The 57,671-nt window shown below is 59.6% G+C and carries 51 protein-coding genes (1 of these 51 running past the window's edge); 24 read left to right on the top strand and 27 right to left on the bottom strand.

What is annotated here, in order from left to right; genetic code table 11:
• Together MHX65_RS05450 and MHX65_RS05445 are read left to right on the top strand one after the other, a co-directional pair.
• Positions 1-332, top strand: the 3' portion of a protein-coding gene (locus MHX65_RS05450) for a DoxX family protein (RefSeq protein WP_239269179.1). 82 nt of this gene lie to the left of the window's left edge; the window shows 332 of its 414 coding nt (coding positions 83-414); the start codon falls outside the window, past its left edge; the stop codon is at positions 330-332.
• Complete coding sequence (locus MHX65_RS05445) at positions 319-1,020, top strand: zf-HC2 domain-containing protein (protein ID WP_239269178.1); 702 nt, start codon at positions 319-321, stop codon at positions 1,018-1,020. The genes MHX65_RS05450 and MHX65_RS05445 overlap by 14 nt, the downstream gene beginning before the upstream one ends.
• 20 nt (positions 1,021-1,040) lie before the next feature.
• Here MHX65_RS05445 and MHX65_RS05440 read toward each other — a convergent pair whose 3' ends face one another.
• On the bottom strand, positions 1,041-2,666 hold the full coding sequence (locus tag MHX65_RS05440; RefSeq protein ID WP_239269177.1) for a dolichyl-phosphate-mannose--protein mannosyltransferase: 1,626 nt from the start codon (positions 2,664-2,666) through the stop codon (positions 1,041-1,043).
• Positions 2,667-2,690: 24 nt separating this feature from the next.
• Between MHX65_RS05440 and rsmI the strand changes: the two genes are divergently transcribed.
• The 3 genes from rsmI to metG all read left to right on the top strand — a co-directional run bounded on the left by rsmI (position 2,691) and on the right by metG (position 7,645).
• On the top strand, positions 2,691-3,539 hold the full coding sequence (gene rsmI, locus MHX65_RS05435) for a 16S rRNA (cytidine(1402)-2'-O)-methyltransferase (protein ID WP_239269176.1): 849 nt from the start codon (positions 2,691-2,693) through the stop codon (positions 3,537-3,539).
• Positions 3,540-3,821: 282 nt separating this feature from the next.
• Complete coding sequence (locus tag MHX65_RS05430; protein ID WP_284849635.1) at positions 3,822-5,678, top strand: BCCT family transporter; 1,857 nt, start codon at positions 3,822-3,824, stop codon at positions 5,676-5,678.
• Between the two features lie 134 nt (positions 5,679-5,812).
• Positions 5,813-7,645 carry a methionine--tRNA ligase gene (metG, locus tag MHX65_RS05425; RefSeq protein WP_023028548.1) on the top strand — a complete coding sequence of 611 codons (1,833 nt, stop codon included), beginning with the start codon at positions 5,813-5,815 and terminating at the stop codon, positions 7,643-7,645.
• A gap of 93 nt (positions 7,646-7,738) precedes the next feature.
• Here metG and MHX65_RS05420 read toward each other — a convergent pair whose 3' ends face one another.
• Positions 7,739-8,239 carry a GNAT family N-acetyltransferase gene (locus tag MHX65_RS05420; protein WP_239269175.1) on the bottom strand — a complete coding sequence of 167 codons (501 nt, stop codon included), beginning with the start codon at positions 8,237-8,239 and terminating at the stop codon, positions 7,739-7,741.
• A 10-nt stretch (positions 8,240-8,249) separates the two neighbouring features.
• Positions 8,250-8,744 (bottom strand): GNAT family N-acetyltransferase, encoded by a 495-nt coding sequence (locus MHX65_RS05415; protein ID WP_239269174.1) that lies wholly within the window; start codon positions 8,742-8,744, stop codon positions 8,250-8,252.
• Between the two features lie 25 nt (positions 8,745-8,769).
• On the opposite strand from MHX65_RS05415, the gene MHX65_RS05410 reads away from it, so the two are divergent.
• The 4 genes from MHX65_RS05410 to MHX65_RS05395 all read left to right on the top strand — a co-directional run bounded on the left by MHX65_RS05410 (position 8,770) and on the right by MHX65_RS05395 (position 12,982).
• A complete protein-coding gene (locus MHX65_RS05410) occupies positions 8,770-9,609 on the top strand; it encodes a TatD family hydrolase (protein ID WP_239269173.1) in 840 nt (279 codons plus the stop codon).
• 269 nt (positions 9,610-9,878) lie between these two features.
• Positions 9,879-11,054: a transglycosylase family protein gene (locus tag MHX65_RS05405; protein WP_239269172.1), complete on the top strand. Its 1,176-nt coding sequence runs from the start codon at positions 9,879-9,881 to the stop codon at positions 11,052-11,054.
• Between the two features lie 87 nt (positions 11,055-11,141).
• Positions 11,142-12,002 carry a 16S rRNA (adenine(1518)-N(6)/adenine(1519)-N(6))-dimethyltransferase RsmA gene (gene rsmA / locus MHX65_RS05400; RefSeq protein WP_239269171.1) on the top strand — a complete coding sequence of 287 codons (861 nt, stop codon included), beginning with the start codon at positions 11,142-11,144 and terminating at the stop codon, positions 12,000-12,002.
• Positions 12,002-12,982: a 4-(cytidine 5'-diphospho)-2-C-methyl-D-erythritol kinase gene (locus MHX65_RS05395; protein WP_239269170.1), complete on the top strand. Its 981-nt coding sequence runs from the start codon at positions 12,002-12,004 to the stop codon at positions 12,980-12,982. The genes rsmA and MHX65_RS05395 overlap by 1 nt, the downstream gene beginning before the upstream one ends.
• A gap of 51 nt (positions 12,983-13,033) precedes the next feature.
• Here the strand turns inward: MHX65_RS05395 and MHX65_RS05390 are convergent, their stop codons facing one another.
• A complete protein-coding gene (locus tag MHX65_RS05390; protein WP_239269169.1) occupies positions 13,034-14,365 on the bottom strand; it encodes a hypothetical protein in 1,332 nt (443 codons plus the stop codon).
• A 91-nt stretch (positions 14,366-14,456) separates the two neighbouring features.
• On the opposite strand from MHX65_RS05390, the gene MHX65_RS05385 reads away from it, so the two are divergent.
• The 4 genes from MHX65_RS05385 (at position 14,457) to MHX65_RS05370 (ending at position 19,106) form a co-directional block, all read left to right on the top strand.
• On the top strand, positions 14,457-16,265 hold the full coding sequence (locus MHX65_RS05385; RefSeq protein ID WP_239269168.1) for an ABC-F family ATP-binding cassette domain-containing protein: 1,809 nt from the start codon (positions 14,457-14,459) through the stop codon (positions 16,263-16,265).
• Positions 16,232-17,965 (top strand): alpha/beta-hydrolase family protein, encoded by a 1,734-nt coding sequence (locus MHX65_RS05380; RefSeq protein ID WP_239269167.1) that lies wholly within the window; start codon positions 16,232-16,234, stop codon positions 17,963-17,965. Before MHX65_RS05385 ends, MHX65_RS05380 begins: the two co-directional genes overlap by 34 nt.
• A gap of 138 nt (positions 17,966-18,103) precedes the next feature.
• Positions 18,104-18,682 carry a hypothetical protein gene (locus tag MHX65_RS05375; RefSeq protein ID WP_239269166.1) on the top strand — a complete coding sequence of 193 codons (579 nt, stop codon included), beginning with the start codon at positions 18,104-18,106 and terminating at the stop codon, positions 18,680-18,682.
• Positions 18,683-18,782: 100 nt separating this feature from the next.
• Positions 18,783-19,106: a putative quinol monooxygenase gene (locus MHX65_RS05370; protein ID WP_239269165.1), complete on the top strand. Its 324-nt coding sequence runs from the start codon at positions 18,783-18,785 to the stop codon at positions 19,104-19,106.
• A 225-nt stretch (positions 19,107-19,331) separates the two neighbouring features.
• Here the strand turns inward: MHX65_RS05370 and MHX65_RS05365 are convergent, their stop codons facing one another.
• Both MHX65_RS05365 and MHX65_RS05360 read right to left on the bottom strand, forming a co-directional pair.
• A complete protein-coding gene (locus MHX65_RS05365; protein ID WP_239269164.1) occupies positions 19,332-22,511 on the bottom strand; it encodes an acyltransferase family protein in 3,180 nt (1,059 codons plus the stop codon).
• Between the two features lie 138 nt (positions 22,512-22,649).
• Positions 22,650-23,447: an HAD family hydrolase gene (locus MHX65_RS05360; protein WP_239269163.1), complete on the bottom strand. Its 798-nt coding sequence runs from the start codon at positions 23,445-23,447 to the stop codon at positions 22,650-22,652.
• 68 nt (positions 23,448-23,515) lie between these two features.
• On the opposite strand from MHX65_RS05360, the gene MHX65_RS05355 reads away from it, so the two are divergent.
• Complete coding sequence (locus MHX65_RS05355) at positions 23,516-24,550, top strand: 3-hydroxyisobutyryl-CoA hydrolase (protein ID WP_239269162.1); 1,035 nt, start codon at positions 23,516-23,518, stop codon at positions 24,548-24,550.
• On the opposite strand, the gene MHX65_RS05350 is transcribed toward MHX65_RS05355, so the two are convergent.
• From MHX65_RS05350 to MHX65_RS05340, 3 genes are read right to left on the bottom strand one after another with little or no spacing between them, the layout of a single operon-like run.
• On the bottom strand, positions 24,540-25,721 hold the full coding sequence (locus tag MHX65_RS05350; protein ID WP_239269161.1) for a DUF6882 domain-containing protein: 1,182 nt from the start codon (positions 25,719-25,721) through the stop codon (positions 24,540-24,542). The two genes, MHX65_RS05355 and MHX65_RS05350, sit on opposite strands and share 11 nt — an antisense overlap.
• 25 nt (positions 25,722-25,746) lie before the next feature.
• Positions 25,747-26,346, bottom strand: a complete 600-nt coding sequence (locus MHX65_RS05345) for a TetR/AcrR family transcriptional regulator (protein ID WP_239269160.1) — start codon at positions 26,344-26,346, stop codon at positions 25,747-25,749.
• Positions 26,339-28,717, bottom strand: coding sequence for an MMPL family transporter (locus MHX65_RS05340; RefSeq protein ID WP_239269159.1), 2,379 nt, complete (start codon positions 28,715-28,717; stop codon positions 26,339-26,341). The genes MHX65_RS05345 and MHX65_RS05340 overlap by 8 nt, the downstream gene beginning before the upstream one ends.
• Positions 28,718-28,901: 184 nt before the next feature.
• On the opposite strand from MHX65_RS05340, the gene MHX65_RS05335 reads away from it, so the two are divergent.
• Positions 28,902-29,555: a hypothetical protein gene (locus MHX65_RS05335; protein WP_239269158.1), complete on the top strand. Its 654-nt coding sequence runs from the start codon at positions 28,902-28,904 to the stop codon at positions 29,553-29,555.
• 7 nt (positions 29,556-29,562) lie between these two features.
• On the opposite strand, the gene MHX65_RS05330 is transcribed toward MHX65_RS05335, so the two are convergent.
• On the bottom strand, positions 29,563-30,102 hold the full coding sequence (locus MHX65_RS05330) for a gamma carbonic anhydrase family protein (protein WP_239269157.1): 540 nt from the start codon (positions 30,100-30,102) through the stop codon (positions 29,563-29,565).
• Entirely contained in the window at positions 30,102-30,506 is a 405-nt protein-coding gene (locus MHX65_RS05325) for a hypothetical protein (RefSeq protein ID WP_239269156.1), read from the bottom strand. The genes MHX65_RS05330 and MHX65_RS05325 overlap by 1 nt, the downstream gene beginning before the upstream one ends.
• 74 nt (positions 30,507-30,580) lie before the next feature.
• On the opposite strand from MHX65_RS05325, the gene MHX65_RS05320 reads away from it, so the two are divergent.
• Complete coding sequence (locus MHX65_RS05320) at positions 30,581-31,450, top strand: patatin-like phospholipase family protein (protein ID WP_239269155.1); 870 nt, start codon at positions 30,581-30,583, stop codon at positions 31,448-31,450.
• Between the two features lie 153 nt (positions 31,451-31,603).
• Positions 31,604-33,166 (top strand): TrkA C-terminal domain-containing protein, encoded by a 1,563-nt coding sequence (locus MHX65_RS05315; protein ID WP_239269154.1) that lies wholly within the window; start codon positions 31,604-31,606, stop codon positions 33,164-33,166.
• 16 nt (positions 33,167-33,182) lie between these two features.
• Here the strand turns inward: MHX65_RS05315 and MHX65_RS05310 are convergent, their stop codons facing one another.
• Complete coding sequence (locus tag MHX65_RS05310) at positions 33,183-34,817, bottom strand: peptide chain release factor 3 (RefSeq protein ID WP_239269153.1); 1,635 nt, start codon at positions 34,815-34,817, stop codon at positions 33,183-33,185.
• A gap of 24 nt (positions 34,818-34,841) precedes the next feature.
• Positions 34,842-35,678 (bottom strand): SDR family NAD(P)-dependent oxidoreductase, encoded by an 837-nt coding sequence (locus MHX65_RS05305; protein WP_239269152.1) that lies wholly within the window; start codon positions 35,676-35,678, stop codon positions 34,842-34,844.
• Between the two features lie 117 nt (positions 35,679-35,795).
• Here MHX65_RS05305 and MHX65_RS05300 point away from each other — a divergent pair, with 117 nt between their 5' ends.
• Both MHX65_RS05300 and MHX65_RS05295 read left to right on the top strand, forming a co-directional pair.
• Entirely contained in the window at positions 35,796-37,148 is a 1,353-nt protein-coding gene (locus tag MHX65_RS05300) for a TrkH family potassium uptake protein (protein ID WP_239269151.1), read from the top strand.
• Positions 37,141-37,833, top strand: a complete 693-nt coding sequence (locus MHX65_RS05295) for a potassium channel family protein (RefSeq protein WP_239269150.1) — start codon at positions 37,141-37,143, stop codon at positions 37,831-37,833. The genes MHX65_RS05300 and MHX65_RS05295 overlap by 8 nt, the downstream gene beginning before the upstream one ends.
• Here the strand turns inward: MHX65_RS05295 and pth (MHX65_RS05290) are convergent.
• Positions 37,830-38,477 carry an aminoacyl-tRNA hydrolase gene (pth, locus tag MHX65_RS05290; RefSeq protein WP_239269149.1) on the bottom strand — a complete coding sequence of 216 codons (648 nt, stop codon included), beginning with the start codon at positions 38,475-38,477 and terminating at the stop codon, positions 37,830-37,832. The two genes, MHX65_RS05295 and pth (MHX65_RS05290), sit on opposite strands and share 4 nt — an antisense overlap.
• Positions 38,478-38,512: 35 nt before the next feature.
• On the opposite strand from pth (MHX65_RS05290), the gene MHX65_RS05285 reads away from it, so the two are divergent.
• Both MHX65_RS05285 and MHX65_RS05280 read left to right on the top strand, forming a co-directional pair.
• Positions 38,513-39,508, top strand: a complete 996-nt coding sequence (locus tag MHX65_RS05285) for a nitronate monooxygenase (RefSeq protein ID WP_239269148.1) — start codon at positions 38,513-38,515, stop codon at positions 39,506-39,508.
• Between the two features lie 63 nt (positions 39,509-39,571).
• Complete coding sequence (locus MHX65_RS05280) at positions 39,572-41,026, top strand: glyceraldehyde-3-phosphate dehydrogenase (protein WP_239269147.1); 1,455 nt, start codon at positions 39,572-39,574, stop codon at positions 41,024-41,026.
• Positions 41,027-41,072: 46 nt separating this feature from the next.
• On the opposite strand, the gene MHX65_RS05275 is transcribed toward MHX65_RS05280, so the two are convergent.
• From MHX65_RS05275 to MHX65_RS05225, 11 genes are all read right to left on the bottom strand, one after another.
• Complete coding sequence (locus MHX65_RS05275; protein ID WP_239269146.1) at positions 41,073-42,569, bottom strand: hypothetical protein; 1,497 nt, start codon at positions 42,567-42,569, stop codon at positions 41,073-41,075.
• Positions 42,562-43,275, bottom strand: coding sequence for an ATP-binding cassette domain-containing protein (locus tag MHX65_RS05270; protein ID WP_239269145.1), 714 nt, complete (start codon positions 43,273-43,275; stop codon positions 42,562-42,564). Before MHX65_RS05270 ends, MHX65_RS05275 begins: the two co-directional genes overlap by 8 nt.
• Positions 43,276-43,360: 85 nt before the next feature.
• Positions 43,361-44,020 (bottom strand): response regulator transcription factor, encoded by a 660-nt coding sequence (locus MHX65_RS05265; protein ID WP_239269144.1) that lies wholly within the window; start codon positions 44,018-44,020, stop codon positions 43,361-43,363.
• Complete coding sequence (locus MHX65_RS05260) at positions 44,013-45,191, bottom strand: sensor histidine kinase (RefSeq protein WP_239269143.1); 1,179 nt, start codon at positions 45,189-45,191, stop codon at positions 44,013-44,015. Before MHX65_RS05260 ends, MHX65_RS05265 begins: the two co-directional genes overlap by 8 nt.
• Before the next feature lie 30 nt (positions 45,192-45,221).
• Complete coding sequence (ppk2, locus tag MHX65_RS05255) at positions 45,222-46,097, bottom strand: polyphosphate kinase 2 (RefSeq protein ID WP_239269142.1); 876 nt, start codon at positions 46,095-46,097, stop codon at positions 45,222-45,224.
• Positions 46,098-46,197: 100 nt separating this feature from the next.
• Positions 46,198-47,037: a fumarylacetoacetate hydrolase family protein gene (locus MHX65_RS05250; protein ID WP_239269141.1), complete on the bottom strand. Its 840-nt coding sequence runs from the start codon at positions 47,035-47,037 to the stop codon at positions 46,198-46,200.
• 5 nt (positions 47,038-47,042) lie between these two features.
• A complete protein-coding gene (gene pth, locus MHX65_RS05245; RefSeq protein ID WP_239269140.1) occupies positions 47,043-47,576 on the bottom strand; it encodes an aminoacyl-tRNA hydrolase in 534 nt (177 codons plus the stop codon).
• Between the two features lie 187 nt (positions 47,577-47,763).
• Positions 47,764-48,423, bottom strand: a complete 660-nt coding sequence (locus tag MHX65_RS05240; RefSeq protein WP_239269139.1) for a 50S ribosomal protein L25/general stress protein Ctc — start codon at positions 48,421-48,423, stop codon at positions 47,764-47,766.
• A 469-nt stretch (positions 48,424-48,892) separates the two neighbouring features.
• A complete protein-coding gene (locus MHX65_RS05235) occupies positions 48,893-49,867 on the bottom strand; it encodes a ribose-phosphate diphosphokinase (protein ID WP_005279993.1) in 975 nt (324 codons plus the stop codon).
• Positions 49,868-49,883: 16 nt separating this feature from the next.
• Positions 49,884-51,329 (bottom strand): bifunctional UDP-N-acetylglucosamine diphosphorylase/glucosamine-1-phosphate N-acetyltransferase GlmU, encoded by a 1,446-nt coding sequence (gene glmU, locus MHX65_RS05230; protein WP_284771799.1) that lies wholly within the window; start codon positions 51,327-51,329, stop codon positions 49,884-49,886.
• 69 nt (positions 51,330-51,398) lie between these two features.
• Positions 51,399-52,595 carry an MFS transporter gene (locus MHX65_RS05225; protein ID WP_239269138.1) on the bottom strand — a complete coding sequence of 399 codons (1,197 nt, stop codon included), beginning with the start codon at positions 52,593-52,595 and terminating at the stop codon, positions 51,399-51,401.
• 137 nt (positions 52,596-52,732) lie between these two features.
• Here MHX65_RS05225 and MHX65_RS05220 point away from each other — a divergent pair, with 137 nt between their 5' ends.
• Entirely contained in the window at positions 52,733-53,449 is a 717-nt protein-coding gene (locus tag MHX65_RS05220) for a trimeric intracellular cation channel family protein (RefSeq protein ID WP_239269137.1), read from the top strand.
• Between the two features lie 38 nt (positions 53,450-53,487).
• Here MHX65_RS05220 and MHX65_RS05215 read toward each other — a convergent pair whose 3' ends face one another.
• Positions 53,488-53,637: a hypothetical protein gene (locus MHX65_RS05215; RefSeq protein WP_239269136.1), complete on the bottom strand. Its 150-nt coding sequence runs from the start codon at positions 53,635-53,637 to the stop codon at positions 53,488-53,490.
• 119 nt (positions 53,638-53,756) lie between these two features.
• Positions 53,757-54,383 (bottom strand): Ltp family lipoprotein, encoded by a 627-nt coding sequence (locus tag MHX65_RS05210; protein WP_239269135.1) that lies wholly within the window; start codon positions 54,381-54,383, stop codon positions 53,757-53,759.
• A gap of 739 nt (positions 54,384-55,122) precedes the next feature.
• Here MHX65_RS05210 and MHX65_RS05205 point away from each other — a divergent pair.
• Positions 55,123-56,031: an NAD(P)/FAD-dependent oxidoreductase gene (locus MHX65_RS05205; RefSeq protein WP_239269134.1), complete on the top strand. Its 909-nt coding sequence runs from the start codon at positions 55,123-55,125 to the stop codon at positions 56,029-56,031.
• 367 nt (positions 56,032-56,398) lie between these two features.
• Positions 56,399-57,184, top strand: coding sequence for a DUF4300 family protein (locus MHX65_RS05200; protein WP_239269133.1), 786 nt, complete (start codon positions 56,399-56,401; stop codon positions 57,182-57,184).
• The last annotated feature ends 487 nt before the right edge of the window (positions 57,185-57,671 follow it).

Raw genomic sequence — 57,671 nt, 5'->3', positions numbered from 1 at the left:
ACAAGATGTTCATGGACGGAATGGATGAGACGGTAGGGCAGTTTTCCGCCCTCGGCATCCCGCAGCCACAGATTGCCGGTTATGCCGCCGCAATCGGGGAAATGGTAGGTGGCGCCTTCCTCGTCATCGGTTTGTTGACCACTTTTGCCGCGGCGGCGCTGGCCGTGGATATGGTGGGCGCGCTGTACTTCGTGCACTGGGGCAATGGCCTTTTTGCTGGCGACGGCGGCATCGAGTACCCCTTGGTGCTGTGCATGTCCCTGCTGATGATCGTCATTTTTGGTTCTGGCCGGGCGAGCTTGGATAGGGCGTTAAGCAATGTTGACGCATAGCCAAGTACAAGCGGCGATTTCCGCCCAACTGGATGGGGAAGACGCGGAGCTTTCCGCCGATGTCATCGACGCCCACCTAGAACACTGCGCGGAGTGCCGGGCCTTTCGCGATAAGGCAGCGGCGCTATCGCGCTCCTTAAGCTTCGTGGAACCGGCGGACTCCGGCATGGCGCCACCGACCGATCTGTCAGAGGTGATCCTCGCAGGTGTAGAACCGGAGTGGAAGCGGGCCTCGAGCGCCAGGCAGGCCAACCTCACGGTGGCGCGCATCGCCTTGGTGGCCATGGGGCTTGTCTTTGCGGTGTGGGCCATCGTGCAGGTGGTACGCGCCTCCGGCCTAGTGCCCATGGGCGCAGAGGGCTCGGTGCTGGATCCGGCAGCCGACCCGGAGCGCGCCAACCTGCTGATGGAGGGCGCGGCCGTGCGCTTTGGCATGGCGTGCGGACTGCTGTGGAGCGCGTGGCGCCCAGCCTCTGTGACCGGGCTGTTCCCGGTATCCGCCACGATGTTTGCGTTTCTTTTTGGCTTTGGCGTGCGCGATATTGCGCTGGGTACCGTCACCATGGAGCAGGTCTATTTGCTCATCGCTACCGCGCTATCGACCATGAGCCTGGGCTGGGCGTGGGCGGCCGAGAAGGGCTACCTGGTGCGCGCGTGGTGGAAATCCCTGAACGCGCAGCCGCACTAAGGCGAACGAGGTTCTGCGAGCTATTTCCAGCTGGGCAACCACATCATGGATTGGTACCACGATTCCGGGATGATGAAGCCGTACAAGATGGGCGCGAAGTAGAAGAACATCGCGACCACCAGCGCGAGGTAGCAGGCGGCGGCAAATGTTCCCCGCCGCATCGGCCCGCCAGCGATGCGCGTTATCCACTGCCACTTGATGGGCTTACCGCGCCCGACCATTTGGCCCAGTATGAGGGCAAGCAGCACGATGACAAAGGGGATAAACGCGGTGGCATAAAAGAAGTACATCTGCCGGTCAAAGGCCGCGAGCCACGGCAGGAATCCGGCCGCGAAGCCCACGAGGGGAATGAGGAAGGCGCGGTTGCGGCGGATGATAAGCGACCACATCCCCCAAAGTACCGCGGGGACCACCAGCCACCAGATCGCCGGGGTGCCAAAGAGGTAGAGCATCTTGCGGCATTCGCCACCGCCGCTGCATTCCAGGTCCGTGCTGGAGTAGTACAGAATGGGCCGGGCCCCGGCCAGCCATGCCCACGGCTTGGAATCCCACGGGTGGTGGTGGCCACCGGAAGAGGTCAAGCTGGCGTGAAAATCCAATACGGATAAGTGGTAATAAAACCAGCCGGCCACAGATTCTGGTAAGTGCATGAGCCAGGAGTCTTCCCCGATGGTCCCATCCACCTTGGCGTGCCGGTAGACCGCGGTTTCTGAGGCGAACCATGCGCGCCAGCTCCACACATAAATCATTACTGGGACGGCAACTAGGGAGGCTAGTGCCGCGGGAGTATCGCGAATGAGCGTGCCCACAATATAGCGGCGAACGCCGTACTTGCGGCGCAATGCGAGGTCACTAAAGACACAGAGCAGGCCGAAGAACATGATGTAGTACAGCCCGGACCACTTCACGGCGAGCGACAGTCCTAAGAAGACGCCGGCGGTAAAGCGCCACCACCGGAAGCCAAAACGCGGCCCGAAGGGGGAGGTGCCCATCCCGTCGCTCAGCAGGGCGTTGTGCAGACGCTCGCGCATTTGTTGATGATCGCGGGCCAGTGCCCAGGCTGCGGCGACGATGAAAAAGACCTGGAAGATATCCAGCATGCCAAACTTCGCGGAGACCAAGAGGACGCCATCGCAGACGGCCAAAATGCCGGCAAAGGTGGCCACCTGCCAGGAAAAGGACAGCCGGCGAGCCAGAGCCATGGTCATCAGGACGGTGGCGACGCCGAAGAGAGCCGTCATCAAGCGCCAGCCCAGCGGGGTATAACCAAAGACCCATTCTGAAATGGCAATGATCTGTTTGCCCAGCGGCGGGTGAACCACGAGCCCAAAGCCTGGGTTGGTCTCGATGCCGCCGATGAATAAGTTATCCCAGCTTTTGACCATGTCCCAGGCTTGGGGGACATAGTGCTTTTCATCGAAGACGGGCGTGCCTTGGGATACCGGCGCGGTAAGCCCCACAAACCGGGTAATCAGCGCGAGAACGGCGATGATGCCGGTGCTAATCCAATCGGCCTTGCCCCACGTATAGGTACGCGGTGCCGGCGGGATCACGCGGTTATGCGGGGTGCGCGGTGAGCTAGCGGGGGCAGCGGTAGCAATAGTCACGAAGAAGAGTTTAGGCCACGAGCCTTCGCGCGGGCGCATAGGAGAATGTGGAATGCTAGAGGCATGTCAGCTTTAGGTCTGGAACCACTTCCGCGCGGCGTTATCCTCGCCGCCACGCCCTTGGGGAATGTCGCTGATGCCTCTGCGCGCCTGATGCAGGCATTGGCGCATGCGGATGTCATCGCCGCCGAAGATACCCGCCGCGTGCGCAACCTGGCGCAGGCCCTGGGCATCGAAATTTCCGGCTCTGTGGTGTCCAACTTCGACCACAATGAGCAGGCGCGTGCGCAGCAGCTTATCGATGCCGCCCAGCACGGCACCGTCCTCGTGGTCACCGATGCCGGCATGCCAATCATCTCCGATCCCGGTCTGTCACTGGTGGCCGCGGCCGCCGAGCGCGATATCCCCGTGACGTGTTTTCCGGGTCCTTCGGCGGTGCCCACGGCGCTTGCCTTGTCTGGCTTGGGCGTGGGCCACTTCCTCTTCGATGCATTCCCGCCGCGCAAGCCCGGCCCGCGAAAGGCGTGGCTGGAATCGCTGCGCAATGAAAAGCGCGCCATCGTATTTTTTGAATCTCCCCACCGCATCGCCGATACGCTTGCCGATGCCGCCCAGGTCCTCGGCGCCGATCGCCCCGCCGCGGTATGCCGCGAGCTGACCAAGACGTACGAGGAGGTGCGCCGCGGTTGCCTAGCAGAGCTGGCCGAATGGGCAAGCGAGGGCGTGAAGGGCGAGATTACCGTGGTGATCGAAGGCGGAACCGGCGCTGCTGTGACCGCCGCAGACCTGGTCCCGCAAGCCTTGGAGCTTGCCGGGGCCGGCATGCGCTTGAAAGACGCGTGCAAGCAGGCTGCCAAGGGGACTGGGGTGTCCAATCGGGAGCTTTATGATGCCGCGTTGGATGCCCGCTGAGCGCCCGCTAATTGAGCTCTTGTTGAGCCGTCCTCAGGTCATTTCTATGTAGCGTATAAAACGTCACAATTACTCGTGCTAACTGGTGGTTTCACGCTTCTATATATGTTATCGAATCGTTATCTTTCCCGGGCGTGTGGCGCCTAAAACCTGTCTACGTGGGGATATGTAGCCTATAAGCATGTAGGAAGTCTTAAGGAAATGCTCAAAAATGTATGTAAGCTGGGGTTTTGATAGCAAAACGGTTTGAAAAATTGGGGTCGCGCCACCAGTCTAGAGAGCATGACTAATACTGAAAATAACGGCGCTGGTGTGCCCGAAGAGGGGAAGGGGCCCGGCGAAGCGCCGGCTGGGACCACTTCTGCTGCTTCGAGTGAACAGCCGATTGAGGATTATCAAACGGTAGAAGAGGCACTGGACGAGCAAACGGCGACGAGCCAGATCCAGGACATGCTCAACTCTGAGGGGTTCCACCCCGAAGAGTATGATGATCCGGAAATCGAAATCGCCGCAGACCGCGATAATATCCCGATTGACTGGACCATCATGGGGATTGCGGGTGTGCTCGTTGCCGCCATCGTTATCTGGGGCCTGGCCGCACCGGATAACTTCGCGGACTTTTCTTCCGCGGCCCTGACGTGGGTCGTCGATAAGTTCGGTTGGGCCTACGTGCTCTTCGGCACTGTCTTCGTGGCCTTCGTTATCTTCATCGCGTTCTCTAAGTTCGGCTCCATTAGGTTGGGCCACATCAATGAGGAACCGGAGTTTTCCACGCCTTCGTGGATCGCCATGATGTTCGCTGCCGGTATGGGCATCGGCCTGATGTTCTACGGTGCTTCCGAGCCGCTGGCGAACTACCGCGACGGTACGCCTGGCCAAGGAACGGAAAACGTGGGCTCGTCCATGGCCTATGCCATGTTCCACTGGACGCTGCACCCCTGGGCTGTCTACGCCATTGTTGGTTTGGCCATCGCGTACTCGACCTACCGCATCGGTCGCAAGCAGCTGTTGAGCCAGGCCTTCGTGCCGCTCATCGGCGAGCGCCGCGCCAACGGCGGATTGGGCAAGTTCATTGACATCCTGTCCATCTTCGCCACTGTCTTCGGCACCGCCTGCTCCCTGGGGCTTGGCGCGCTGCAGATTCAGGCCGGCCTGGAAGCCTCCGGCATCATCGATAACCCAACCCAGTCTGTGGTTATCGGTATTGTGTTGGTCCTGACCTTGGCCTTCTTGCTGTCCGCGCTCTCCGGTGTGGGCAAGGGCATTCAGTACGTGTCCAATGCCAACATGGTCTTGGCTGCGGTGCTGGCTATCTTCGTCTTCATCTTGGGCCCAACCGTGACCATCCTGAACCAGATTCCAGGATCCATCGGTAATTACTTCAACTACTTCACCGAGATGATCGGCCGTACCGCCGAGTCCGAAAACGGCACCGCCGGCGAGTGGCTGTCTAGCTACACCATCTTCTACTGGGCATGGTGGGTCTCCTGGTCCCCATTCGTGGGCATGTTCTTGGCACGCATTTCCCGCGGCCGTTCCGTCCGCGAGTTCTGCTTGGGCGTCCTGCTCATCCCAGCGGGCGTTTCCACCCTGTGGTTCGCCATCTTCGGTGGCACCGCAATCCACATGGAGCAAAACGGCGAATCCATCACCGGCGAATCCGCCGAAGTAGAGCTGTTTAACCTCCTGCACAACCTGCCCGGTGGCTTCATTGCCGGCGTCGTCGCCGTCATCTTGCTGTCCACCTTCTTCATTACCTCCGCAGACTCCGCTTCCACGGTGATGGGTTCGATGACCCAGAATGGTGCCGCAACCGCGAAGCCGTGGCTATCCGCCCTGTGGGGTGCCCTGACCGCAGCCGTTGGTTTGACCCTGCTCTTGGTCAATGAGGACGCACTGTCCAACCTGCAGAATGTCACCATCGTGGCGGCGCTGCCGTTCTTGTTCATCGTCATTGGCCTGATGTTCGCCATTTACAAGGACTTGAGCCAGGACATCATTTACCTCGAGTACCGCGAGGCGCAGCAGTTCCAGCGCAAGATGGCCCGCGAGCGCCGCTTGCACCGCGACTACCAGCGCACGCAGGTGCTCAAGAAGCGCCGCAACGAGCGTTTGAAGAACCCGATGAAGCGCAAGTAGATAGACCATCTACCGCCTTCGGTAGCAGCGCCCGCCGCTTTCCCATACTTGGGAGGGAGGCGGGCGCTTTTCGGTGGTAGAGGTAATGTGCCCTCAACGTGTGTTCGTGCAGGTGCTTCGATAAACTGGACTCCATGACTGAGTCTTTAGTAGTAAATGTTGCCTGGCCATACGCCAATGGCCCGCGCCACATCGGTCACGTGGCTGGTTTTGGCGTTCCCTCTGACGTATTCGCCCGGTTCCAGCGAATGCGTGGCCGCAACGTACTCATGGTCTCCGGCACGGATGAGCACGGCACCCCGTTGCTGGTCCAGGCCGATAAGGAAGGCGTATCCGTCCGCGAACTCGCGGACCGCTATAACCGCCAGATTGTCAACGATCTGGCCAACCTCGGCTTGTCGTACGACCTTTTTACCCGCACCACCACCCGCAACCACTACTCGGTGGTGCAGGAGCTGTTCAAGGGGCTCAATGAGAACGGCTACATGCTGAAAGAGACCACCAAGGGGGCAATTTCTCCATCCACCGGCCGCACGCTGCCGGACCGCTATATCGAGGGCACGTGCCCCATCTGCGGCGCGGATGGCGCCCGCGGTGACCAGTGCGATAACTGCGGCAACCAGCTGGATCCGGTAGACCTCATTGACCCGGTATCCAAGATCAACGGCGAAACCCCGCAGTTCGTAGAGACTGAGCACTTCCTGCTGGATCTGCCATCGCTTAAGGACGAGCTGCAAAAGTGGCTTTCTACCCGCGAAGATTGGCGCCCGAACGTGCTGAAGTTCTCCCTCAACCTGCTGGAGGATATGCGCCCGCGCACCATGACCCGCGATATCGACTGGGGCATTCCCATTCCGGTGGATGGCTGGCAGGACAATAACGCGAAGAAGCTGTACGTGTGGTTCGATGCCGTCGTGGGCTACTTGTCCGCCTCCATCGAGTGGGCGCACCGCACCGGCCAGCCGGAGGCGTGGAAGGAATTCTGGCAGGACCCAGAAACCCGCCACTACTACTTCCAGGGCAAGGACAATATCACCTTCCACTCGCAGATCTGGCCGGCGGAATTGTTGGGCTATGCGGGCAAGGGCTCGAAGGGCGGCGAGCTGCACCAGTACGGCGAGCTGGACCTGCCCACGGAAATCGTGTCCTCGGAATACTTGACGATGTCCGGCTCCAAGTTCTCCTCGTCCAAGGGCGTGGTGATCTACGTTAAGGACTTCCTGGCGGAGTTTGGCCCGGATCCGCTGCGTTACTTCATCGCCGTGGCTGGCCCGGAAAACAACGACGCGGACTTTACGTGGGATGAATTCGTGCGCCGCGTCAATAATGAGCTGGCCAATGGCTGGGGCAACCTGGTCAACCGCACCGTGTCCATGGCGCACAAGAACTTCGGCGAGGTTCCGGTTCCGGCGGCCCTGGAGGAGCGCGACGAGGCCATCTTGCAGCTGGCGGAGGAGACCTTTACCACCGCCGGTAACCTGCTGGAGCAATCCAAGTTCAAACAGGCCATCGTCTCCATCATGCACGTGGTGGGCGAGGCGAATGCATATATTGCCTCCCAAGAGCCGTGGAAGCTGGCCAAGGATGAAACCCAGCGCGAGCGCCTGGCCACCGTTTTGTGGACCGCCCTGCAAGTCGTGTCTGACTGCAACGTCATGCTCACCCCGTTCCTGCCGTTTACCGCGCAGAAGGTGCACGAGACCTTGGGCCGCACCGGCGAATGGGCCGCGCAGCCTGAGGTGCGCGAGGTTAAGGACGATATCCCGGTTGAGCTCGTGGGTGCGGGCCTTCCGCCAGAAAACCACGAATATCCGGTGATTATGGGTGACTACACCCAGCAGCAGGCCAAGTGGGAGCGCATCCAGGTGGCACCGGGTACGACCTTGGCAAAGCCGAAGCCGCTTATTTCCAAGCTGGATCCAGAGCTCGGCGAGACCGGCCCGGAATGGGCGCCGGTGATGAACTAGCTCGGTAACCCCAGCGTAGATACGAAGGCGCGGTGGCCAATCCCTATGAAAAAGGGGAGGCCACCGCGCTTTTGCTATGCCTAAAAGTTCTGCCTAGTGCTGGAAATCGCGCTGCAGGTGAACCAGGCCTAGGCGTACGCCGTGCTTGGTGTGGATATTGGGCATGCGGCCGGTTTCTTTAAACCCAAACTTCTTGTGCAGCGCGATGGAACCGGCATTGGTATCGACGATGTAGGTAATCATGGTCTCGATATAGGGATCGTCGGCGGCGATGTCCATGAGGGCATCGAGAAGCTCAGAGCCCACGCCCTTGCCCTGGGCTGAGGGGGAGATGTACACGGAATCTTCGACGGTGCCGTAGTAGATGGCGGGCGTGACGAATTGAAAGTAGGCGGCCCAGCCGATGATTTCATCATCGTCTACGGCGACAAGCACAGGCGAGCCCGCCTTGGACATGTCCTTCAGCCAATCCTCGCGGTCTGCAACCTCTTCTTGCCAGGTAATGAGGTTATTGGCCGGTTTAGCGGCGGAGGCGGCGTTGTAGATGGCGGAAATGGAAAGGGCATCGGCAAGCTCAGCGGGGCGAATATGCATTAAAAGTCCTTTACACCAGAAGTTCTAAGTGAGTGAGGCTAAGCCAGTGATCGAATTTGTAGGTTACCTCTTTGAGAGTTCCCACGTTTTCAAACCCGAACTTTTCATGCAACTTTAATGATGCCGTATTAGTGGACACGATTAGGGCGAGCAGCGAATGTACCTTGTCATCCGCCCGGGCGCGGTCTACCAGCTCGCGCATAAGGGCGGTGCCCACGCCTTGGCCCTGGGCATTGGGGGAAAGGTAAATCGTGGTTTCATAGCAGCCCTGCCAGATGCGGGGATCGTGGTAGGGGTGATAGAGCGCCCAGCCCAAGTATTCGCCCTCGTCGGTTTCGGCAACGAGGAAGGGACAGTCCAGTTCCTGGATGTGGCGCAGGTGTTCTTCGCGTTCAGCCACGGTGACTGGGGTGGAGTTAAAGATGACATCGGTGTGCTCGATGGCCCAGTTGAGGGTATCGGTCATGGCGGGGACATCGCTCAGGTCCGCTGGTCTGATCAACATAGCTGCCAATATTACAATTGCGGGTATGTCTAAAAAGAAGCCACGTCCTACTCCCATTCCGGCCCCAGGGCTCAGCGGCCTCAGCGATGCACATACCCACCTTTTCTCGCATAAAGATACCGATGAGGTGCTGGTCAACCGCGCCCGCGCTGCTGGGGTATCCCGCCTGGTGACGGTTGGCGATGACCGCCGCGAGTCCGAGGCGGCCCTTGCGACCGCGCATGCTTTTCCCAACGTGTATGCCGCCTGCGCCATCCACCCGGTGCGGGCGAATGAACTAGACGCGCCCACCAAAGCCGCGTTGGAGGAGATGGTGGCGGATCCGCGGTGCGTGGCGGTGGGGGAGACCGGCATGGACGCCTATTGGGTCCACCACGAACCGGAGACCACCGCGAGCTTGGTCCAGCAGGAAGAATCCCTACGCTGGCATATCGATCTGGCGGTGCGCACCGGCAAGACGCTCATGATCCATAACCGCGAGGCGGATCAAGACTTGCTGCGCATTCTTGCCGATGCCCCCACGCCTGAGACCGTCATGCTCCACTGCTTCTCCTCACCGTTGCGGGTGGCGGAAGAAGCATTAGAGCGCGGCTACGTTTTGTCCTTTGCTGGCAACGTCACCTTCAAGCGGAATGCGGAACTACGCCAGGCGGCCGCGCTGGCCCCGGCGGGGCAATTGCTGGTGGAAACCGATGCGCCGTTTATGACTCCAGAGCCGTTCCGCGGGCAGCGCAATGAGCCGTCCCTCATCGGGCACACCTATGACTGCATTGCACGGGCCCGCCACCAAACCACTCAGGCATTGGCGGCGGAGGTCAATGAGACTTTTGACCGTGTGTATGGAATTAGCATGACAGGACAGTGAGGATTGTCACAAAATTAAATCCGCTGGTCGCTGGTGGTATGGGTGCTGGATGTGACAACTGTTTTCGCCCGTTATAACTGTGGCGCACCGCTTCTCGACTTTCCCTACTCGTTATCGTATTGTTATTGATTGTTCGTTGAGGCTTTACGCCTCTACCTTCCCGCCGCGCCGGTTCACAGTGGAGCAGCGCGGCATCGCCGCTGGTTTTCCTTAGCCAGCGGCAACAATTGTGATACTGGATAGACAGCACCACCGGAGATTAACTACACATGGCACCTCACCACATTAAGCGCATCAATAATTCACGTTCCCTGCCCCTGCGCCTGGCAACGGGTGGCGTCTTGAGCACCCTCGCCGTCGGCGGTGTCGTGGCGATTGCCGCGCAGAAAGACTTGGTCGTAGAAGTCAACGGCGACAAGGTAGAGCTGGCCACCTTTGCCGAGGACGTGGACGGCGCCCTGCAGGCCGCCGGCGTCCAGGTGGGCGAAGAAGATATCGTCTCGCCCGCACCATCTGAGTCCGTGGCCGATGGTGATGAAATCTCCGTGCGCACCGCCAAGCCGGTCGCCGTGTCCATCGATGGTGAACAGCAGCAGCTTTCTACCACCGATCTCACCGTGTCTGATTTGCTCAATAACCTGCAGGGAGTAAACCCGGGAGCCGCCGTGAAGTCTGGCGAGGATGACGTGGATAAAGATGCGCAGCTCAAAGACGGCATGGATCTAGAGGTCGTTTCCCCCAAGATCATCAAGATCAACGATGGTGGCAAGAATACCTACACCAAGATTGCCGCCAAGACCGTGGGCGATGTCCTCAAGGAGCGCGGTATTAAGCTCGATGAGGATGACCGCGTCTTCCCAGCCAAGGAAGAAAAGGTCACCGAGGGCATGTCTATCAAGGTAGAACGCATCGACATTCAGACCGAGGATGTCACTGAGGAATTCGACGCCGAGCCGCATTTCGTGGATGACCCCGAACTGGAAGCCGGCGCCGAAGAGGTGCGCGAACAGGGCGAAAAGGGCAAGCGCGAGATCACCCGCAAGGTAACCCTGAATAATGGCAAGAAGGAATCCGAAGAGGTCATCAAGGACGAGGTCGTTGTAGGGCCAAAGCCTGCGACCATCGCCCGCGGCACCAAGCAGGCGGAGCCGGAGCCGCAAGGCGGTAACTCGGGTGCGTCAGCCCCCGCCGTGGCCGATGGCTCCGTATGGGATTCCATCGCGCAGTGCGAGTCCACCGGTAACTGGTCCATCAATACCGGAAATGGTTTCTCCGGCGGCCTGCAATTCACGCCTTCCACGTGGGCTGGCTTTGGGGGCACCGAATACGCGCCCGAGGCATGGCAGGCCACCCGCGAGCAGCAGATCGCCGTGGCACAGAAGGTACAGGCTTCCCAGGGCTGGGGCGCATGGCCTGCATGTACCTCTAAGTTGGGGCTGCGCTAAAAGCACGCACAGCACCGCGCACTCTGCACCCCGCGTCATTACGGCGCGGGGTGCGATTTTCTGCATTCTTCTACTAGGTTAGAAAACATGACTGATTCCCCGGGCGCCGCGCTTTTAGGCCCAGTAGAAATCCGAGCTTTAGCGGAGAAACTGGATATCACGCCCACCAAGAAGTTGGGGCAGAATTTTCTCCACGACCCCAATACCATCCGCCGCATCATCGCGGCGGCGGACCTGGAACCCACAGACCGCGTCGTGGAGGTCGGCCCTGGGTTGGGGTCGCTGACCCTCGGGTTGGTGGAGACCGTTGAGGATCTCACCGCGGTGGAGATTGATCCGCGCCTGGCGGCGCAGCTGCCGGAAACGGTGGGCGAGCGAGCGGCGGACTACGCTAAGCGCCTGCGCGTGGTGGAAAAGGACGCGCTGCGCGTGACCAGCGAAGATGTCGCGGCACCTACGGCGCTGGTGGCCAACCTGCCCTATAACGTGGCGGTGCCGGTGCTCCTGCACTTTTTGGAAACCTTTCCCTCCATTCGCCGCGTGCTCGTCATGGTGCAGCTGGAGGTGGCGCAGCGCCTCGCTGCGGAGCCCGGCAGCAAGATCTACGGCGTGCCTTCTGTGAAGGCCGGCTTTTATGGCGCGGTGAGCCAAGCGGGGACCATTGGTAAGAATGTCTTTTGGCCCGCGCCCAATATCGCCTCCGGCTTGGTGCGCATCGATGTCTTCGATACCCCGCCTTGGCCGGTTGACGATGCCGCGCGCGCTGCGGTCTGGCCGCTTGTCGATGCCGCCTTTGCCCAACGCCGCAAGACCCTCCGCGCCGCGCTATCGGGCCACTATGGCTCCGGCGCGGCCGCCGAGGAGGCCTTGCGCGCGGCCGGAATCGATCCGAAGCAGCGCGGGGAAAAGCTCGCTGTTGCAGACTTTGTACGATTGGCAGGACTATAGTGAGCGCACCACACGGAAACGAGCCGATTACCTATACCGCGCATGCGCATGCCAAGGTCAATGTGCACCTTGGCGTGGCGGAACCGCGGGAGGATGGCTTTCACGAGCTGGTCACGGTCTTTCAGTCTTTGAGCCTGCACGATACGGTAACGCTGACTGATTTAGGCAATGCCGAAGTGGATAAGCCCCGCGTGCAGTACCTCAAGGTATCCGGTCCGCACGCGGCGGGCGTGCCCGAGGACGATACGAACCTGGCCTGGGCTGCGGTAGACCGCATCATGCAGCACCTGTATGTCACCCGCGGCGGCATTAAGATTCCAGAGGTGGGCCTTGAGATTCACAAGGCGATTCCCACCGCCGGCGGCATGGCCGGCGGTTCCGCGGATGCCGCGGCGGCGCTGCGCCTTGCGGAGCGCTGCTACGGCCGTTATTACGGGATTGATTCGGTAGGAGATCACATTCTGAATGCCTTGGGCGCCGCCCTCGGCTCCGATGTGCCGTTTACCTTGCTGGGCGGCACAGCGCTTGGTACTGGGCGCGGGGAGCAGTTGACCTCCATGATGACCAGGGGCACCTATCACTGGGCGCTGATCGCTTCTGACCGTGGGCTCTCAACACCAAGTGTGTTCAGCAAACTCGATGAATTGCGTGATGCAGGGCGGGTAACCGCGCCGGCGCTTGATACGACGGAGATTTCCCAGGCGCTTATCTCCGGCGATGCCCACCGCGTGGCGGCGCACCTGCACAACGACCTGCAGCCCGCCGCGCTATCCCTGCGCCCAGATCTCCGCAAGACCTTGGAGGCAGGCATGGATGCGGGTGCGCTCAATGGCATCGTCTCCGGCAGCGGGCCCACCTGCGCCTTCTTATGTGCTTCGAAGGAAGATGCGGAGGAAGTCGCAGCGCAGGTCAGCATAGAAATACCGGGCACCAAGGGCGTTGTAGCCCAGGGCCCGGCTGCGGGTGCGGAAGTGCTCTAGCTTAGGGCGAGTAGGGGCATCGCCAAGCACGAGCACTAGAGTGCTGGATTTTTAGAGCACGGCCATTTCGGTGGGCTCAAAGTCCAGCTCGTAGCGGTCGGTTTCCTTACCGCGCAAGAGGTCGATGACGACGAGCTCCTTCTTCTGCGCATCCGTGATGTAGGCATATCCATTGGCGGCCTTCAGGATCGGGCCCGGCTGCTGCCATTCCTCGTTTTCCTTCCACTTGGAAATCGCGTCGATCTGCTTGGTGATTTCGCCGGAGTCTGGGTCGATGACATTGAGCTTGCCATCGGTGGTCAGCACCAGGGCCTCGCCCATTGGGCCGCGCGCCAGCGAGCGGAACCAGTAGGAACCGTTCAAGTCCACCTTCTTGGCGGAGTAGTCCTCGGTATTGATCAGGGTCACGGAGGTGGGGTGCTCGGACTCGGCGTCCTTGTCGGTCTTATTATCGGCCAGGATGACGTTCGATTCCTCAGAACCCGCGGCGTTTCCGGAGCGCTGGTAGCCATCGGCACCGGCGTAATCGGAGACGTCCACCTTGTGGAACTTGGAGCCGTCAAAGACTACGGGGCCGTCTTCGCAGCCAAAGAAGAGCTTTCCATTTCCAGCGGCTGCTTCGCCGTGGACGCCGGGGCACTTGGTGGTCTCATCCAAGACCTTGCCGTCCTTGTCCAGGTGCTGGATGGTGTGGCGCTCGTCCTCGGTACCCTTGGTGATGACCACGGAGCCATCCTCAAGCGGGACGGCCACGCCGTGGTGCGCCTCGCCCGTCTTGACGGTGTTGACGGGCTTGGCGTCCTTGGAGCCGATGTCCTCGGTCTTATAAATCTTGGCTACGCCATCGCCATCAGAAAATAGGGCGGTAAAACCATCGTGGTGGACTACGTGGCCAGCGTGGGGCGCCTTAATCTTGTCATCGCCCAGCTTCGGATCCGCGGTGTAGTAGTGGTTGTGGTCACCGTGGGCCTTGGTGATGAGGCCGGTGTCGTAGGTGAGGAAGTTATCGCCCTTGGTTACCATGACGTGGCGGTCGTTGCCGGCGTCATTGAGGCGAAGGAAGGCATTCATCTCTTCTTCATCGAGGACGTCTCCAGATTTGGCATCGTAGGTGGTCAGACCATCAGCGTGGGAGAAGACGATGCGCGTGGGAAGCTGGGCTACCTCGGTCTGTCCTTCTTCTGCCTCCATGCCGTCGTGGGAGTGGCCCTCGTGATCGTGGTCATGGTCATGATCGTGGTCATGGTCATGTTCGTGGCTTTCCGCGGTGGTGGATTCGCTGGTGTTTTGGGCGTCGGTGTCTTCTTCCGGCGCCGAGCAGGAAGCGATGGTGAGCGCTGAGGCAGAGAGGATAGTGCAGAGGGTAAGTGTGTGCTTCTTCATACACACGCAGAGTATTGCAAGTGAAATTCGGTAGCAACATGTTTGGGAATGCGGGGGTGGCGGTAGGGAGGTATTAAGATGAGTCCCTGTTATGGCAAACCTGATTAACCTCGAGCAAGTCACCAAGTCTTATGGCTTAAAAAGCCTCCTTGATGGGGTATCCCTCGGCGTGCAAACCGGGGATCGCATCGGCATCGTGGGCGTTAACGGCGGCGGTAAGACCACCCTGCTGGAAGTGCTCACCGGCATCGAGCCGCCGGATTCCGGCCGCGTTTCCCACACCTCGGATCTGCGCATGGCCGTGGTGACGCAGCGCTTTGATCTGCCCGAAGAGCTCACCATCGCTCAGGCGATCATTGAGCCCCTCGAGCTCGAGACCTACGAATGGGCCTCCAATGCCAAGGTGCGCGATGTGCTCGGTGGCCTCGGCATCGTGGACCTAGGGCTGGATACTCCCGTGAGCTCCCTGTCCGGTGGCGAGCGCCGCCGCGTGAACCTCGCGGCCGCGTTGGTGCAGGATTTAGATCTGGTGGTGCTCGATGAGCCCACGAACCACCTTGACGTGGAAGGCGTCCAGTGGCTGGCGGATCACCTGCTCAAGCGCAACCTCGCCGTCATCGTGGTCACCCACGATCGCTGGTTCCTCGATACCATCGCCACCTGGACGTGGGAGGTGCACGACGGCACGGTCGATGCATATGAGGGCGGATACAACGACTGGACGTTTGCCCGCGCCGAGCGCGCCCGCCAGGCCGATGCGATGGAACAGCGCCGCAAAAACTTAGCCCGCAAGGAATTGGCGTGGTTGCGCCGCGGGGCACCGGCGCGTACCTCAAAACCGCGCTACCGGATTGAGGCTGCGGAAGCGCTTATTTCTGATGTCCCCGAGCCGCGCAACAAAGTCGAGCTCATGTCCTTTTCCAAGCAGCGTCAGGGCCGGGTGGTCATCGAGCTAGAAGATGCCACGGTGAAGTCCCCGGATGGCCGCACCTTGGTCGATCACCTCACCTGGCGCCTGGCCCCAGGCGAGCGCATCGGCCTCGTGGGTGTTAATGGCTCCGGAAAGACCACGCTGCTGCGCACACTGGCTGGCGAATACGAGCTTGCGGCCGGAAAGCGCATCGAGGGCCAAACCGTGCGCTTGGGCTGGCTGCGCCAGGAACTCGATGACTTGGATCCGCAGCGCCGGCTTCTCGATGCCGTCGAGGATGTTGCCACCTACGTGCAGCTAGGCAAAAAGGAGCTCAGCGCCTCTCAGCTGGCCGAGCGCCTCGGCTTTTCCGCCAAGCGCCAGCGCACCCCGGTCGGTGATCTTTCCGGTGGCGAGCGCCGCCGCCTCCAGCTCACCCGCGTGCTCATGGCAGAACCCAATGTTTTACTCCTCGATGAGCCCACCAACGACCTGGACATCGATACGCTCCAGGAACTGGAATCCCTGCTCGATTCGTGGCCGGGTACCCTGGTGGTCATTTCGCACGATCGCTACCTGATCGAGCGCATTGCGGATAATACGTATGCGCTGTTTGGGGATGGCAACCTGACGAACCTTCCCGGTGGCATCGACGAGTATCTGCGCAAGCGCGAAGAAATTGAGGCCGGCAAGAACACAGGGGTTATAAACCTGGGAGAAAAGAAGACGGGCGCGCCGGCGCCGAAGCCGGAAAAGAAGCTTTCTTCCCAGCAAGAGCGCGAAATCACCAAGAAGATGAACGCGCTTGAGCGGAAGATGCAGAAGCTGGAAAAATCCGCCGCGCAGATCAATGAGAAATTGGCCGCGGCGGCAGAAGAAGTCGATACCGAAGCGATGACTCGCCTCGATACGGAATTAAAGGACAATCGCAGCACCTATGAGGATTTGGAGATGGAATGGCTGGAGTTAGGGGAGAAGCTCGAGCAGTAGAAGCTCGCATCGCCGATATTGTCCGCCACCTCGATCCGTGGGGCATTATCGGCGCCGCCATTCTGTCTACGCTGGGCCTTACTCCGTCCATTTTGCCCCGCGATTGGCCCTATCAAGGCCTGATTTCGGGCCTTGCCGCCGGGTTCGGCTACGTGGTGGGCATCGGCGTGAAGCTGGTGTGGTACCGCTTCGTCGTGAGCAAATGGGCGGATAAGTATCCCTGGCTTGCCGCCTCCGCATGGGAGCCAAAGCACTACCGGTTGCTCGCGCGCATCGCCACAGGTGCGTTCATAGCCTGGCTGGTCGGTTTCGTCATTATCGCCGTGCGCTGGCAGCACGAGCTCGCGAGCGTATATTCCGTGCCCGCGCCGTCCATGTCTAGCTACCTGCTGGTGGTGCCCCTGGCGCTGGCGGTATTTACCGTCTTCCTGCTCATCCTGCGCTCCATTATCTTTCTGGTGCGCTGGTTAGCGCGGCGCTTCCCGCAGCGGTTCCGCTCCACGTACCGCCGCCTCGGGGCAGTACTTATCATTGCGGTTATCGCTATCTACACCGTTGAAAACATCATTCCCGGTGCCATCGTGGGCTTGGGCGATAGGGTATTTACCGCCCAGAACGCCGACCCCGATCCGGACACTCAGCGCCCCACCCTGAGTGAGCGCTCCGGATCGCCTACTTCCGATGTCGACTGGAACGGCGTCGGCCTGCAAGGCTCCCGGTTTCTCAGCTCCGGCGCGCATAAGGCCGAGCTAGAACAGGTGACCGGGAAACCTGCCAAAGAACCCATCCGTGCCTACGCCGGCCTGGGTAACCGCGACTCTAATGAAGGGCGGGCGCAGCTGCTTATCGATGAACTCGAGCGCACCCACGCCCAAGACCGCAAGGCCCTCCTGTTGACCATGCCTACCGGCACCGGCTGGGTATCGTCCTATTCCGCGCAAGCCTTCGAACTACTCTATGGAGGGGATACCGCCATTGCCGCAGCACAGTATTCCGCCATGCCGTCTGTATTCCACTTCCTTGGCGGCGGCGGCCAAGTAGAGCGCGCCGGGGAAGAGTTCATCAACCCCATCGTGGACTGGTGGAATTCACTGCCAGAAGATGACCGACCCAAGCTCTACCTCTACGGCGAGTCCTTAGGCACAACCGGCATCGAGGCAGCCTTTTCCGGCGTGCGCGATATTGCCAATTCCGTCGATGGCATCTTATTGACTGGCCCGCCGCACTTTAACCAGTTGCGCTCGCAGTTTGTGGAGCGCCGCGATCCCGGGTCCACGGAAATCTCGCCGGTCTACGCCGGTGGCCTCGTGGTTCGCTTTGCCAACGAGGTGGACCAAGTCCGCCGCTGGGGACGCGTTCCGGAAGAGGAGTGGGGCAGGACCCGCATGCTGTATATTCAGCATCCTTCCGATCCAGTGAGCTGGTGGTCGCCCGAATTGGCCTTCAAAGAGCCGGATTGGATGAAAGAAGATACCCCCTATTCCCGTGAACGCGTGATGCAGTGGATGCCTATTATTACCTACCTGCAAGTTGCCGCGGATCTACCCGGAGCCAAGGATGTTCCCGATGGTGTGGGCCATAATTACGGGAACTCTGTCCTCGATGGCTTTGCGGCCATCGCCGGGCCCGATGTTGCCCGCTCCATTGATTCGGAGGAGCTGCAGCGGCAATTCGATGAACTCGATGTAGGTATTTATTAGGCCTCCTGGAGGCTTCTTCACTACCGCGAGGTAGCCGAGAACTCACCGAGCGCCGTTTCTATAACAAAGCCATATCGAAGTGCGGTGGAACCGGCGATATGCTTTCGCCCTCTGAAAAGTTATGACAGGCTGAAAATTATGAAGCCGATTCGAAGCGCCACCGCAGCAGTCCTGACCACCGTACTCGCCCTGTCTGGCACCACGGCAGTGGCTTCTGCGGAGCTTAACGCGGTCCCGCAGGTTCAGCAGGTGTCTACCCTTGCTGAAAAGTACAACGTTACTTTGCCCAGCTTTCTAAAGGCCGCACCCGAAGCTGAACCAGAAGTAGCAGCGGAAGAAGCGCCTACGGCTGAAGCCGCACCGGAGCCTGAGGCCTTCGAAGCCCCGCAGGTTGCCGCTGACTTGCAGGTAGCCACCGCTGATCACCTAGCCCAGGCTGGCCACCACCCGGATGAGACCGCAAGCGCTATCGCGCAGGAATGGGCAAACCAGGGTGCAAATGGTGAGCTAAAGTACTACGGCGATGTGGCAAGCGGCGTGACCCACACTGAAGAAGGGCAGGGCAACGTCTACCGTCTGTCCGAAGAGCAAGCCCAAGAGCGCCTCAACTGGTTCAACCGAGGCCTCGAAGTAACCCCCGGACCCGAGTACGGTTATGGCGTCGCTACCGCCTTTGATGGCGAGTTCATCTACATCGCGGAGTACTTCCTCAACTAGTTCTTAGCTTCCGCGGAACCTGCCCCCGATTCTTCCGAGGTCCGCGCGCATGGCAGAGCAGCCATGACGTAGTGGACACATCATTGGTAGAATCGGGGGCATGATTTTGATTAACGTACAGTTCCGCGTAAAGCCTGAATACGCCGATACCTTCCTTGATGAGATCAACTGGTACACCGAGGCTTGCAACGCCGAGTCTGGCTGCATCGACTTCAAGTGGTACCGCGATCCGGAAGATTCTCAGCGCTTCCTGCTGCTCGAGTCCTACGCTGATGGTAAGGACGTAGAGCACGTTCAGGGCGAGCACTTCAAGCGCGCCTGCGACGAATTCCCCAAGTACCTCGTAGAGACCCCAGACATCATCAACGTCCACATCGATGGACGCACCGGTTGGGACAAGATGGGCGAGTTCGCCGTCGATTAATCTCGCTGCCTAATACTAAAGACCGCACTCATGTGAACTATGGGTGCGGTCTTCATTTATGCGTTCACCTACGAGTCAGAACTTTTAACCCCGCTCTTCACGGTCACGGGCGGGGAACCCGCCCGGTGAGATCGAACCACCCCGCGAGCGCGAAGGGCGGGCGAGGAAGGGGCCAGGGTAGGAAGCCGGCGCACATGCGCTAACTGCCTACCGCCGCGCTCTCTGTTAAGCCTGGCATTGTGAGGACACGCTTTTGTCGTATTTGGAATATTGCTTCAGAGCGTCGTAGAAGGCGTCGGAATAGCCGGTGGCGCCTTCGGGAAGCGGGTGGACGCCATCGGAGTAGAGCATGTCCGGATTATTTTCGGCGTAGCCACACCAGTCAGCGATATAGGCATTGTCGTATTCCTTGGCGGCGTCGATGACGTCCTGCTGGGACTGCGCCATCCACTCGCGGTCACCGTAGGGAACCACCATTACCACGGTATGGTCTTTGCCGATGATGTCCATGGCCTGGCTGATTTGATTTGGCTGGGCGGCGCCGTTGGTACCGAATCCCAAGAATACGGTATCGCGCAACGTACCGGCATCCTTCATTTGCTGAAGGATTTGGATACCCACCGTGTAGTGGCGGGATTCCTGGGCATCGATATAAATGCCAGGGAACCGTTGGCTGAGGGCATCACTAGCCGCCAGCATCACCGAATCACCGATCGCGGTAATGTCCGTTCCCTTCGGGATGGGGCGGGTCTTGGCGTCATCCTTTTCCTTCGCCCCGTCTTTATCGTCTTCAGTCGATGCTGTCGACGGAGCGGATACCTCCGGTGGAGGTGGGTTATTGCTTTCGTTTTGCTGCTGGAGCTGGTTGAGTTGCTGCTCCAACTCGGTCTTGTCGCTGGAATTGACCACGCCGTAGACAACACCAACCAGAGAGGCGACAACCAAGAATGGGACCACTGGCCACATGGCCTTGCCAAAGCCATCCTTGAGTTCGCTGAAGCTCGGGCGCGAGGCCCAGTAGCTCTTCCACGTCTTCTTGTATCCGCCGCGGCGGAAAGGGTTCTCGATGAATTGATAAGAGATCTCTGAGAGGATCAGGGAGATGGGGATGGCGATCAAGCCTAGAATCCAGGAGTCCTCAGAGTTCTGATTGCCGTGGAATAGCGCCTCCAAGATCATGATGACCGGCCAGTGCCAGAGGTACAGCGAGAAGGAACGCTGACCGAACCATCGCATGACCTTGGTCCTAAACAGCGGCGTCATCGGGCCATACTCGTGGATGACGCCCCACACCATGAGGGCACCAAGGATGCTGGTAAGGAAAAGGCCGCCGCGGTAGGTAAATTCGGCGTCGTCAGGCATGAGGAATAGCTGCGCAACGTAGCCGATAAGCGCCAAGAAGCCAATGATGCCGGCGGCGCGGGTTTCTACCTTGCCGGTGGTGGCCCAGGAATCCGCGTTGGGATCGGACTTCGTAGAGGTCATTAACAAGGAGAGGACTGCACCGGTCAACAGGCCGAATGCGTGGGTATCCGTGCCGTAGTACACGCGGGTGGGGTCTTCGCCTGGGGTGAAGATAAACCACATGGCCGCGAAAGAGGCAAGCCCCAGCACGCTGGAGACCACGACTGGAAGGCGGCGCGGCTGGCGCGATGAGATGCGGAAAATACCCAGCATGAGCAGCGGCCAAATGAGGTAGAACTGCTCTTCTACGGCGAGTGACCAGTAGTGGGCGAATACCTGGATCTCGTTATCAGCAAAATAGGATTGCGAGGTGGCAATCTGCGTCCAGTTATTGACAAAGAACAGGGTGCCGAAGAATTGCTGACGCAGGCCGACGGCCAAATCTCCGCCAACCCACGCAACGATTGCCGTACAGAAAACGAGCACGGTGACGGCAGCCGGCAGGATGCGCCTAAAGCGTCGGACCCAAAAGTCCTTCAGGCTAATCGTCCCGGATGTGCGGTATTCGCGCACGAGGAGCGATGTAATAAGGAAGCCAGAGAGGACAAAGAACATGTCCACGCCCAAGTAGCCGCCGGGTAGGGCGTCACCGAAAAAGTGGTATAAGACCACAGCGACAACGGCTAGGCCGCGCAGGCCATCAAGGCCCTTGACTTGGCGTAGCCGCGCGTGCCGCTTCTTGCGCACGTTTTTATCCTCTGGCGGTATTGCGAGTACTTCAGAGTCGTTTTGTTGATTCTGCAAGGCATATTTCGATTTATTGGCGCCCTGCTTGCCCTGCGAAGATGACTTCTCTGCAAAGTGATCGGCTGCAGGCTGTTGTTCTCGCGCGTTCTCTTCGGCAGGAATGCGCTGGGGCTGAGAAGCCCCCATAGCGGCGGCCTTTTGCCCAGCAGGAATCCCTGATTTTTGTTCTTGCGCAGAGGCAGACTTTTGCGCAGGCTTGCGCTGCTCTGCTTTCTGACGCCCGGCTCCGGATGCCTGCTGCTCCGGTTGGCGCTGTTCCTGCTGACGCTGCTCCTGCTCACGCTGAACAGGTTGTTGCTGCCCAGATGTTCGTTGCTCTGGCTTACGCTGCTCCGGCTTGCGCGGCTGGGCTTTGCTTTGCTCAGGCTTGTGTTGTTCGGGCTTGCGCTGCTCTGGCCTTTGGGCAGGCCACGACTGCTGGGCAGGAAATTCCGCGGTTCCCTGCGCGGAGTTCTTAGTATTGTCGGAAGGCTTCGCGGAGCCGGTGCCGGTGGGCCGATCGGTTTCGGTGGACCGAGTAGCGCCAGAAGTCTGGGTGGAGTCGGAGGATTTCGCAGAGCCGGTGGACCGGTTGGCGTCGGAAGGCCGAGGAGTGCCAGCGGAGTTATTGGAGCGGGAAGAATTCTTGGAACCGGCGGGAGTGGACGTTCGAGAGGCGCCAGAGGTCCCGGACGCGCGGGAAGTACCGGCGGGGCTGGCGGGAAATTCCTTCGTTTCGGCGGCTGATTGCTGCGGTTTCTGTGGATTCTTGGGCGTGGCCGGCTTTACCTGCTGGTGTGGCTTTGCTCCGGTCTTCTTCTGGGCAGAATTATTCTGCTTGTCTTGGGCAGAGCCTTTGGCCGCAGCGGATTTGGGGGTCTGTGCGCCCTGGTTTCGGGAAGGCTTTTTGTCTTGAGGCGTGGGGTTACCCACCTGGCGGGATTGGCGAGCGAACCCACGGGTAGGATCCGTGGGCTGTGTCTGCGAGGATTTAGTGCCGTCCTGTGCGTTCGAGGTGGGCGGCTGGTGTTCCGCGCGCCCCTCGTGATTATTGCGGGCATGTGGATCCGGCCCCGTAGGGATACCGGATTCAGGCGTGGAAGCCCCAGTGGAGGAATCACCTGTAGGCCCATCTGATTGCCGCGTCGTGGGCGGCGTGGCCTCATTACGCTCGGAATCTTTCTTCCCCAGCAGCGAGCGCAGAAAACGATTCACATGAACTCCCATTGCACTACGAAAATGTACTAATCGGCCAATTTTAGACCGCGAGCAGCGCCATTACTCAAAGTAGAGAGCACGGCGTGGCGCGGGAAATTGGCAATATCTTACGGATAGATGCTGAAAGAAAAGAGTCTAATCCTGTTTGCTGGCAAAAAGCTGATTAAGCACTGTCAGCACCCCATACTCGGTATTGGGTGGGGCGATGGTATCTGCGATGGCCTTGAGTTTAGGGTGCGCATTGTCCATGGCAATGGCGGTTCCAGCGGCCTGGAGTAGTTCGAAATCGTTGAGGAAGTCTCCAAACGCTGCGGTGCGAGATTGGGGGATACCTAGCAGCGACGCCATGGTTTCTAGCGCCACGCCCTTATTGACCCCGGCCGCCATCACATCGAGCCACACCGCCCCAGATACCGCAATATTATGTTCGGGCACAGCCTCGCGCAGCGGATCGTGGAGGTGTTTCTCGCTACCATCGGCGCAGAAGGCCGCGATTTTGATGATCTCCTCATCGAGCAGATCGTGCAGGTCATCCACCCAGCTGATGGATTTATAGTATTTGGAGATCTCGGCGGAGGCTTGGCCGTCGATGCCCCTTTCCACAAACGCCGTAGCCGGCGTGCACAGCACCACGGTGTGGGGTTGGGTTACCGCGTCGAGCGCTGCCACCGCAGCGCGGACGGCCGATGACGGCAGGGGAGTTGTGCTCAGCAGCTCGTTATTGTGCACGACCACGGAGCCATTTTCTGCAATAAAGGTCTCTTCATGGGGAAACATCTGTTGCAGGGTGGCGATCTGGCGCCCAGATGCCGGAACGAGGGTGACGCCAAGCTCGGTTGCGCGCTGGCTGGTCGCCGTGAATCCTGGCGGCAAGTCGCCGTTTCCATCGAGCAGGGTGCCGTCCATGTCTAGGGCGATAAGCTGTGGAAGCAAAATTAAGACCTATCTGTGAAGTCGCAAACGGTAGCTAGGTATATGAGTTGTGTGTCACAATAGAGGATATGACTAATGATGCACCTATCGTGTCCTCAATCCGCAACCATACCGGAGTCATTGAGCTCAACCGCCCAAAGGCTCTCAACTCCCTGAGCCCAGAAATGATCGATCTCATCGCCGCTGCCTTGGATAAGTGGCGTGCCGATGACGAGGTAGAGCAGGTCCTTTTGACCTCTACCAACCCCAAGGCCTATTGCGCGGGCGGCGATGTCCGCTTGGCCCGCGATGGCATCGTCGACGGCAACTACGACGAGGTGGATGACTTCTTTGCCTCGGAATACACCCTCAACGGGGATATTGCGGAATACCCCAAGCCGGTCATCGCGCTGGTCGATGGCATCGCTATGGGCGGCGGGCTTGGCGTATCCGCGCACGGCTCGCACTGCGTGGTCACGGACAAGACCTTCGCCTCCATGCCCGAGATGAATATTGGCTACGTCACGGATGTGGGTATGGCCTATGCCTCCCAAAATGCCGTGGGTACGCGCGGCAAGGCCTCGCCAGAACTCGCGAAGTTCTGGGGCATTACCGGCTACCGCATGTACGCCGCAGACCTCGTATGGAGCGGGCTGGCCACTGACTACGTCAAAGACGGCGATGCGTTTGCTAACGACGTCATTGACAAAGGCATTGATGCCGCGCTGGAACAGCACTCCGTGCAGCCGGAAGACGAGGCCCCACTTGCAGAGCTCATCGAGGGAATCGAGGCTAGCTTCCGCCACGATTCCTGGCAGGACATCACCGCGGCCGCTAAGGAATACCCGGAACTAAAGGAGCTGGTAGAAAAGCTCATCGCGCAGGCCTGCCCAACCTCCATCGTGGCCGCGCTGGAGCTCTACCGGGCAGAGGCGCAGTGCTCGAGCATTCGCGATGCCCTCGAGCTGGAAAAGAAACTCGGCGCTTATATGTATCGCCGCGATGACTTTTCCGATGGCGTGCGCGCGGTATTGGTGGATAAATCCAATGACGCGGCATTTAACCCCGCAAGCGTCGCGGAGGTGGATGTAGACGCTATCCGCGACGTATTAGCTAAAGGTTAATCCCACGGAAGGAGGCGTAGGCCGATCGGGCCTGCGCCTCGTTGATCTCTCGGGGCGGGGTCGCCGCGAGCGTTGCTTCCGTGGCCGCTGACGTGGGCTGCGGCAGATGCAGCGCCTCGGAATCGAGGAGGGCGAGGCCGACGCGGCCATCGGCAAGCGTGGTGCCCACCAGCGTCCACATGCCCAGGATGGGCAGGGCTAGCTGCGGTACCTGCCGGGCGCGCGCGTAGTCCAGCGGCAGCGCGGGCCGGATCAACGCCGGTACCCGGTGATCGATGCCGAAGCGGTACAGGTTGGCTGCCGAGTGCGCGGCCGCGGTGTCCTTGACCGCGGGATCGGCCCAGGACCACAGGAATTGATCCTCCGAAATGGTGGCGATGAGCACCGCCGTGGCCTCGTCTTTCCCGCCAGAGTGGCGGATCTTCGCCGTGGCACCGTCCAGATCGAGGTGCACCGTGGCCTCGGGGAAATTGCCCTGGAAGTACAGCTGGTGCTCCATGCCGTAATAAAAGGCATCCTCGATGATGCGAGTAGCCTTCATGCCCGGCTCGATGGCCGTGATTTGGGGTGCGCCCAGTGCGCTAGAAAAATGCAGCGTCGTTCCCTCGGAGAAATGCTCGGCGGTCTCCGTAGCAGCATCCGCGGCAGATTCCGCGACCGTAATGCCCAAGTGGTGGGCGAGTTCGTGCACCGCGCGCCGCTCATCAGTATCTGGCGAGCTGCGGCGAAGCCCCGCGGCAATGCTGGTGGGAAAGTCGAGCCGCGGATGGAAATCCACGGCGATGATCGCCTCATGATCGCCTTGCCGCGCCCGCAGCACCGGGGCATTGCCTGCCAGGAGGCGGGCGAGGGGGATAAACTTAGCCGGGTCATCCCCGCCCTGCGGCAGATCGGTTTCCGCCTGCATCGCCCACCGCCAGGTGGGCGAGCCGGCGCGATCGATGACGGCGATGCGCGTGCCCTGAAAGTCTTTGACGCCGGAGGATGAGCTGCAGCGGATCTCCACAGGCTGATTGTGGTTAAGGCGGCCCTCGGCATCCGTCGAGGGGGTGAGGAAATTAAATTCCACATCGGTGGTATCGCCCAGGCGGGCCCGGAAGGCGGCATCAAGGCCCGCCTGAATAAAGCAGGCATCGCGGGTGGCCTGGGCAAGCGAATTCGAAGTATCCATAATTGCTTACGAGGATACTGAAACCTCAGGCAAGGCCGCGCAGGGTGGCAAAGGCGTGGTGCACCAACTCATCGCGTTCCTGCTTGTTAGGGGGCTTGCCACCTTCGCAGCGCCTTTTCAGCTCTTGCTGGCAGGCATTGCCGGTGCTGCCGCACGCGTTCAAGATGACGGTGAGCTCGAAGGTCGAATATTCGGGGTAGCGCTCTTGAAAAGCAGCGATGATCCTGTGAGTGACGCTATCGAATTTCTTCTTTTCCTCAGCGGTGTGGCTGAGGTTTTCCATCGCCTCACCGATTTTGAACAGACTGTGCAGCGAGCGCAGCTCCATGTATTCGTTGTCGAGGGCATCAATGAGCGTTAATTCCAAGACCGAAGAGATGGGCTCGCCGGGAAAGGCGGTGGGAATATCCGCCGCGAATGCCTCGAGGACATCCGCGGTGTAGTGCAAGAGGGAATCGGCCACCGAGGAAAAATAATTGTGGAACGTGCGCGGGGAGACCCCGACGGCGCTGGTGATATTGGAGACCGTGACTGCCTCAGCGCCGCCGTCCAAGGCGAGGCGGGCCGCGGCATCGGACATGGCCTGGCGCGTTGCTCGCTTCTTGGATTCGCGCAAACTAGTCACGATGAACCTTTCCTACCTTGTCGTGCTGGAAGTGCAGGAGCGCCTCGCGTTCCTTGTGCAGGGCCTCGCCCTCGATATCCATATTAGGCACGATCTTATTCAACCACTTGGGGAACCACCACGCCTTGTCTCCTAGGAGGAACATGGTGGCGGGGATGACCATCATGCGGATAACGAAGGCATCGATAAGCACGCCCATAGCCAGGGCAAAGCCCATGGTCTTAATGAATGGCTCGTCCATCAGGATAAACGCCGCAAAGACCGAAATCATGATGAGCGCTGCTGCCGTGACCACGCGCGCGCCGTGCTTAAAGCCATTCGAGGTCGCGTTGGCGGCGGTCTTGCCGCTGACGTAACCCTCGCGCATGCGGGTGACCAAGAAGACCTGGTAGTCCATGGCCAGGCCAAAGGTCAGGCCGATGAGCATGATGGGCAGGAAGGACAGCAGCGGCTGCGGATCGTTGACGAGGCCGAACATGCCCTCTTGCCAGATTCCAACGGTGATTCCGAAGGTGGCGGCCACTGACAGCCCGTAGCCCGCGGCGGCAATGAGCGGAACCCAGATGGAGCGGAAGACCAGCATCAACACGATGAAGGCAAGGCCTAAGACGATGGCCACATAGGGAACAAGAACGCTATTGAGGCGCTCAGAAATATCGTCGAAGATCGGGGTGATGCCGGTAATGCCGTAGGAGCCGCCGTCCTTAGAAAACTCGCCCTGGTACTCGCGCAGGCGCTCCAAGGTCTCGGTGGTTTCCTCATCGGTTGCACCTGTCGTCGGCGTAATCATGATCTGGGCGGCATCACCGTTATCCGTGGTTTGGACGATTTGGGCGTTGTCCACGCCTTCGGTGTCGTTGAACTTGTGGAGCAGATCTTGGAAGGCCGGCATGCGGTCTTGCTCGGAGACGCCCTCCACGTTCACAAAGGCGATCATTGGGGCATTGCGGCCGGGGCCAAAGGCCTCTGCGGACATCTCGTAGGCCTCGCGCTGCGGGGTGCCAGGTTTGGCGGAGCCATCGGTGGGCATGGCCAGGCGCATATTCGCAAAGGGAATGGCGAGGATGGCAAGCACGATAACGCCCACGCCAAGGTGCAGCCACGGGTGGGCGCGCACGCGGCGGACCCAGCGCAGGCCCATGGTTGGCTTCTCGTCCTCGGGATCTGGAACCTTGGGGCCGGGCACGCGCCCGGCGAAGATCTTGGTGCCCAGCAGGCCCAGCACCGCGGGGATAAAGGTATTGGCCACTAGCACGGCGATGACCACGGTGCCCGCGGCGGCGATAGCCATGGTGGACAGGAATGGGATGCCGATAATGGTCAGGGCTGCCAGCGCGATGACCACGGTGGTACCGGCAAAGACGACGGAGCCGCCGGCGGTGCCCAGCGCCATGCCCATGGCGTGGGCGCGGGTGCCCTTCTCCATCTTCTTCAGCTCCTTGGCCAGTTCCTTGGGCGTCAGGTTATTCAGGCCGGAGGAGGTGATGAGTTCATTGCGGAAGCGGTTGACAATGAATAGGGCATAGTCGATGCCCACGGCCAGGCCGATCATGGAGGCCAGCGTCGGGGTCATATCGGAGACGGTATCGGTAAAGATGGTGGCCAGCTGCACGCCGAGGATGCCAATGCCCACGCCGATGACGGCGGAAATTAGCGGCATGCCGGCAGCTACGAAGGAGCCGAAGGTCACCAGCAGCACGATGGCGGCAACCACCATGCCGATGAGTTCGGCGCTGCCATTCATGCCGGCATCGGCCATCGCGAAGGCATTGCCCTGGTACTTAACGGAAAGGCCTTCGCCGTCGTGCTGGTGCAGGACATCCGTGACCGCAGCCATATCTTCATCATTGATGTCCATGACGTCCTTGGCATCGAAGGCGATGGTGACGGTGCCGGTGGTCTTATCCTCGCTCAGCGGGGACAGCTGCTGCAGGTTCTTCGCAACCTGCTCTTCGGGCATGCCCTGGGCCCGCATCTGCTCGCCCATCTGCTTTTCCATGCCGGCGGCGGTGAGGACCGGGCTGACCAGCTCATCCTCGTTCTTCAGCGCACCGGTGTCCTTGAGGTCCTGGAGCAGCTTGTCGATGTCCCCGGCAACGGCATCATCGCTCAGCTCCTTGCCCTCAGGGGCCTGGATGACCACGGTGCCCTCCGGGGCACTCATGGCATCGGTGTCTTGATCGAAGTGCTCCATCATCTCTTCTTGAGTGGTGGTGGAGTCCATCTCCGGCATGGCGAAGTTGGGGTTCGGGGTCTTGGCAAAGCCGGCGGTGAGGACGACCATTGCCACCAGGACGATGAGCCAGAAGGCGAGGAAGGGCCATACCGTGCGGTAGGACCAGCTTCCCAGCCGGTAGAGGAATCTGGACATGGGCGATCTCCTTTACGAGTGAGAGAGGTGGGCGCTGCTTCTAAAATCGTGCATAGTCTATGCAATCCTGCACATATGGCGCAAAATAAGGTGCAGATGGGCATAGTAGCTCTTTAGTGTGACCTATAACCCACGCGCGGCCAGAGAGCACAGGGTGGCGGGAAGGATAGGTAGACTATCGCGCATGATTCACGCGGTAAGTTTCGCCCTCTTGGATTCGGTCAATGCCTTGCTCATTGGCATCCTTGTGGCCATCGGCATCATGCTCCCGCGCGGGAAGTACCGCTGGATCGCAGGCCTGGTCATCCTGGGCGATTGGTTGGGAGTTCTTACCGCCGCTGCCGTGGTCATGTTCGTCCTGTTGGGCGTGCGCGAGCAGATCGCGGCCATCTTGGAGTCACCGATTGCCGGCGGCATCCTCATCATCGTCGGTATCGCCCTGGCCTTCGCCGCCTGGCATTCCCAAGGAAAACCCAATGCCTTGATCGGGCGCATGCTGCAGCCGCTGCGCACGCCCTCTTTCGTCACCGTGCTCATCGGCTTTGTGATGGGCGTGGTCCAATCGCTGACCTCCGTGCCGTTTTATTTCGGCCTTATGTTCTTGGCCACCGAGGATCTGTCGCTCGCCGCCCAATACGGCGGCCTGCTGTGGTACGCCACCCTGGCTCTTTCCCTGCCGGTGGTGTGCGGACTCTTTATTGCCGTGGTGCGCGCCCACCCAGACTCAGCTGCGGGCCGAGTCTTTGCGGCGGCGCGCGAAAACAGCACGCGGGTCGCGCTCATCAGCGGCTATGTCGTCGCCGCCTTCCTCATCATCATGGGTGTCGTGAACCTATAAGGATGCGCTAGTCAAAGTAAACATCATCCAGCGTCAGTTCGGTGCCGGATTGCTGCTTAGCTATGTCCACGTAGCGCGCGGCGTGCGGGATAAACGCCGCGGATTGCTCGGCGGAAAGCGCGCGGCGCACGGTAGCCGGGACGCCGGCGGCCAAGGAACGCGCCGGGATATCCGCGCCCTCGCGCACCACCGCGCCGGCGGCGATGAGCGAACCGGGCCCGATGGTGGAGTGAGACAGTAGGGTAGCGGACATGCCCACCAGGCTGCCAGCGCCCACATGGGTGCCGTGGAGCATGGCCATGTGGCCTACCGTGACATCGTCTTCAAGGACGCACGGCGCCGCCCGCTCCACGTGGACAACGCTATTGTCCTGAATATTGCACCGGCTGCCAATACGGATGGGGCCGACATCACCGCGCAGCACGCAGCCATAAAACACGGAAGAATCCGGGCCGATTTCCACGTCACCAATGATCGTGGCATTCGGCGCGATCCAGGCGCTGCGGTGGATGCGCGGGCGCTTGCCTTGAAAGGAATAGATGGGCATTATTCCACCACCACCGCGAGGCTGGGGGATAGCTCGTACTCGCTGGAAGCTGGGGCATCGGCAAGCGGAGCACCCGCAAGCTCGGCCTGGGAAAGCGCGCCCGCCAGCGTTGGCGTGATGGGGATGATCCAGCCGTGCTTGGGGTCTTTGACCGGCAGCACGTCCGTCTTCACGGCGGGGAAATGCGCCGTGGTGGTGGGGGAGATGAGGGTCGCGGACTCGCGCGAGGCGGCGAGCTCATCAAGGGCCCGCGCGCCCTGCCGGCCGGTGATAATGATGATGAGCTGGCCGGCGGTCCTAATATCCAGCCGGTCCACCTGCACGGTCGTCGCCGCGGAATCGGGCCGCGCCAACTGCGGCGCCCCATTCCCGGTGAGCTTGGCAAGAGCATCCAATAATCCCATAGCCCTTAAGTCTAGCCGCGCAGCCAGGTAGCGGGTTGACCGCTGTAACATCGCCGCGCGTACTATGGGAGACCATGATTGATGCCAGCAACACCGCCCTCGTGATCGAAGGCGGCGGGATGCGCAATTCCTATACCGCCGCCTGCATAGTCAAACTCATCCAGGAAAACGTCACCTTTGGATGGGTAGGCGGGGTCTCAGCTGGCGCCTCCCACACGGTCAATTACCTCTCGCACGATGCCAAGCGCGCGGAGGAATCCTTCACGGATTTTGTCAATAACCCCAGCTTCGGTGGCGTGGGCTCGCTGGTGCGCGGCAATGGCTATTTCAACGCGGAATATATCTATGAGCGCTCCGCGGATAAAGATATGCCGTTTGACTGGGACGCGTACCGCAAGCACCCAGCGGATATGGTGCTCGCCGCCGCGCGGGCCGATACCGGCGAATCCGTGTATTGGACCCGCGAGGACGTGAAGGAACCAGAGGACTTGTACGTGCGGGTGCGCGCCTCGTCCACGCTGCCGCTGCTTATGCCGATCCGCGTCATCGGTGGCTCACCCTATGTGGACGGTGCCCTGGGCTCATCCGGCGGCATTACCATCGAGCAGGCGGAAGAAGCCGGCTACGAGAAATTCCTCTTTATCGGCTCCAAGCCGCGCGGGTATGTCCGCCCTGAGGTTGCGCGCCCGGCGATCACCCGCCGCATCTTCCGCAAGTACCCCGCTATTGCCGATGCCCTCATTGGCCGCCCACCCATCTATAACGCGGCCAAGGACCGGCTCCTCGAGTTAGAGCGCCAGGGCAAGGCGCAGCTGTTTTTCCCAGAAGACATGCAGGTGGCCTCCACCGAACGCAACGTGGATAAGCTGCGCGCGAATTACCAGGCAGGCAAGGCACAAACCCATGCCGAGTGGCCAAAGTGGAAGGAATTCCTGCTGGACTAGCTCACCTCTGCACGGTGGTGTGAGATCGCCCTCCTGGTTCTTGGCGGCATCAGGAATAATAACCGTGTGCGCTGTACTAATGGCGGTATTCGGTGCAAAGCGCCAAGCATTATCAGCTAGCTAAATCGCGCCAAGCTCCTAAGATTGCACAGCGTGTTAGCGATTTTTGATGGCCATATTTGGCTGAGCATCTTCTTCATGATCGTGCTCGGCACGCTACTTGGCATGATTCCCTTTGGCCCGCTGCGCTTCGGCGCGGCGGGTACCCTTTTTGTCGGCTTAGCCTTCGGATCCTTTATTGATCTGGATGACAATATCCTCAGTTCCTTGCAGGAGCTGGGCTTGGGCCTCTTTATCTATATGCAGGGGCTCTCTGCCGGCGAGGCCTTCTTCAAGGGCTTTTCCACCCAGCTAAAACACATGCTGCTCGCCACGGTGGCGGTAATAGCCGCGGCGGCCGCAGCGCTGGGCATCGGCAGCCTCATGGGGCTATCGCCACTGGCGGTAACCGGCGTATTCTCTGGCGCGACGACGTCCACGGCATCGCTCGCCGTGGCCCAGCAGCAATCCGGCGAGGAACTGCCCGCCGTGGGATACTCCTTGGCTTACCCGGTCGGCGTGGCCGTGGCCATCCTCCTTGTGGCATTCGTCCTGCGGCATAGCTGGCCCGCACAGAACGACCAAGACCACTCGGCGGAGAAGATTTTCCGCTCGCGGATGATTAAGGTTACCCGCGATATTTCCTATGCTGAGCTGCGCGAGAAATTCGCGGATCATTTCATCATTGCCACCATCCGCCGCGGCCGCGATATCGACGTGCCAGGCGATAATCCGGAGCTGCACCGCGGTGATGTCCTGCGCGTACTGGTGACCAAGGCAAAGGCCAAGGAGCTTACCGATGCCCTGGGAAAGCGCCAGCCCCAAACCCCGTTTGTGGATAAGCGCCTGGTCAATGAGACCGTGGCCATCTCCAACGGGGATATCGAGGGCCGTAAGGTCAAGGAGCTCAACCTCTTTTCGCGCTACGGCGCGCGTATCGTGCGGGTGCGCCGCGGCGATGAGGAATTCCTTGCCACCAACGAGACTCACTTGGAATCTGGCGATGACCTAGAGATCGTGGTCAAGCATGACCGCCTGGGCGATGTCCGCGATTACTTTGGCGATTCCGTGACCGCATACTCGCAGCTTAACTGGGTAGCACTCGGCGGTGGGCTGACCATTGGCTACCTCATTTCGCTCATCGTCGTCCCGCTGCCCGGTGGCGCGTCCTTCGAGCTCGGTTTCGCGCTGGGCCCACTCATCACCGGCCTAGTCCTTGGCGCCCTGCACCGCACCAGCCGCATTCCGTGGCAGATTCCCTCCCCGATCAATACGGCATTCCAGCAGTGGGGCCTTGCCATCTTCTTGGCCTCGGTGGGCCTGTCCTCCGGAGAGGCCTTTGTCTCCACCGCCTTTTCCTGGATGGGGCTAAAGTCCATGGTGCTGGCCGCGATCATCGCCGTTATCATCATCGGGATTTTCGCGGTGGCCAGCCGCTTTATGGGGCAATCCGAAACCCGCACCTCAGGCGGCATTTCCGGGCTTTTTGGCCAGCCTGCGGTGGTCAATTACGCCACGGGCGCCAGCTCGGATTCCCGCATCCTTACCGGCTATGCCTCCACCATTGTGGTGGCGCAGTTCATGAAGATCCTGGTCATCCCCGTCATGCTGCTCTGACGGGGCAGCCGCTCTATTAATCCGCGACCAACGTCTCCATGGTGAGCTCTGGGTGTTCCTTTTCAATGAAGGCGAGCTTCCATTTATCGCCAAAGAGGGCGATGAGCTCGCCGTCCTGGCGGGTGAAGATCTCCACGCCGCGCTGGCGGCCGAGCTCCGGTGCGGATTCGGCATCGGTGCGCCGCGCCACGGAGTAGGGGATGGGCTCGGTGACGGTTTCGACGTTGTACTCGAATTCCATGCGGGCCTGCATGACCTCGAACTGCATGGGGCCGACCGCAGCCATGACCGGGGAGGCATCGCCGCGCTCATCGTTGCGCAGGATCTGCACCACGCCCTCGGCCGAGAGCTGCTCCAAGCCCTTGCGGAAGGCCTTGTACTTGCCCAGCGATTTCGCGCGCAGGATGCGGAAGGCCTCCGGGGCGAATTGGGGCATGGGCTTAAACTGCACCTTTTTGCCGGAGTAGATGGTGTCGCCGGGCGCCAGCGCGCCCGCGTTGACGAGGCCAACGATATCGCCCGGGTAAGCGGTATCCACGGTATCGCGGGTGCGGCCAAAGACCGTCAGCGCATACTTGGTGGAAAAGCTGCGCCCGGATTGGGCGTGGTTGACCTGCATGCCGCGCTCGAATTCGCCGGAGACCACGCGCATAAACGCCAGGTTATCGCGGTGCTTTTGGTCCATGCCCGCCTGCACCTTGAAGACGACGCCGGAAAAGTCATCGGCGACCTCGCGCACCTCATCGATGGCGCTGGTGGCCGCTTCCACGGCCTTGGGATCGGATTCGCGGGAATGCGGGGCCGGGGCGATAGCGCACAGGGTATCCAGGATTTGGTGGACGCCGAAGTTCAACATGGCCGAGGCGAAGATGAGTGGGGAAGTCACGCACTGCTCAAAGAGCTCTTGATCGTGCAGGGCGCCATCGGCTGCAAGCAGCTCGGCTTCTTCCACCGTGGTTTCCCACACATCCTCTTCCTTTTCTTCTGCAGCCGCCGGATCGTAGTGTTCCTCCGGTGCGATGGTGGAACCACCAGCGGTGCGGATGAAGTGGATGTAATTATCGGCCTCGCCGTCGTCGTTGATGTGGGCTAGGCCGCGGAAATCGCCCGCGATGCCCACTGGCCAGTACAGCGGGGTGGGCTGCAGCTGGATTTCGTTCACGATCTCATCAACGAGCTCGAGCGGCTCGCGGCCCACGCGGTCCCACTTGTTGATCACCGTGACGATGGGCAGCCCGCGCGCCTTACAGACGCGGAAGAGCTTGAGGGTCTGTGGCTCGAGGCCCTTGGCGGCATCGATAAGCATCACTGCGGCATCTACCGCGGTAAGCACGCGGTAGGTATCCTCCGAAAAGTCCGCGTGACCTGGGGTATCAACCAGGTTGATCATATAAGGCTCGCCCTCGTGTCCCTCTGGGGCGTATTCAAACTGCAGCGCGGACGAGGCCACGGAGATACCGCGGTTTTTCTCCATGTCCATCCAGTCAGACACGGTGGACTTGCGGTTGCCCTTGCCGTGGACCGCGCCGGCCTCATTAATCACGTGCGCGTGCAGCGCCAGCGCCTCCGTCAGCGTGGACTTACCGGCATCCGGGTGGGCGATAACGGCGAACGTGCGGCGGCGCGAGGCCTCAAAAGCGACAGAACTCATGCGCCATAGTCTAGTGCTTGCGCGCTACCACTCCACATTGAGGCGGCGGCCCAGATCCTCAAAGACGCGGTGGGCCACGGAGGTGTTCTTCGCAATCGGGCGCTGCAGGCCCAGCGAACGCCTATTATTGTAATATTCCCCGGACTGGAAATGGATGCCCTCGGTGCCGGTGAGGAAGTAGGCCAAGTTCTCGCCGCCGGCCTCTGCGGTGCCAAAGGCTTTGCCGATGACCCCGGAGTACACCTTGCCCGTAAGCCCCTTGGAGGACTTGCCAAACTCGGTGGCTAAAACGCCCGGGTGAAAGGACACCGCGTTGATGCCGTGGGCATCGATAAACCTGGCGAGCAAGATATCCGCCAGCTTGGCATTGCCGTATGCGCGCTCTGGGCTGAAATGCTCCAGCGTATTGGGATCTGCCGGATCGAAATTCGAGATCAGCATATTAGCTAACGACGCCGTGTTGACCACGGTGGCGTTACTATCGCGCAGCTTTTCTTGCAGCAGCGACGTCAGCAGGAACGGCGCGACGACGTTGACTTGCCACGTGCGCTCGAAACCATCGGCGGTCATGGTGGGGCCATCGAAAATGCCGCCGCCATTATTGCCCAAGGCATCGATGCGCTCCAGTTGTTGCAGATCATCGGCCAGCTGGCGGACCTGGGCCAGCGATTCGAAATCGGCGAGGAAATACTGCCCGCCTACTTCCTGAGCAACGGCCTTGGTCTTGTCCGGATTGCGGCCGATGATGACGAGGTTATCCTGCGGGCGGGTGCGGTGAATTTGCCGGGCGGCCGCGGCACCAATGCCTGACGATGCCCCGGTAATCACGATGGTCCTAGCTGCGGAGTACGGCGAAGTCATAGGCCCGATTTTAGCCGCGGACGTGATATCCGTCCGCGACATTCGTTCGTGATATTTGTCCACTGGGGGCCGCCTAGCAGTTCCGCTTGGGGCTGGACAGGTCTATACTTCCGGCTTGTGAAGCGCCTGCTTTTTCTGCGGCAGTGGGGACCAGCGCGGCTAACCGCCACCGGGTTTCTACTGCTCATCTTGATAGGAACGGTTCTGCTCTTACTGCCGTTCGCCGAGGCCGGAGATTCCCGCGCCTCGTTTTTATCTGCCCTTTTTACCGCGACCTCCGCGGTCTCACTGACCGGCCTGGTCGTGGTCGATACCGGCAGCTTCTGGAGCCCGGCCGGGCAGGTCGTCATCTTGGCCCTGATCCAACTGGGTGGTTTGGGGATTATGTCGCTGGCCTCGCTATCCGGCCTGCTTTTGACCGGCCGGATTAGTTTTAAGGCCCGCAAGACCGGCGCCTATGAAAGCCGGCCCATCCTCGCCGGTGGCATCCGCCGCACCCTGATTTTTACCTTCGCCTTTACCGCGGTGGTAGAAAGCATTATCGCCGCGGCGGTCACCGCGCGGCTTATGGTGGGCTACGGGCATTCCTTCCCGCGGGCGTTATGGGAGGGCATCTTCCACGCCATCTCGGCCTTTAATAACGCTGGGTTTAGCACCAATAGCGATAATCTCGTGCCCTTTGTGGGCGATGCCTGGATCCTCTTGCCGCTGGCCGGGGCGGTCATCGGCGGCGGGCTGGGTTTTCCGGTCTGGGCGGAATTGGTGCGCCACGTGCGTCGCGGGTCGGAGGCGACGCGCCGCATTTCTATCACGGCGCGCATGACCTTGGCGGCCACCGGCGTGCTACTTGTAGTCGGCACGATATTTTTCGCTTTGACGGAGTGGAATGGCGTGCTGGCGCCGATGTCGTGGGGCGAGAAAATCCTCAACGCGTTCTTTGCCAGCGTCTCCCCGCGCACGGCCGGATTTAATACCTTCGACTACGGTGAGGTTCACCCGGTAACGCTCATGGGCACCGATACGTTGATGTTCATCGGCGGCGGCTCTGCCGGTACCGCCGGCGGCATCAAGGTCACCACCGCGTGCGTGCTGCTAGCCGTCATGGCCGCGGAGTTCTTGGGCAAGGAAAAGACCTCGATCTACCACCGCAGCCTTCCCCACAGCGTTACCCGGCAGGCGCTAGCATTGAGCTTCGCCGGCGTGCTGGTGGTGACCCTCGGTGTGGCGGCGCTGCGCTTTTTCGATCCGCAATTTAGCGGCGATCAGGTCTCCTTCGAGGTCATGTCCGCCTTCGCCACAGTGGGCCTATCCACTGGGATTACCGCCAGCTTGTCCGCACCCTCACAAATCGTGCTGTGCTTCATCATGTACCTGGGCCGCGTTGGCCCAACCACCCTGGTAGCAGCGCTGGCGGCAAAGAATTTAAGCCGCCGCTACAGCTACCCCGAAGAAAGGCCCTTCATTGGCTAGCATTTTTAAGGCGTTGGGCCGCTCCCGCGCCACCCTCGACATCGCCCCGGTCGTCGTCATTGGCTTGGGGCGGTTTGGTTGTTCCCTGGCAAGCGAGCTCATGGGCCATGGGGTAGAGGTTCTCGGTATCGATTCCGATGAGAAAATCGTGCGCGAACGAGCGCCGCATTTAACCGAGGCCATCTCGGCCGATACCACCGATCCGGCGGCGTTGCGCCAGCTGGGCATCGACGAGGTGGAGCGGGTCATCGTGGGCATTGGCTCGCACCTGGAGGCCTCCATCCTCACTGTGTCTAACCTGGTGGAGCTGGGGGTCAAGGATATTTGGGCCAAGGCGAATTCGGAGGCCCACGAGCGCATCCTGCGCCAGATTGGCGCCCACCACGTCATCCGCCCGGAGCGGGACACAGGCCGCCGCGTGGCCTACCTCTTGGGCGGGCGCTTCCGCGACTTTGCTGAGATCGCCCCGTACTACGGCGTGACGCAGATGGCCGCGCCCTCCTCGGTCACAGGCCGCCCGCTCGATCTGGGCGAGGTTTGGCGCACCTACCACGTGCAGTTGGTCTCGGTCTGCCAGGCAGAGGGTGCTTGGGCCCCGCTTGCCGATGCCACCCAGCTCGCCCCCACTGACTTCATCGTCGCCGCCGGCAGCCCGCAGGCGCTGGAGAAATTTTCCCAGTCCTAGCGTGAGTGAATGCGGTTTTGGGCTTGTACGAGCCCTTGCGTGGCGATGAGCTGGGCAGCTTCGGCGGCGGTGGCGATGGCGGTATCGAAGCCGGGGCCGGCATCGACAGGCGCTAAGACATAATCCGGAACCGACGAGCCCTTGGGCGGGCGCGCGATGCCAATGCGCACGCGCACATAGTCCCGCGTGCCCAGGTTGTGCGTGAGCGACTTCAGCCCGTTGTGCCCATTTTCATTGCCACCCTGCTTCAGACGAATCTTATTGGCCGGCAGATCGAGCTCATCGTGGATGACGATGATGTGGTCTGCCGCAATGCCCAAAGCCTGCGCCAGCGGGGCAATCGGATCGCCGGAGAGGTTCATAAACGTCGTCGTGCGCACCGCCAGCGCGCGGGTATCACCCCAGCGCAGCGGGGCCACCTCGAGGTCCATCCCGCGCACCGGCTCGAGCACGTCGCCGCCTTGGGCAAGCACATCATCGACGGCCATATAGCCCACGTTATGGCGCGTGGCGGCGTACTTCGCGCCGGGATTGCCCAGGCCAACAATGAGCCAGTCTGCCTCTAACTCGGACGGATCCAGCCCCTGCTGCGCTGGCGAGGGACCGCCGAAAATCCGGGCAATAATATCTGTCAAAGCTGCCACGAATGCGCCTTTCTAGCTTGGTACAGTGGTTTCCTATGAGCAAGGTTATTCAATCTTTGCGCCGAACCGTAATGCCAGCGCCCATGGCGGGCGGGCCTACCACCGTGGATCTGGTGCGCGCCGCGCATGCGGCGGGCTCCTTTGGCACCTTGGGGCTTGGGTCTGCCAGCGTGGATTCTGCCCGCAGCCAGATTGATGCCTGCGCCGGCATCCCCTTTGGGGCGAACCTGTTTTGCCCGCAGGATCCGTTAACTCCTGAGCAGTTGGCCGCCGCCGCGGACCTGGCCGCGGCCGAAGGCACCTCGCTACCGGATCCCGATTATTCCTTCGGCTTCCGCGACAAGCTCGAGCTGGCGTTGCAGGGCGGCGCGCGCGTCGTGTGGTCCATGTTCGGCACCTTTGATGCAGCGCAGCTTGCCCGCATCCACGCCGCGGGTGCCGAGGCTTGGACCACCGTCACCACACCCGATGAGGCCCGCGCCGCCGCCAAACTGGGAGTGGACGCGCTGTGCGTACAGGGCCCTTATGCCGGCGGGCACCGCGGCACGTGGGACCGCACCGCGCTTCCCGATGATCGACCTCTGCCAGATCTCATCGCCGCCGTCCACGAAGCCGTCCACACGGTCGCACCAAACATCTCGCTGATTGCCGCAGGCGGGTTGCGCACGGCAGGAGAGGTAACCCAGGTTTTAAGCCTGCCCGGCGTGGCCGCCGCGTCGTGCGGCTCTGCCTTTTTGCTGAGTAAAGAAGCCGGAACCAGTGACTACAACCGTAAGCTTCTCCAGCGCGGCGGGGCCACCGTCTCCACCCGCGCCTTTTCGGGGCGCCATGCCCGCGGTTTAGAGACCGACTACACCCGCGCCCACCCCGATGTACCTCCGGTATATCCCATGCTTAATTCCGTGCTCAAGGAACGCCGAGCGCAGCACGATGACGCCGTAGCCTACTGCCTCGTAGGTGAGCCGGCCGCCAAAATCCGCGGGGGTAGTGTCGCAGACATTCTGGACTCCCTATGCCAAAACAAACACTGATACACGCTAAAATTTGGGGCGAAGATTTCTAGCCACCCCCGAAATAGAAATGGATGGAGCCTCGTGACTGCGAACGCACATATTGGACATGATGACTGGAACGAGCGCCTCGAATTGGCGCAACAGATGATTCCCCTCATCCACCAACTGCACCGCAATAACAACGTCGTCGCCACCATCTTCGGCCGCCCGCTGGTGGGGCAGACCGATATCGACATCATCAAGTCCCACCGCTACGGACGCCGCATTGCCCAGCGCCAGCTCTCCACGGCAGAAACCCTGCCCATCCTGTCCGAGTTAGCGGATATGAACCTAAGCTCCGCGTCCATCGACGTCGGACGCCTCCTCCTGGGCTTTGAAGAGTCAGGCGAAGAAGACCTGCGCCGCTACCTCGAAGATGAACTCACGGAAATCGTCGGTGCCGGCGAGGATATCGACCCAACCGATGTCGTGCTGTACGGCTTTGGCCGCATCGGCCGCCTCCTTGCCCGCATCCTTGTTGCCCGCGAGGCCGCTTACGGCGGCGTGCGCCTGCGCGCGATTGTGGTGCGCAATAAGGGCGAAGGGGACATTATCAAGCGCGCCAGCCTCCTGCGCCGCGATTCCGTCCACGGCGCCTTCAACGGCACCATCAGCGTGGACGAGGAAGAACAGGTTATCTGGGCCAATGGCACCAAGATCCAGATGATCTACGCCAACGACCCAGCCACGATCGATTACACCGAATACGGCATCAACAACGCCGTGCTGGTGGATAACACCGGTGTTTGGCGCGATAAGGAAGGCCTGTCCCAGCACCTAGAGGCCAAGGGCGTGGCCCGCGTGCTGCTGACCGCGCCGGGCAAGGGCGATATCAAAAACATCGTCTTTGGCATCAACGATTCCGCCATTACCGATGACGATAAGATCCTCTCCGCCGCATCGTGCACCACCAACGGCATTACCCCGGTGCTCAAGGTGATCAATGACCGCTACGGCGTGGCCCACGGCCACGTGGAAACCGCGCACTCGTTTACCAATGACCAAAACCTCATTGATAACTACCACAAGGGCGAGCGCCGCGGCCGCGCCGCTGGCCTGAACATGGTGCTTGCCGCCACCGGTGCCGCCAAGGCTGTGGCCAAGGCTCTGCCGGAGTTCGAAGGCAAGCTGACCGGTAACGCCATCCGCGTTCCTACCCCGGATGTGTCCATGGCGGTGCTTAACTTGGAGCTGGAGCAAGAGGTCGACCGCGATGAGGTCAATGACTTCTTGCGTAACGTCTCCCTGCACTCTGATCTGCGCCAGCAGATTTCCTACATCGCCTCCCCAGAGGTCGTCTCTAGCGACTTCGTGGGCAATACTAATGCCGGCATCGTCGATGGCATCGCCACCATCGCTTCCGGCAAGCACCTGGTGCTCTACGTCTGGTACGACAACGAGTTCGGTTACTCCAACCAGGTCATCCGCGTGGTGGAGGGGCTTTCTAATGCCCGCCCGGTGGTCCTGCCCAAGCGCGTATCTCCCTCTGAGCTTTAAGCTTGCATAGTTTAAGGCCCGCGGAGTCCCTGCGGGCCTTAGTTATTTAAGCGGTGGGGCGAAGTGCCCGTGTGCGCAGCAACCGCTTGGCGGCCCAAGAAGTAATGGCGGCGAAAAGCAGAGTCATCATTGCCGCAGCGGCGTAGCGGTCGGGAGAATCCGCATTCATCGGCCAGGCTGGGAAGGCAATGAGCCAAAGGATAGTCTTCGCGAGGACATCGCCGCCTACCGTCACGGAGACAATGGTGCCGATGATGGTGAGAGCAAGCGAACTCCAGATACCAAAGCGGATGATGACGATGAGCGACACCGCCGCGAGGACGTACCCGACGCCGATGGCCAGCGGCAGTTGGGCGAGCACAGCTAGGGTGGTTTCACCGGCAAAGATAATCGCGACCGAAGCACAAGTGCACACCGCTGCGATGATGCCCAGTAACCACAGGAGAAGGGCAGTAGAGCAGTGGCGAGATTCTGTATAAACAATCGGCCACGCGCCCGAGAACCCCGGCCAGACCAGTACAGGAAGTACACCGGCACCCACAGGGAGAAGCAAAAATACGTAGAATCCCTGCACATAACGTGGTGGATAGATAAGGGCAATAAAGATCAGCGCTAAGGCGCTTAATACCAAGCACGTAATGACCACTGGCGTCATTATGGCCCGGTGAAAGCCACGCAGCGCATCGGCACGGCGCGAGCGGGCAGCGGCACGAGGGACAGCCGCAGGCTGCCATCCCTGAGCCGGAGTGGCGACGGTACTGACCGTGGATATCGCCACGCGGCGGCGTCGGGAAAGCGGACGTACTCGCCGAGGCGTCATAGTCGCGGTCAAAGCCCCCGCTACAGCGAGGATGAGGCATAACGCCAGTGCAGGAAGCGGACTTTCCAGCAGGAGTGGATCGCCAGGATCGAGCGGAACCGAATTTTGGTGGATACGTAGCGCAGGCAACAGTAACCGCAGCGGCCACGCGGGTGGGAAGGCCCACCATAGCTGCCCTTCGACAACGCGAGGAAGCACACTAATGACCTGCCAGATAACCGCGAGGATAAGCGTGACGGCAAAGCCCAGCCTGCGGGCGCATGCGGTCGCAAGCCCTGCGATGCCGATGGCTCCGAGGAAAGAATAAGCCCCAGTGATGAGAAGCAGCTGGTGGTCTGCACGCCCTTGCGCTGCAACCGCAGCCCAGGACAGACCGAAATTAAGAAGGTGAAAGACTGCGAGGCTTGCCACGACGATGAAGAAACGGGAGGCGTGCTCGTAGCGAGGATGAATCCGGCGCCATAGGGTGCCGCCGCCGCGGCTGAGCACCTCGCGGCGCTCTGGAACGCCAGCAAAAAGCGCAATGAGCGGCGCGTACATCCCGGTGATAAACATGGACTGCCAGCCAAGAACCCCGGTAGCGTCCTCAGCGGAGGAAGCGAACGCAGAAAAGAATACCGTCATTATCACTAGGGGCAGGGCGAGCAAGGGTAACCACTGCAGGGCGCTGCCGCGGCAACGCAATAGTTCTGCTGAGAGATACCGTCGATACTGGTTACTCATCGGTCTCACCATCTGCAGAAGTCAGGCGGAAGAATTCGGCTTCCAGTTCACCGCTGGGGGCCAGTTCCTGCAGGGAGCCGGAATACCGGATGGTGCCTTGGGACAGGATAGTGATGTCGTGGGCTAGGTGAAGGACCTCACCGAGTTGATGGGAGCTGACCACGACGGTATGGCCAGCGGCGGCGAGCTGCTGGAGGAGCTTTCGCAGCTCCGCGATGCCCTGTGGATCGAGTCCATTTTGCGGCTCATCTAGCAATAAGATTTCCGGATCGCCGAGCAAGGCCTGAGCTAAGGCCAAACGGGCTTTCATCCCAGTGGAAAAAGACTTTGCCTTCTTAGAACCAGCCCCGGCTAGACCAGCAATGTGCAAGACACGGTCGATTTCAGTATCGGGCAATCCGAGCAGACGGGTATGCACGCGGAGGTTATCCGTGGCGGACAGGTGGCCATAGAAAGCCGGCCCGTTAACCGAGGCGCCAACATGGTCGAGAACTTCCCGCGACCATGGTTTTCCGGCCACGCGCACCGTTCCCGAATCGGCGGGTAGCAGACCGAGGAAAATGGAAAACAAGGTGGACTTGCCGGCGCCATTTCTCCCGAGCACAGCGTGCACGCGGCCAGGTAAGACCTGAAAACTGATATCCCGCAGCACTGCCTGGGAACCAAAAGACTTTGTGATGTGTTCGAAAGCAACCTCATAGCTCATACCAAAAGTATGAGCTGCGCAACTATCGAAATCTTCCGCCTGCGAGACGGTCTTCGCGCCGGGGTAGTCCTACCACAGTAGGAGGCTAAGCAATGCCAGCTTTGTGCGCCAGCAGCACCAAAGCCACGCGGTCGCGTGCAGCTAGCTTGGACATCAGCGCAGAGACATGCGTTTTTACCGTGGTATCTGCGATAGACATGTGGCCGGCAATCTCGCGATTCGTGGCACCGCGCGCGATGAGCGAGAGAACCTCCATCTCGCGCCGAGTAACTAGGCTAAGTCCTTGGCGCTCGTGCGGACTAAGCTGGCTGTGCGTTAGCGCCTTGCGGTAGCCCTCTAAAACAGGGCCCGTTACCTGGGAGGCGAGGACAGACTCTCCCTTAGCAACGTCGCGTACGGCTTCTACCAGCACCTCTGGATCCGCATCTTTTAGCAAGAATCCATGCGCCCCCGCGGCAATAGATTGAGATACCAGATCCTCTTCATTGAACGTGGTGAGCATGATGATCCGGCAGTCAGGGGTGCGGGAGAGAATGGCTTGGGCTGCGGCGATTCCATCCATGCCAGGCATGCGTATATCCAAAATGGCCACATCAATGCGGTGGCGAAGTGCCAAGGAGACGGCGTCGCCTCCGGAGGCTGCGGTAGCCACCACCTCAATATCTTCCTGCGCGTTCAAGATGGTCGATAAGGCAGCGACGAGCATCGCTTGATCGTCTGCAAGCATGACGCGAATCTTAGGCATGGTTGTCCTTGTGTAATGGTAGTTCCGCAGCCAGTGTAAATTTCTGGGCATCGCCACTGCTGGTTAAGTGCCCGCCCAAGGCTTGGGCGCGTTCCTTAACTCCCACCAAACCCACGCCGCTGCCGGATACCTCACTGGGAGTCGGGGAAGAAGCGGTGGAGGTGAGGGTGACCCGTGCGGCATCGGAAAGCGTGAGCTTTAGCTGCACATGCGTGCCGGGGCCTTGGTGGCGCAGGGCATTGGTCAGCCCTTCAGAAATAATGCGCACCAGGGCCAGCTGAGTCAGCGCGGAAACCTCGTAGGAGGCAGGCAATTCCGCGTCAACCTCCAGGCCAGCGGTGCGAAAACCGTCGATGATGCCCTGTACGTGCTCGAGCTGGTGCGCGGGTTCTAAAGCCGCAGGCCCCGTGCTGCGTAGCGCCGTGACGATGCCGCGCACTTCCTCCAGCGCGGAATCCGCACCATCGCGAATGCTCTTCAAAGTGTCCTCTGCGGCGGTGGTATCAGTGCGCGCGGCGATAATCCCGGCATTAGCTTGGACCTTGATCAGGGTGAGGGAGTGGGCCAAGACATCGTGCAATTCCCGCGCGATGAGTAAGCGCTCTTCCTCCTGCGCTTGGTGGAACCGTTCTTGGGCTAAGCGCTCGCGTTGCCTATCCAAATCAAAATAGCGTGCGGCGATGAAATAGGCGCTGCCGAGCACCGCCCAATGTACCACCAGCAAAGTGATGTAGCGGCGATCGAGCTGGAAAGATAAGAGAAAGGACTCGGGGTCAATGCGCCACATCGCAGGCGATATAAAGGAACCCAAGAACGCGGCGGTAAGCACCGCGCGGGGAATTGAGCGGCGTTCCACGTAGCGGGAGGTAGCGTAGACGGCCATCGGCGCGGTCATTGCCCATGGAGTGACCCCGAGGTTCGCTGGTAGCTGGCTTATCCACGCCGCGGCCCACGCACCAAGGAGGACGATAAAGCCGGCTGCGCTGAGTACCGGTTTGGTACGCCAGACCCAGATGAAGGGCAAGAATAAAAGCGAAAGCGCTGCTTGGATGAGCTCGATAGCTCCTGGAGCCGCCCAAGCCCCGATGAGATAAAACAGCGCCATGAGCGCTGCCGCCGCGGTGAGGATTTTATCTCCCAAGCGTGCTTTGGCGACGGTGTCAGTGCTCATAGCAGGACATAGTAGTACGCCTTCGGGGGACTACTTCTTTTTGTCCTTCTTCTTGCCTTTCTTCTTATCCTTCTTTGTAGACGAGGCCTCTAGCTTGGCAGCTACATCCGGTACGTAGCGGAACTCTTCGCGGTCTGGGCGCTCGTAGGTCTTGCCATCGGAATCGGGACGGTGTGGGATCTCCGGCAGCTCGCGCTCGATCTTCTCGTAAGGGATGGTATTGAGCAAGTGCGAAATGACGTTGATGCGCGAGCGCTTTTTATCCTCGGACTCCACGGTGTACCACGGTGCGGTCGGGGTATCGGTGTGGATGAACATGGCATCCTTGGCGCGGGAATAATCCTCCCAGCGAGTAATGGATTGGAGATCCATGGGGGAGAGCTTCCAGCGGCGCAGCGGATCATTGCGGCGGGATTCAAAGCGCTTAATCTGCTCTTCATCAGAGACAGAGAACCAGTATTTGCGCAGGATAATGCCGTCTTCCACAAGCATCTGCTCAAAGGTGGGAGCCTGGTGCAAGAAGCGGACGTATTCTTGGTCGGTGCAAAAGCCCATGACGCGCTCAACGCCGGCGCGGTTGTACCAGGAGCGGTCAAAGATGACGATTTCGCCCTTGGTGGGCAGCTTTTCTACGTAGCGCTGGAAATACCACTGGCCCTGTTCGCGCGAGTTCGGGGCCGGAAGCGCCTCGATGCGGCAGGTGCGGGGGTTGAGGTACTGCGTGATGCGCTTAATGGCAGAACCCTTGCCGGCGGCGTCGCGGCCTTCCATGATGATGACCACGCGGGCGCCGGTCTCAACAACCCACTGTTGCATATCGACGAGCTCTGCTTGCAACCGCTCGAGCTCTTTTTCGTAGGCCTTCTTATTCAGCTTCTTAGGGGATGTGCTGCTTTTGGTGCTCATTCTTCCAGCTTAACGGCTTGGTGGCACTATCTAGAAAACTGGTGTGCCCTCGTTGGAGTGAGAACCCAGCCACAGCTTGTGCGGGGTATATGCAGCAGGCTTAGAGGCCGGGCTCGCCGTAGCGAGTGGTATTAGAAATATGGCCGAGCCCTTCGACGTCGATGGCTACCGTATCGCCATCCTGGAGGAATTGTTGCGGGTCGCGGGCAAAACCAACGCCTTCGGGCGTACCGGTCACGATGACATCACCGGGGTTGAGGGGATAGAGCTGCGAGCAGAATTCGATGAGCTCAGCGATGGAAAAGATGAGGTCATCAGTATTGTCCTGCTGGCGCACCTCGCCATTAACCGTGGTGGTAAGGCGCGCGTTACCACCTGGCGCCCATTCATCAGGGGTAGTGAGCCAAGGTCCAAAGCCTGCGGTGCGGTAAAAAGACTTGCCTGCGTGGAATTGGCTGGTCTGGCGCTGAAAATCGCGCAGGGTGTAATCATTCATGATGGCATACCCCGCCACGTAATCTAGTGCATCCGCGCGGGTTACGCGGTGCGTGCGCTCGCCGATGACCACCGCAAGCTCACCCTCATAGTCCAGCTTCTGGGTAGCGTATTCGGGGATATAGACGTCATCGAAGGGGCCGGTCAGGGCATCGGCGAACTTGATAAACAGCGTGGGGTGCTCGGGAAAGTCGCGGCCCATTTCCCGGATATGCTTGGCGTAATTAAGTCCTACGCAGATGATTTTTCCTGGCGTTGGGACGACTGCTTCTAAATCATGCTGATCAAAGACTATCGGCTCGCCAGATAGTTGTGCGGCCTTGCGCCAATCTTCGCTGCGCAGCAGCGCCCCTACGTCTTCGTAGTCCAGCTCCACACCCACATTATCGCCTTCAATGCGGATTGCGGAGGTGCCGAACGCGGTGCGAAGAGTAGCCAATTTCATGCCAGCTAGTCTAGCGCACTCCTTATTTCTGCTACCGCGTCAGCGCAGAGGCTGGGGATCTCCACCTTTTCTTGCTTGGACCACGGCTTGAGCACAAACGATGACGGATCCATCCGGCCTGGCGGCCTTCCGATGCCGATGGAAAGACGCTGATAGTCCTTAGTACCGAGCGACTTCGTAGTAGAGCGCAGACCGTTGTGCCCGTGATCGCCACCGCCTTGGCGCAATTTCACGGTCCCGAAGTCGAGCTCTAATTCATCGTGCACCACCACAATATCTGCGGGTGCCAGATGGAAGTACTGGGCGAGTGCCTTGATCGGCCCACCAGACAGGTTCATAAAGGACCGTGGTTTAGCGCAGATGACCTTGCGGCCGGATAGCATTCCTTCCGCGACCTCGGTATTCGTCTTCTTATGCACCGAAAAGCTGCTCATTAATTCACCGGCGAGCTCATCCGCAACGTCGAAGCCGATGTTGTGCCGCGTGCCGGAATATTTCGGGCCAGGATTGCCAAGGCCTACTACGAGTAGTGGAGTCACTGCATTATTGTCGCATAGATTGAAATTCTATTGGAAATACAAACCTATGCGGCACTGAATATGAACTTGAGTAGTAAGCCCAGAATTCGTGAACTTGCCGGACAAGATTTATAAAACCATCTATAAAACCACGACATCGCCGTGAGCAGCAATGCTCACGGCGATGTGTGCTTGAGGGGGTGAGAAATTACTCCTCGGAATCGTCGGATTTGGAGGACTCGCCCTCTTCGTCGACGGAGTCGGCACCAGCGTCGGCTCCGCCTTCCTCAGCAGCCTCAGCGGCCTCTTCGAGCTCCTCGTCAACCTCAGGCAGGGAGATGGAGAGGATAACGGTCTCTGGGTCTGCCACCAGGGTAGTGCCTTCCGGCATGGTGATGTCGGCGGCGGTGATGACCTCGCCGTCCTCGAGGCCCTCGATGGACAGCTCGATCTCTTCCGGAATGCTCAGTACGTCAGCCTCAACCATGAGGACGTCTGCGTCCTGGATGTGCATGGTGCCCGGTGCGGACTCGCCGGTCAGGGTAATCGGAACCTCAACCTCGACCTTCTCGCCGCGCTTAATCAGCAGCAGGTCAACGTGGTCGATGTCCATGGTGAGCACGTTCTGGTCAACGTTCTTGACCATGGTCAGGTACTGCTCACCCTCGATCTCGAGCTCCAAAACGGCGTTGACACCGTTGTTGCGAACGAGGGACTGGATGTCCAGCAGGGGCACTGCGAAGTGTACTGGCTCCTGGTCGCTACCGTAGATTACGCCGGGAACTTTCCAGTCGCGGCGCAGGCGGCGGGCGTAGCCCTTGCCAAAGACGGTACGTGGTTCTGCTTTAATGATTGGGCGCTCTGCCATGATGCAATCTCCTTTGTCGGTGTAGTGCGGCGAGGCTATCGAAGTTATAAAAACGACGAAAGCCTGCCGATGAACGTCTTGGACGAGTCATCGCAGGCGTCAATAAAAGCAACATGCTCTAACTTCAATCGCGTCGATAACGGCTTCCCAATTTTTGAGTCGCCCTCGCCGAGACTGAGTTAGATTAGCATCTCTCGGTCGATGAAACCAAAACCCGCCCCGTTAGTCTTCCTTCGCGCCCGTCCCGCCCGTCGCGCCCTTCGCGCTCACCGGCGGCGCGTATGACTGTAGCTCGGGTTGCGCGGTGAGCGCGAGGGGAGGGTGGGGAGAACGGCAGGCGGTAGTGCGGTAGTGCTTGCGTATACCTGCGACGCCCTTGGCGCTCACGGGGATGGAAAACACCGACACCCCGCCGTTCACGGTGAGTGCGAAGGGCGGGGTGTGAGGTGTAGTGCGATCGGTGGAACGCTTATGCGCGGTCGAAAAGGGTAGTTACAGAACCGTTTTCGAAGATCTCGTGGATGGTTCGAGCCAGCAGTGGGGCGATGGACAGGACCTTGAGGTTGGACCAGCCTTCGGTGGACTGCGGCAGGGTATCGGTGGTGATGACTTCCTCGGCACCGCACTCGGACAGGCGCTCGCGGGCGGGGTCAGAGAATACGCCGTGGGTACAGGCGATGATGACCTTCTTTGCGCCCGCTTCCTTGAGCACGCGCACGGCGCCGGCGATGGTGCCACCGGTGTCAATCATGTCATCGAGAAGCACGCAGTCCTTGCCCTCAACTTCGCCCACAACGCGGTTGGAGACCGTCTTATTGGCCTCGGTATTCGAGCGGGTCTTGTGCACGAAGGCCAGCGGGGCATCGCCCAGGTCGTGGGCCCACTTTTCGGCGACCTTCACGCGGCCGGCATCGGGGGAGACGACGGCGATGTTATCGGTGGCGTACTTGGACTTGATGTAGTCCGTCAAGATGGGCTGGGCGTGCATGTGATCCACTGGGCCGTCGAAGAAGCCCTGAATCTGGTCCGTGTGTAGGTCCACCGAGACGATGCGGTCCGCACCGGCTGCCTGCAGGAGATCTGCGACCAGGCGGGCGGAGATGGGCTCGCGGCCCAAGTGCTTTTTATCCTGACGCGCATATGGGTAGAACGGCAAGATCGCGGTGATGCGCTTGGCGGAACCACGCTTCAACGCATCGATCATGATGAGCTGTTCCATCAGCCACTTATTGAGCGGCTGGGAATGCGATTGCATGACGAAGCAGTCAGCGCCGCGCACGGATTCTTCGAAGCGGATGAAGATCTCGCCATTGGCGAAGTCCCGGGCGGTGGTAGGAACCAAATCGGTGTTAAGTTCCTTTGCCACTGCCTCTGCCAATTCTGGGTGTGCGCGCCCAGAAAAGAGCTTCATGTTTTTGCTACTACCAGTTACCTTGCCAGTCATAGGAGAATATGCCCCTTTACTTTTCGTTGTCCTGTGCACGGGCTGCGGCTTCTGCCGCTGGGGTGCCCGGACGCTTCTTTTCAACCCAGCCTTCGATATTGCGCTGTTTGCCACCGGAGACTGCGAGTGCTCCCGCGGGAACATCGTCTTTAATTACTGTACCCGCACCGGAGTACGCGCCATCACCGACATTGACTGGAGCGATAAACATCGTATCCGAGCCGGTGCGCACGTGGCTGCCAATGGTGGTGTGGTGCTTGTTCACACCGTCGTAATTGACGAAGACAGAGGACGCACCGATATTGGATTCCTCGCCCACGGTGGCATCACCAATATAGGTAAGGTGCGGCACCTTGGTACCGCGGCCGAGCTCGGCATTTTTCGCCTCCACGAAGCCGCCGAGCTTGCCGTCTTCGCCCACGATGGTATTCGGGCGAATAAAGGTAAAAGGCCCAATCTTGGCGTTGACGCCGATGACGGAATCGCTGCCGTGTGTGCGGACCACGGAAGCGCCTGTACCAATCTGCATATTCGTCAACGTGGAATCCGGGCCGATCTCGGCATTATCGGCGATGCTCGTCGCACCCCATAGCTGAGTGCCGGGGTGGATGGTGACATCGGTGCCGATGGTGACATTAACGCCGATCCAGGTGGTCTCTGGATCGACGATGGTGGCGCCACCGCGCATGGCCTTTTCCACCATGCGGCGGTTGAGCTCGCGGCCGGCAGCGGCCAGCTGCACGCGGTCATTGACGCCGGCTAGTTCCTGTGGATCCGCGGCCACGTGCGCACCCACGCCATGCCCGGCGGTGCGGGCGATTTCGAGGACATCGGTAATGTACAGCTCGCCCTGCGCATTATTGGTATCAAGCTTGGTCAGGGCATCGCGCAATGCTGCCGCATCGAAAGCGAAAACACCGGAATTGACCTCATCAACCAGGCGCTGTTCTTCGGTGGCATCCTTGTGCTCCACGATGGCGGACACAGACCCATCCGTGTCGCGAATGATGCGGCCATAACCGGTGGGATCTGCAAGGCGCATGGATAACACCGTGACCGCATTGCCTTGAGCGGTGTGGGTATCGCGCAGCCCCTCGATGGTTTCTGGGGTCAAAAGCGGCACGTCACCATTGGTAACGATGATGGTGCCTTCGAAATCAGAAATCGGGGAAATCCCGCAGGACACGGCATGGCCGGTACCGCGCTGTTCATCCTGCACGGCCTGCACGATCTCACGGTCTAGCTCATTCGAAATCTTTTCTACGACGGGTGAGACCTGCTCGCGCTGGTGGCCCACGACGGTCACGAGATGGTCCGGATTGATTCCCGCCGCGGCGTGCAGCGCGTGTCCAAGCAGCGTGCGACCGCCAATTTCGTGCAAAGTCTTTTGCTTTGTGGATTTCATGCGCGTGCCGGCACCCGCCGCGAGGACGACGACGGCACTTGGAATAGTTGCTTCCACGGTCAACAAAACTCCTGGGGGTTGAGTTTGATTAGTTCTTCGGGCTTCATCTTATAGTCCCTATTTCAACTATGTGCGAGAAACCTCCTTAAGGCTGCCCGCGCGCCACACTCCAATAAAGCCAACGAGCGCCAAGAAAATCAACGCCGCTTCTGGTCCCGCGAGAGCAATGACGGAGGAAATACCACCCATGATGAGCAAAATGATGCCCATCATTGTATTCGCGGCACCCACGTACTGCGTCCTTTTATCGCCGCCCGCCATATCCACCACGTAGGTCTTTCGGGCCACGCGGACTGCCGTATGCGCGAGGTTGACAGCAAAGAAGCCGAGAGGCATGACCCAAGCATTCACGGAGTCTGGGGCCCAGTGGGAACTAGCCACGATGAGCAGAATGATGACGGAGGAAATGGCCGCACCAGCCGCCATAGTGTTCTTGGAGGATCTATCCGAAAATATGCCAGAAACGCGCCCGCCTACGAGCGAAGCCAGGCCGGAGGCAAGCACGAAGCCGTAGATGCCGGAAAGGTCATCGTGCAGCAGTATGATAAATGCGGTAGAAAGCGCCGAGACCAGCAACAGAGCGCGAACGATGACGAAGTTGCGGAACTGGGCATCGCCAGTAAAAAGCTTCCAGGTATCTGACCACCAGCTCTTATCGATGCCTTCTTGTTCCCCCTCCGGCACTGGCTCTTCCACGTGCGAAAATACCCACGTGGCAATGCCCCAAGTAGAAGCGCCGACCAATAAAACGATGCCCATAGTGGAAATCGTGAGATCCCCCAAGAGGAATAAGATGACACCGGCCAGCAGGGTGGCCCCGCCGCCCAAGGCCGCTGCGGATCCGGTGACCCGGCCGCGCTGGCCCTTGGAAATCGTGCGCGCCTGCACGTCCTTGCCGGCGATGGAACACAACGCGCGGAACAGGGAAAGCGCCGCCAGGGCGAGAAGCACGACCACGCCCAGCCATGCGCCGCGGATAAAGAATGCGGCAAGGGCAATCACGGCGGCGGAGATGGCTTGGCCGGTCGAGCCGATCATCCACAGGCGCTTGCGGGCGCGGTGCGTGGTCACCCAGGGGGTAAGAGCGGCCTGCGGCAGCATGGAGCCAGATTCCCGGATAGGGGTAAGCAGGCCGGTAAAGAAGGCGGGGACGCCTGCCGCATTAAACAGCGCTGGCAGCACCGTTTTGGAAGCAACGATCTGGTCGCCTAAATTTTGCAGGCCATTGGACCAGATGAAGTACCTAGCATTTGAGTTAGACATGAAAGAACTTTCGAGATAACCGAGACAAAGCGGGATAACACTGTAATCCGGTCAGAAGAGACCGTCGATCAACTTTACTCGCTTCCTACCCCTGGAAAGGGCGAAACCGCTGCGATCGGCTATGTTCAGTAGTTGTTATGCATGACGTGGATCCCCTCATCAACACGATGTACCAGGCCTTCGATCTGATCGGAGTGGCCTTGAACGGCATCATCGGTGGCACGATTGCTCGCCGCCGCGAATTCGACATCGTGGGATTTATCTTCCTCGCCTTATTTTCCGGCCTGGCTGGCGGCATGATCCGCGACATGCTTATCGATGATGGCCCTGCCGCCGCTATTTCAGATCCTTGGTACTTGGGCCTTGCCTGTGCCGGGGCGCTGACCGCCTTCCTCATGGAGCTGAAGGGAAAGGCGTGGGAGATTTTCCGCGAGCACGGCGATGCCATCATTTTGGGTATGTGGTCTACCACCGGTTGTGTGAAGGCACTGGCTGCGGGTATGCCCATGATCCCGTGCGTGTTTTTAGGTGTCTTAACCGCCGTCGGCGGGGGAATGGTCCGCGATGTCGCCTCTGGACAAATCCCGTCCATTTTTGGCGGCAGCCCCCTCTATGCGGTGCCTTCTATCGTCACAGGCATCGTCATGGTGACCTTTGCATCCAATGACCAATTCGCCATGGGGATGGTGGTTTCCCCAATCATCGGCAGTGGCATGGCCATCATTTCCTACTGGCGGGGATGGGTCCTGCCCCGCGCCGGAGTCGCGCCAGTGAACTACACCGCGGCACAGGTGGCCGCGATTGCGAAGAAGGCGGAGCTAAAAGGCTTTCGCCGCGGTCGGCGCAAACGCTAGCGGTTTAGACGGCGCGTAGGACCGTACCGTGGCCGACTTTAAGGCAGGTTGGTGACGATGGCGATGATGACAAGGATAATAAGGACAAGAACGCTCCACCTAAGGAACGGATCCTTGGTTAGGGGCAATGGCTTCTGGGAATCGTCATCACCAGGTTCCGGGGTAGACGTGGAGTGTGGATCGGTCATGGCAGGAATCCTTTCGAGTGCAACATTGCCGCAATGCTAGTGAGGGCGACTATAAGCGTCGCCCTCAAGCAAGAGCAAGGTCCCTCGGCGGAGTTGCGCTAGTACCCTGTGGGGTACGACTACAGATTATCCACTGCGTACTGTGCTTCTTCTGCGGTGAATTTTTCACCGTATTCGCTGACGAGTTGGTCATAGATAGCATTGGGTGACATGCTCATCGTTTCTTCGTAATCGCGGGCCGTTTGAAGAGCATTATCGTGGTAGTCCGCTTCCAAATTATCAATGGCGTACTGGGCGGCTTCCGGGCTGAATTGTTCGCCGTACTCGCTGCTGAGCTGGTCGTACAATCCCTGCTTGGACATGTGCATGGTATCTGAGTACACCTTGGCACTCTTCAAAGCATTCTTGAATTCGCGCGGGACATCTTGGTCTTCGCTTCGTTCTTCTGGCTGATTGTCGTGCTCATCGCGAGCATCGTCGTCCGCGTTTATTTCTTGGGCTTCTTCCTCCGGGGCGGCCTCTACAGTGCCTTGCTGGGTGGTCTGGTCCGTAGAGCTTTCGCTGGTTTTATCGTCGCTACCGCCCATATTGGCGATGATGGCGATAATGATGAGGACACCGATGATGATTGCGCCCCACTTGAGGCAGCCGCCCTTTTTCTTTTGGGGCTGCTCAGAAGCCGGCTGCCCAGCTGCTGGTTGACCAGCCGGTTGAGAATTATCGGAATAGGGGGATGGAGAGGACATGGTGTGGGTTCCTTTCAAAGTGAGTGAGAGAGGGAAAGAGGAAAGTTTTCCGACATTGGCTGCAAAAGCGCAGCAGTGGTCGAGAGCGATTAGCGCAGCGGATCCTTGGCAACGGACGGTACTGTCTTGAATATCTCCCAAATCAACGACAATGTTGCAGGAATAGAACTCTCGGACTGGAGTGCCAAATCCATTGGGAAAATCAACGTGGCCGAAGGCGTGGTATGTACGTGGCGATTCAGTTATTGAATCTGCCGACTGGATATCAATATCTTCTGGAAAACTGACTCCACCGGGGTACTTGGCACGGCGGGTTACATCCTCGCGGCATTTGTCTAAAGCGGCCTCAGTGTCTTGGGCTTCGCTTATTTTCAGCATGGAAAAAATAAAGGCCACAAACACCACGAGGGCGGCCCCAATAAACAATAGCCAGAACCAACCACCGCTTTAAAAGCGGCTTTTCCACGTTTGCTGATGGAAGTGGCGCAGGAGTTTCAAGGGAGGGAGACGAGTAAGGAGAGTTGTCCAACGCTTTGGTCTTTCGGAAGAGAGATAATGAGTGATTATTGCCGATGCACACCCCCAGCATCTGGCTGTAGTGTGAAGTAGCAATGGTTTAACTAAATCAACTGGTTCGGACATAAGTATGCAGGCGAGCAAGGAAAATCGCCTATGTGTACGAAAATTGTAGATTGCCTTGACTTTCCTTGGCTTAAAGTAGGGTAAGGAAAAGATTTCTATGAGAGTGGACGTAGTAATTATTGGTGGCGGATTCGCGGGCACTTCTGCGGCTATTACCTTGGCTCGCGCGAATCGGTCTGTCGCGTTAGTGGACTCAGATCAGCCACGCAATAGGTTTAGCGAGCATTCCCACGGAGTTTTAGGATTCGAATCTGCATCGCCTGTTCAAATGCTGGAAAGTGGCCGCCAAGAATTTCAATCGTTCGGCGGAGAGGTCATCCCTGAAACTGCGAAGTCGCTTATGCCTGCTGAGGACCACTCGCATAGGTGGAAAACCGAATTGGAAAGCGGCGACGCCATTTACTCGAGCCATGTAATCGTAGCTACAGGTATCACTGACAAATTGCCGGACATCCCTGGCCTTGAACAGTTGTGGGGCAACCGGGTCTTTCACTGTCCTTATTGCCATGGTTATGAGGCCAAAAATAAGAACCTGGTCGTTATTGGTGGTAAGAACCCTCCATTTACTTTCCGTATAACGAAGCTGCTCACTAAGTGGACGGATCGAGTGACTTTCTATCCACATGGGCTGGAGCTTTCCCAGGATGAAAAACGCCTTATGGAATCGCTAGGAATCACAATTGAACCTAATTCGGTGCAAGGGGTTAGAGAATCTGAACGCTTTGATGGCGGCGTAGTACTTGACGTTGGGCAGAAAAAGAAGGAATACGAAGCTTGTTTTACCGGTCCCGAATTTGTTCCTAATGACTCACTACTTAAGCAAGCCGGATGCGCTGTAGAACACGGTTGGGTTAAAGCGGACTCTGGGATGACGTCACTGGAGGGTATTTGGGCTGCAGGAAATGTCATAAGCTCCCCAGACCAAATGCCGCAAGCCATGGGCGCTGGAGCCGCCGTTGCCATTAAGGTGGATCAGAAGATGTTTGATGAGGATATCTCCGGCTGAAGGATTTATACTTTTGTTGCTCATGCTGGAGATTGGATAGTGGTGGCTTCTCCTCAAAGAACAAACAAGTGGTGAACCGAGATGCGTTGGGAGTCCTTGCTACCCGATTTTTCGAGGGGGCTATCTTGTGTGGGCCATTTTTCGCTAGCATGTGATGATGCGCTTTTCCTACCTGGCTGTCCCTACCGTGACAGCGTGTTTATTGTTAGCGGCTTGCTCGAATCCAGATAGTGGGGAGACGAATCAGGCTGCGAATAGTTCCGACTCTGCGTCGACCTCCAGTGCCGGCGCACAGTCAAAGGCGGCGAGCGAACAGCACACGGAGATTCCGACCGCAGATGCCGATGCGGCGCAGCTACTGGCGGGGATGACTATTAGCAATCTCGTCGATAAGCAATCGCAAGAGGTGGCCCGCACTGCGCTTGCCGGTGCCGGAGTGCCACAACAAAGCATCGATGGCTTTTTTGAGCTGGTAGACGAATACAACACTGCTGTACCGACGGACAGCATGGTGACCGAAGGCTTCGCGGAGTACAGGAAGCAGGACCCAGAATACGATGTGGAGGCCATTTCAAAGGCGTGGAATGACCACCATGCGGATTATGTGGGTACCAATTGCCGCATCAATACCTTTACCCTGGCGGATTCGCTCTTTTCCGTTGATGACCAGGACAACCCCAATGACTCCTTGTTGTTCCTAGACCAACAGTCCCTAGACAACGCGCCGGATCAAATCTTTGATGAAGCCGAGCGCGCCAAGTTTGAGGCCTTCTATGGGAATGTGGAAACTACCATGGAGCAAGATCCCGGACAGCACATTGCCGATATCAAGGCTTATTTTAAAGACCGCGGCATCGAGTTTGCGGATACAGATGCCCGAGTGGTGTCGGTATTCTCGCACGATACCTTGACAGAACCGGCCACGCTTTTCATCGGGCATACCGGCGTTGCCGTGCCGTATGAGGATGGCTACCTATTCTTGGAGAAGCTTGCCTTCGACATGCCTTATCAGGCGGTGACGGTGAAGGATATGCAGCAGCTTAATGATTACCTGATGCATAAATACGATGACGGCCCCGATCTGGAATACGGCCAACCCATTATCTTTGACAATGACGACGTGATAGAAGGAATGCGCTACGCCAAGAAGTAAAAGGGCAGTTTAACCCTGTGTGACAGTAATCAACTGCTTCCCGTTAAGAGACACGTGACGTTTAGTAGCTAAATCACGGCGGAATAGTTCGAATACTCGCGGCGGGAAGTACTTTCCCGCCTTTTCCGAACAGTTGCTGCATATTCAGGCGTCAGTGGGTGATATAGGAACCTTGGCAGTTGAATTCTTCTTTTTAAGCGATGCGCGGTCTAAACTGTCAGATGCGAGTTTTTGGTACCGGTGTTCTGGGGACCCGGTACTGTCGTGTTCTGGGTAGTTGGTACTGGGGCCGGGCCGACTTCGTCGGCCCGGCTGTTTGCTTTATTTGTCCGGTTCTATTGGGGCGGTGGCTTTGCGCATGTCAGTGGACCTGACCCCCAGATGGTGGACACCTTGAAACCAGCATCTCGCTGGGAAGTGAGGTACCTTTCCACCATGCCACGCAAGACCTACACCGAGCAGTTCAAGCGCGACGCAGTCTCGTTGT

Origin of the sequence: Corynebacterium sp. ACRPS, from assembly GCF_022346005.1 — a bacterium.
GTDB lineage: Bacteria > Actinomycetota > Actinomycetes > Mycobacteriales > Mycobacteriaceae > Corynebacterium.
Note: the sequence above shows the minus strand (reverse complement) of the source record. Positions and strands in the feature narration are given on the sequence as shown.

Coding starts and splice junctions, on each gene's coding strand:
- MHX65_RS05220 (WP_239269137.1), top strand. CDS start 52,733: ATGCATGACGTGGATCCCCTCATCAACACGATGTACCAGGCCTTCGAT.
- MHX65_RS05390 (WP_239269169.1), bottom strand. CDS start 14,365: ATGAAGAAGCACACACTTACCCTCTGCACTATCCTCTCTGCCTCAGCG.
- MHX65_RS05445 (WP_239269178.1), top strand. CDS start 319: ATGTTGACGCATAGCCAAGTACAAGCGGCGATTTCCGCCCAACTGGAT.
- MHX65_RS05380 (WP_239269167.1), top strand. CDS start 16,232: ATGGCTGGAGTTAGGGGAGAAGCTCGAGCAGTAGAAGCTCGCATCGCC.
- MHX65_RS05240 (WP_239269139.1), bottom strand. CDS start 48,423: ATGGCAGAGCGCCCAATCATTAAAGCAGAACCACGTACCGTCTTTGGC.
- MHX65_RS05310 (WP_239269153.1), bottom strand. CDS start 34,817: ATGAGTTCTGTCGCTTTTGAGGCCTCGCGCCGCCGCACGTTCGCCGTT.
- metG (WP_023028548.1), top strand. CDS start 5,813: ATGACTGAGTCTTTAGTAGTAAATGTTGCCTGGCCATACGCCAATGGC.
- rsmI (WP_239269176.1), top strand. CDS start 2,691: ATGTCAGCTTTAGGTCTGGAACCACTTCCGCGCGGCGTTATCCTCGCC.
- MHX65_RS05320 (WP_239269155.1), top strand. CDS start 30,581: ATGATTGATGCCAGCAACACCGCCCTCGTGATCGAAGGCGGCGGGATG.
- MHX65_RS05260 (WP_239269143.1), bottom strand. CDS start 45,191: ATGAGCACTGACACCGTCGCCAAAGCACGCTTGGGAGATAAAATCCTC.
- MHX65_RS05325 (WP_239269156.1), bottom strand. CDS start 30,506: ATGGGATTATTGGATGCTCTTGCCAAGCTCACCGGGAATGGGGCGCCG.
- MHX65_RS05355 (WP_239269162.1), top strand. CDS start 23,516: ATGACTAATGATGCACCTATCGTGTCCTCAATCCGCAACCATACCGGA.
- MHX65_RS05275 (WP_239269146.1), bottom strand. CDS start 42,569: ATGAGTAACCAGTATCGACGGTATCTCTCAGCAGAACTATTGCGTTGC.
- MHX65_RS05250 (WP_239269141.1), bottom strand. CDS start 47,037: ATGAAATTGGCTACTCTTCGCACCGCGTTCGGCACCTCCGCAATCCGC.
- MHX65_RS05205 (WP_239269134.1), top strand. CDS start 55,123: ATGAGAGTGGACGTAGTAATTATTGGTGGCGGATTCGCGGGCACTTCT.
- MHX65_RS05430 (WP_284849635.1), top strand. CDS start 3,822: ATGACTAATACTGAAAATAACGGCGCTGGTGTGCCCGAAGAGGGGAAG.
- MHX65_RS05335 (WP_239269158.1), top strand. CDS start 28,902: ATGATTCACGCGGTAAGTTTCGCCCTCTTGGATTCGGTCAATGCCTTG.
- MHX65_RS05350 (WP_239269161.1), bottom strand. CDS start 25,721: ATGGATACTTCGAATTCGCTTGCCCAGGCCACCCGCGATGCCTGCTTT.
- MHX65_RS05265 (WP_239269144.1), bottom strand. CDS start 44,020: ATGCCTAAGATTCGCGTCATGCTTGCAGACGATCAAGCGATGCTCGTC.
- MHX65_RS05225 (WP_239269138.1), bottom strand. CDS start 52,595: ATGTCTAACTCAAATGCTAGGTACTTCATCTGGTCCAATGGCCTGCAA.
- MHX65_RS05405 (WP_239269172.1), top strand. CDS start 9,879: ATGGCACCTCACCACATTAAGCGCATCAATAATTCACGTTCCCTGCCC.
- MHX65_RS05285 (WP_239269148.1), top strand. CDS start 38,513: ATGAGCAAGGTTATTCAATCTTTGCGCCGAACCGTAATGCCAGCGCCC.
- MHX65_RS05305 (WP_239269152.1), bottom strand. CDS start 35,678: ATGACTTCGCCGTACTCCGCAGCTAGGACCATCGTGATTACCGGGGCA.
- ppk2 (WP_239269142.1), bottom strand. CDS start 46,097: ATGAGCACCAAAAGCAGCACATCCCCTAAGAAGCTGAATAAGAAGGCC.
- rsmA (WP_239269171.1), top strand. CDS start 11,142: ATGACTGATTCCCCGGGCGCCGCGCTTTTAGGCCCAGTAGAAATCCGA.
- MHX65_RS05200 (WP_239269133.1), top strand. CDS start 56,399: ATGACTATTAGCAATCTCGTCGATAAGCAATCGCAAGAGGTGGCCCGC.
- MHX65_RS05235 (WP_005279993.1), bottom strand. CDS start 49,867: ATGACTGGCAAGGTAACTGGTAGTAGCAAAAACATGAAGCTCTTTTCT.
- MHX65_RS05270 (WP_239269145.1), bottom strand. CDS start 43,275: ATGAGCTATGAGGTTGCTTTCGAACACATCACAAAGTCTTTTGGTTCC.
- MHX65_RS05210 (WP_239269135.1), bottom strand. CDS start 54,383: ATGTCCTCTCCATCCCCCTATTCCGATAATTCTCAACCGGCTGGTCAA.
- MHX65_RS05415 (WP_239269174.1), bottom strand. CDS start 8,744: ATGTTGATCAGACCAGCGGACCTGAGCGATGTCCCCGCCATGACCGAT.
- MHX65_RS05340 (WP_239269159.1), bottom strand. CDS start 28,717: ATGTCCAGATTCCTCTACCGGCTGGGAAGCTGGTCCTACCGCACGGTA.
- MHX65_RS05370 (WP_239269165.1), top strand. CDS start 18,783: ATGATTTTGATTAACGTACAGTTCCGCGTAAAGCCTGAATACGCCGAT.
- MHX65_RS05330 (WP_239269157.1), bottom strand. CDS start 30,102: ATGCCCATCTATTCCTTTCAAGGCAAGCGCCCGCGCATCCACCGCAGC.
- MHX65_RS05440 (WP_239269177.1), bottom strand. CDS start 2,666: ATGCGCCCGCGCGAAGGCTCGTGGCCTAAACTCTTCTTCGTGACTATT.
- MHX65_RS05420 (WP_239269175.1), bottom strand. CDS start 8,239: ATGCATATTCGCCCCGCTGAGCTTGCCGATGCCCTTTCCATTTCCGCC.
- MHX65_RS05410 (WP_239269173.1), top strand. CDS start 8,770: ATGTCTAAAAAGAAGCCACGTCCTACTCCCATTCCGGCCCCAGGGCTC.
- MHX65_RS05375 (WP_239269166.1), top strand. CDS start 18,104: ATGAAGCCGATTCGAAGCGCCACCGCAGCAGTCCTGACCACCGTACTC.
- MHX65_RS05385 (WP_239269168.1), top strand. CDS start 14,457: ATGGCAAACCTGATTAACCTCGAGCAAGTCACCAAGTCTTATGGCTTA.
- MHX65_RS05215 (WP_239269136.1), bottom strand. CDS start 53,637: ATGACCGATCCACACTCCACGTCTACCCCGGAACCTGGTGATGACGAT.